At 48.3% G+C, this 56,809-nt stretch carries 58 protein-coding genes (1 of these 58 running past the window's edge); 27 read left to right on the top strand and 31 right to left on the bottom strand.

The features are described from left to right. The 5 genes from ACFSUS_RS04745 to metH form a co-directional block, all read left to right on the top strand. Positions 1-972, top strand: partial view of a carbamoyltransferase family protein gene (locus ACFSUS_RS04745; protein ID WP_381519803.1) — the 3' portion only. It extends 891 nt beyond the left edge of the window; 972 of the gene's 1,863 nt are visible here — the last part of the coding sequence; its start codon lies beyond the left edge, outside the window; the stop codon is at positions 970-972. 62 nt (positions 973-1,034) lie between these two features. Further along, the gene (locus ACFSUS_RS04740) at positions 1,035-2,162 is read left to right on the top strand and encodes an SGNH/GDSL hydrolase family protein (RefSeq protein WP_381519800.1); all 1,128 of its coding nucleotides are present in this window, start codon (positions 1,035-1,037) and stop codon (positions 2,160-2,162) included. A 35-nt stretch (positions 2,163-2,197) separates the two neighbouring features. Next, positions 2,198-2,347: a DUF5989 family protein gene (locus ACFSUS_RS04735; RefSeq protein ID WP_381519798.1), complete on the top strand. Its 150-nt coding sequence runs from the start codon at positions 2,198-2,200 to the stop codon at positions 2,345-2,347. Positions 2,348-2,359: 12 nt separating this feature from the next. Then, positions 2,360-2,722: a hypothetical protein gene (locus ACFSUS_RS04730; RefSeq protein ID WP_381519796.1), complete on the top strand. Its 363-nt coding sequence runs from the start codon at positions 2,360-2,362 to the stop codon at positions 2,720-2,722. A 361-nt stretch (positions 2,723-3,083) separates the two neighbouring features. Continuing rightward, positions 3,084-6,872: a methionine synthase gene (gene metH / locus ACFSUS_RS04725; protein ID WP_381519793.1), complete on the top strand. Its 3,789-nt coding sequence runs from the start codon at positions 3,084-3,086 to the stop codon at positions 6,870-6,872. 82 nt (positions 6,873-6,954) lie between these two features. Here the strand turns inward: metH and ACFSUS_RS04720 are convergent, their stop codons facing one another. Further along, complete coding sequence (locus ACFSUS_RS04720) at positions 6,955-7,509, bottom strand: fasciclin domain-containing protein (RefSeq protein ID WP_381519791.1); 555 nt, start codon at positions 7,507-7,509, stop codon at positions 6,955-6,957. A gap of 500 nt (positions 7,510-8,009) precedes the next feature. On the opposite strand from ACFSUS_RS04720, the gene ACFSUS_RS04715 reads away from it, so the two are divergent. From ACFSUS_RS04715 to ACFSUS_RS04685, 7 genes are all read left to right on the top strand, one after another. Then, positions 8,010-8,450, top strand: a complete 441-nt coding sequence (locus ACFSUS_RS04715) for a hypothetical protein (RefSeq protein ID WP_381519788.1) — start codon at positions 8,010-8,012, stop codon at positions 8,448-8,450. 336 nt (positions 8,451-8,786) lie between these two features. Further along, a complete protein-coding gene (locus tag ACFSUS_RS04710; RefSeq protein WP_381519785.1) occupies positions 8,787-9,125 on the top strand; it encodes a hypothetical protein in 339 nt (112 codons plus the stop codon). A 7-nt stretch (positions 9,126-9,132) separates the two neighbouring features. Then, complete coding sequence (locus ACFSUS_RS04705) at positions 9,133-9,930, top strand: sensor histidine kinase (RefSeq protein ID WP_381519782.1); 798 nt, start codon at positions 9,133-9,135, stop codon at positions 9,928-9,930. Between the two features lie 121 nt (positions 9,931-10,051). After that, positions 10,052-10,699: a response regulator gene (locus tag ACFSUS_RS04700; protein ID WP_381519779.1), complete on the top strand. Its 648-nt coding sequence runs from the start codon at positions 10,052-10,054 to the stop codon at positions 10,697-10,699. A gap of 109 nt (positions 10,700-10,808) precedes the next feature. Continuing rightward, a complete protein-coding gene (locus ACFSUS_RS04695; RefSeq protein ID WP_381519776.1) occupies positions 10,809-11,834 on the top strand; it encodes a dipeptide epimerase in 1,026 nt (341 codons plus the stop codon). Next, positions 11,770-12,933, top strand: coding sequence for an aminotransferase class I/II-fold pyridoxal phosphate-dependent enzyme (locus tag ACFSUS_RS04690; RefSeq protein WP_381519773.1), 1,164 nt, complete (start codon positions 11,770-11,772; stop codon positions 12,931-12,933). Before ACFSUS_RS04695 ends, ACFSUS_RS04690 begins: the two co-directional genes overlap by 65 nt. An 89-nt stretch (positions 12,934-13,022) precedes the next feature. Then, positions 13,023-13,457: a hypothetical protein gene (locus tag ACFSUS_RS04685; protein WP_381519770.1), complete on the top strand. Its 435-nt coding sequence runs from the start codon at positions 13,023-13,025 to the stop codon at positions 13,455-13,457. 45 nt (positions 13,458-13,502) lie between these two features. Here the strand turns inward: ACFSUS_RS04685 and ACFSUS_RS04680 are convergent, their stop codons facing one another. The 3 genes from ACFSUS_RS04680 to ACFSUS_RS04670 form a co-directional block, all read right to left on the bottom strand. Then, positions 13,503-14,339, bottom strand: a complete 837-nt coding sequence (locus ACFSUS_RS04680) for a sugar phosphate isomerase/epimerase family protein (RefSeq protein ID WP_381519767.1) — start codon at positions 14,337-14,339, stop codon at positions 13,503-13,505. 80 nt (positions 14,340-14,419) lie between these two features. Next, positions 14,420-15,331 carry a DUF1338 domain-containing protein gene (locus tag ACFSUS_RS04675; RefSeq protein ID WP_381519764.1) on the bottom strand — a complete coding sequence of 304 codons (912 nt, stop codon included), beginning with the start codon at positions 15,329-15,331 and terminating at the stop codon, positions 14,420-14,422. A 90-nt stretch (positions 15,332-15,421) separates the two neighbouring features. Continuing rightward, positions 15,422-16,174, bottom strand: coding sequence for an acyl-[acyl-carrier-protein] thioesterase (locus ACFSUS_RS04670; protein ID WP_381519761.1), 753 nt, complete (start codon positions 16,172-16,174; stop codon positions 15,422-15,424). A gap of 138 nt (positions 16,175-16,312) precedes the next feature. On the opposite strand from ACFSUS_RS04670, the gene ACFSUS_RS04665 reads away from it, so the two are divergent. After that, on the top strand, positions 16,313-17,842 hold the full coding sequence (locus ACFSUS_RS04665; protein ID WP_381519758.1) for a T9SS type A sorting domain-containing protein: 1,530 nt from the start codon (positions 16,313-16,315) through the stop codon (positions 17,840-17,842). Positions 17,843-17,891: 49 nt separating this feature from the next. Here the strand turns inward: ACFSUS_RS04665 and ACFSUS_RS04660 are convergent, their stop codons facing one another. The 3 genes from ACFSUS_RS04660 to ACFSUS_RS04650 form a co-directional block, all read right to left on the bottom strand. Beyond that, entirely contained in the window at positions 17,892-18,329 is a 438-nt protein-coding gene (locus tag ACFSUS_RS04660) for a type II toxin-antitoxin system VapC family toxin (protein ID WP_381519755.1), read from the bottom strand. Next, positions 18,326-18,565, bottom strand: a complete 240-nt coding sequence (locus tag ACFSUS_RS04655) for a hypothetical protein (protein WP_381519752.1) — start codon at positions 18,563-18,565, stop codon at positions 18,326-18,328. Before ACFSUS_RS04655 ends, ACFSUS_RS04660 begins: the two co-directional genes overlap by 4 nt. Positions 18,566-18,676: 111 nt before the next feature. Next, the gene (locus ACFSUS_RS04650; protein WP_190887914.1) at positions 18,677-18,919 is read right to left on the bottom strand and encodes a type B 50S ribosomal protein L31; all 243 of its coding nucleotides are present in this window, start codon (positions 18,917-18,919) and stop codon (positions 18,677-18,679) included. Between the two features lie 568 nt (positions 18,920-19,487). Between ACFSUS_RS04650 and ACFSUS_RS04645 the strand changes: the two genes are divergently transcribed. Next, a complete protein-coding gene (locus tag ACFSUS_RS04645) occupies positions 19,488-21,968 on the top strand; it encodes a ribonucleoside-diphosphate reductase subunit alpha (RefSeq protein ID WP_381519748.1) in 2,481 nt (826 codons plus the stop codon). A gap of 286 nt (positions 21,969-22,254) precedes the next feature. Here ACFSUS_RS04645 and ACFSUS_RS04640 read toward each other — a convergent pair whose 3' ends face one another. The 4 genes from ACFSUS_RS04640 to ACFSUS_RS04625 all read right to left on the bottom strand — a co-directional run bounded on the left by ACFSUS_RS04640 (position 22,255) and on the right by ACFSUS_RS04625 (position 26,992). Continuing rightward, complete coding sequence (locus ACFSUS_RS04640; RefSeq protein WP_381519745.1) at positions 22,255-23,007, bottom strand: phytanoyl-CoA dioxygenase family protein; 753 nt, start codon at positions 23,005-23,007, stop codon at positions 22,255-22,257. 194 nt (positions 23,008-23,201) lie between these two features. Continuing rightward, positions 23,202-24,257: a methyltransferase gene (locus ACFSUS_RS04635; RefSeq protein WP_381519742.1), complete on the bottom strand. Its 1,056-nt coding sequence runs from the start codon at positions 24,255-24,257 to the stop codon at positions 23,202-23,204. 42 nt (positions 24,258-24,299) lie between these two features. Continuing rightward, on the bottom strand, positions 24,300-25,607 hold the full coding sequence (locus ACFSUS_RS04630; protein ID WP_381519739.1) for a D-arabinono-1,4-lactone oxidase: 1,308 nt from the start codon (positions 25,605-25,607) through the stop codon (positions 24,300-24,302). 413 nt (positions 25,608-26,020) lie between these two features. After that, positions 26,021-26,992, bottom strand: a complete 972-nt coding sequence (locus ACFSUS_RS04625) for an alpha/beta hydrolase family protein (protein WP_381519736.1) — start codon at positions 26,990-26,992, stop codon at positions 26,021-26,023. A 129-nt stretch (positions 26,993-27,121) separates the two neighbouring features. On the opposite strand from ACFSUS_RS04625, the gene ACFSUS_RS04620 reads away from it, so the two are divergent. Beyond that, a complete protein-coding gene (locus ACFSUS_RS04620) occupies positions 27,122-27,772 on the top strand; it encodes a TetR/AcrR family transcriptional regulator (RefSeq protein WP_381519733.1) in 651 nt (216 codons plus the stop codon). Positions 27,773-27,937: 165 nt separating this feature from the next. Here ACFSUS_RS04620 and ACFSUS_RS04615 read toward each other — a convergent pair whose 3' ends face one another. The 3 genes from ACFSUS_RS04615 to ACFSUS_RS04605 all read right to left on the bottom strand — a co-directional run bounded on the left by ACFSUS_RS04615 (position 27,938) and on the right by ACFSUS_RS04605 (position 30,440). Further along, positions 27,938-28,834, bottom strand: coding sequence for an NmrA family NAD(P)-binding protein (locus ACFSUS_RS04615; protein ID WP_381519730.1), 897 nt, complete (start codon positions 28,832-28,834; stop codon positions 27,938-27,940). Positions 28,835-28,866: 32 nt separating this feature from the next. Next, a complete protein-coding gene (locus ACFSUS_RS04610; RefSeq protein WP_381519727.1) occupies positions 28,867-29,802 on the bottom strand; it encodes an alpha/beta fold hydrolase in 936 nt (311 codons plus the stop codon). Positions 29,803-29,876: 74 nt separating this feature from the next. Beyond that, positions 29,877-30,440 (bottom strand): Crp/Fnr family transcriptional regulator, encoded by a 564-nt coding sequence (locus ACFSUS_RS04605; protein ID WP_381519724.1) that lies wholly within the window; start codon positions 30,438-30,440, stop codon positions 29,877-29,879. Positions 30,441-30,772: 332 nt separating this feature from the next. Here ACFSUS_RS04605 and ACFSUS_RS04600 point away from each other — a divergent pair, with 332 nt between their 5' ends. The 5 genes from ACFSUS_RS04600 to ACFSUS_RS04580 all read left to right on the top strand — a co-directional run bounded on the left by ACFSUS_RS04600 (position 30,773) and on the right by ACFSUS_RS04580 (position 34,547). Continuing rightward, positions 30,773-32,194: a carboxylesterase family protein gene (locus ACFSUS_RS04600; protein WP_381519721.1), complete on the top strand. Its 1,422-nt coding sequence runs from the start codon at positions 30,773-30,775 to the stop codon at positions 32,192-32,194. A gap of 305 nt (positions 32,195-32,499) precedes the next feature. Next, positions 32,500-33,609 (top strand): Fic family protein, encoded by a 1,110-nt coding sequence (locus ACFSUS_RS04595; protein WP_381519718.1) that lies wholly within the window; start codon positions 32,500-32,502, stop codon positions 33,607-33,609. Positions 33,610-33,880: 271 nt separating this feature from the next. Then, positions 33,881-34,171: a recombinase family protein gene (locus ACFSUS_RS04590; protein WP_381519715.1), complete on the top strand. Its 291-nt coding sequence runs from the start codon at positions 33,881-33,883 to the stop codon at positions 34,169-34,171. Then, positions 34,110-34,259, top strand: coding sequence for a recombinase family protein (locus ACFSUS_RS04585; protein ID WP_381519713.1), 150 nt, complete (start codon positions 34,110-34,112; stop codon positions 34,257-34,259). Before ACFSUS_RS04590 ends, ACFSUS_RS04585 begins: the two co-directional genes overlap by 62 nt. A gap of 180 nt (positions 34,260-34,439) precedes the next feature. Then, a complete protein-coding gene (locus tag ACFSUS_RS04580) occupies positions 34,440-34,547 on the top strand; it encodes a hypothetical protein (protein ID WP_381519710.1) in 108 nt (35 codons plus the stop codon). 254 nt (positions 34,548-34,801) lie between these two features. Here ACFSUS_RS04580 and ACFSUS_RS04575 read toward each other — a convergent pair whose 3' ends face one another. Beyond that, positions 34,802-35,140, bottom strand: a complete 339-nt coding sequence (locus ACFSUS_RS04575; protein WP_381519707.1) for a hypothetical protein — start codon at positions 35,138-35,140, stop codon at positions 34,802-34,804. Positions 35,141-35,281: 141 nt separating this feature from the next. After that, the gene (locus tag ACFSUS_RS04570; RefSeq protein WP_381519704.1) at positions 35,282-35,830 is read right to left on the bottom strand and encodes a hypothetical protein; all 549 of its coding nucleotides are present in this window, start codon (positions 35,828-35,830) and stop codon (positions 35,282-35,284) included. A 234-nt stretch (positions 35,831-36,064) separates the two neighbouring features. Between ACFSUS_RS04570 and ACFSUS_RS04565 the strand changes: the two genes are divergently transcribed. Next, the gene (locus tag ACFSUS_RS04565; protein WP_381519701.1) at positions 36,065-36,970 is read left to right on the top strand and encodes a helix-turn-helix domain-containing protein; all 906 of its coding nucleotides are present in this window, start codon (positions 36,065-36,067) and stop codon (positions 36,968-36,970) included. Positions 36,971-37,050: 80 nt separating this feature from the next. Beyond that, positions 37,051-38,163, top strand: a complete 1,113-nt coding sequence (locus tag ACFSUS_RS04560; RefSeq protein ID WP_381519698.1) for an FAD-dependent monooxygenase — start codon at positions 37,051-37,053, stop codon at positions 38,161-38,163. On the opposite strand, the gene ACFSUS_RS04555 is transcribed toward ACFSUS_RS04560, so the two are convergent. The 4 genes from ACFSUS_RS04555 to trxA all read right to left on the bottom strand — a co-directional run bounded on the left by ACFSUS_RS04555 (position 38,160) and on the right by trxA (position 41,513). Further along, a complete protein-coding gene (locus ACFSUS_RS04555; protein ID WP_381519696.1) occupies positions 38,160-38,288 on the bottom strand; it encodes a hypothetical protein in 129 nt (42 codons plus the stop codon). The genes ACFSUS_RS04560 and ACFSUS_RS04555 overlap by 4 nt on opposite strands. 363 nt (positions 38,289-38,651) lie before the next feature. Beyond that, positions 38,652-38,993: an HPF/RaiA family ribosome-associated protein gene (locus tag ACFSUS_RS04550; protein ID WP_381519694.1), complete on the bottom strand. Its 342-nt coding sequence runs from the start codon at positions 38,991-38,993 to the stop codon at positions 38,652-38,654. A 145-nt stretch (positions 38,994-39,138) separates the two neighbouring features. Further along, a complete protein-coding gene (locus ACFSUS_RS04545) occupies positions 39,139-41,031 on the bottom strand; it encodes a beta-N-acetylhexosaminidase (RefSeq protein WP_381519692.1) in 1,893 nt (630 codons plus the stop codon). A gap of 170 nt (positions 41,032-41,201) precedes the next feature. Beyond that, complete coding sequence (trxA, locus tag ACFSUS_RS04540) at positions 41,202-41,513, bottom strand: thioredoxin (RefSeq protein ID WP_381519689.1); 312 nt, start codon at positions 41,511-41,513, stop codon at positions 41,202-41,204. A 101-nt stretch (positions 41,514-41,614) separates the two neighbouring features. Between trxA and ACFSUS_RS04535 the strand changes: the two genes are divergently transcribed. Further along, positions 41,615-42,220 carry a DUF1684 domain-containing protein gene (locus ACFSUS_RS04535; protein ID WP_381519686.1) on the top strand — a complete coding sequence of 202 codons (606 nt, stop codon included), beginning with the start codon at positions 41,615-41,617 and terminating at the stop codon, positions 42,218-42,220. A 63-nt stretch (positions 42,221-42,283) separates the two neighbouring features. On the opposite strand, the gene ACFSUS_RS04530 is transcribed toward ACFSUS_RS04535, so the two are convergent. Further along, on the bottom strand, positions 42,284-43,567 hold the full coding sequence (locus ACFSUS_RS04530; protein ID WP_381519683.1) for a bifunctional 3,4-dihydroxy-2-butanone-4-phosphate synthase/GTP cyclohydrolase II: 1,284 nt from the start codon (positions 43,565-43,567) through the stop codon (positions 42,284-42,286). 207 nt (positions 43,568-43,774) lie between these two features. Between ACFSUS_RS04530 and ACFSUS_RS04525 the strand changes: the two genes are divergently transcribed. The 3 genes from ACFSUS_RS04525 to ACFSUS_RS04515 all read left to right on the top strand — a co-directional run bounded on the left by ACFSUS_RS04525 (position 43,775) and on the right by ACFSUS_RS04515 (position 47,360). Further along, positions 43,775-45,781 (top strand): gliding motility-associated C-terminal domain-containing protein, encoded by a 2,007-nt coding sequence (locus ACFSUS_RS04525; protein WP_381519679.1) that lies wholly within the window; start codon positions 43,775-43,777, stop codon positions 45,779-45,781. Positions 45,782-45,879: 98 nt separating this feature from the next. Beyond that, on the top strand, positions 45,880-46,212 hold the full coding sequence (locus tag ACFSUS_RS04520) for a YbaB/EbfC family nucleoid-associated protein (RefSeq protein ID WP_381519676.1): 333 nt from the start codon (positions 45,880-45,882) through the stop codon (positions 46,210-46,212). A 95-nt stretch (positions 46,213-46,307) separates the two neighbouring features. Continuing rightward, positions 46,308-47,360, top strand: a complete 1,053-nt coding sequence (locus tag ACFSUS_RS04515; protein WP_381519673.1) for a glycosyltransferase family 2 protein — start codon at positions 46,308-46,310, stop codon at positions 47,358-47,360. On the opposite strand, the gene ACFSUS_RS04510 is transcribed toward ACFSUS_RS04515, so the two are convergent. Beyond that, complete coding sequence (locus ACFSUS_RS04510; RefSeq protein WP_381519671.1) at positions 47,355-47,576, bottom strand: PspC domain-containing protein; 222 nt, start codon at positions 47,574-47,576, stop codon at positions 47,355-47,357. The two genes, ACFSUS_RS04515 and ACFSUS_RS04510, sit on opposite strands and share 6 nt — an antisense overlap. A gap of 339 nt (positions 47,577-47,915) precedes the next feature. Here ACFSUS_RS04510 and ACFSUS_RS04505 point away from each other — a divergent pair, with 339 nt between their 5' ends. Further along, the gene (locus tag ACFSUS_RS04505; RefSeq protein ID WP_381519668.1) at positions 47,916-48,122 is read left to right on the top strand and encodes a cold-shock protein; all 207 of its coding nucleotides are present in this window, start codon (positions 47,916-47,918) and stop codon (positions 48,120-48,122) included. Positions 48,123-48,215: 93 nt separating this feature from the next. Here ACFSUS_RS04505 and lysS read toward each other — a convergent pair whose 3' ends face one another. From lysS to rpmH, 9 genes are all read right to left on the bottom strand, one after another. After that, the gene (gene lysS / locus ACFSUS_RS04500; protein ID WP_381519665.1) at positions 48,216-49,985 is read right to left on the bottom strand and encodes a lysine--tRNA ligase; all 1,770 of its coding nucleotides are present in this window, start codon (positions 49,983-49,985) and stop codon (positions 48,216-48,218) included. Between the two features lie 358 nt (positions 49,986-50,343). Beyond that, the gene (locus ACFSUS_RS04495; RefSeq protein WP_381519662.1) at positions 50,344-50,526 is read right to left on the bottom strand and encodes a hypothetical protein; all 183 of its coding nucleotides are present in this window, start codon (positions 50,524-50,526) and stop codon (positions 50,344-50,346) included. 177 nt (positions 50,527-50,703) lie between these two features. Then, on the bottom strand, positions 50,704-51,387 hold the full coding sequence (locus tag ACFSUS_RS04490; protein WP_381519659.1) for a hypothetical protein: 684 nt from the start codon (positions 51,385-51,387) through the stop codon (positions 50,704-50,706). Positions 51,388-51,735: 348 nt separating this feature from the next. Continuing rightward, a complete protein-coding gene (locus ACFSUS_RS04485) occupies positions 51,736-52,404 on the bottom strand; it encodes a hypothetical protein (protein WP_381519657.1) in 669 nt (222 codons plus the stop codon). A gap of 278 nt (positions 52,405-52,682) precedes the next feature. Then, positions 52,683-53,456, bottom strand: coding sequence for a type III pantothenate kinase (locus tag ACFSUS_RS04480; RefSeq protein WP_381519654.1), 774 nt, complete (start codon positions 53,454-53,456; stop codon positions 52,683-52,685). Between the two features lie 90 nt (positions 53,457-53,546). Further along, entirely contained in the window at positions 53,547-54,236 is a 690-nt protein-coding gene (gene tsaB, locus ACFSUS_RS04475; protein ID WP_381519651.1) for a tRNA (adenosine(37)-N6)-threonylcarbamoyltransferase complex dimerization subunit type 1 TsaB, read from the bottom strand. A gap of 87 nt (positions 54,237-54,323) precedes the next feature. After that, positions 54,324-55,997 carry a S41 family peptidase gene (locus ACFSUS_RS04470; RefSeq protein ID WP_381519648.1) on the bottom strand — a complete coding sequence of 558 codons (1,674 nt, stop codon included), beginning with the start codon at positions 55,995-55,997 and terminating at the stop codon, positions 54,324-54,326. Positions 55,998-56,094: 97 nt separating this feature from the next. After that, the gene (locus tag ACFSUS_RS04465; RefSeq protein ID WP_381519645.1) at positions 56,095-56,502 is read right to left on the bottom strand and encodes a ribonuclease P protein component; all 408 of its coding nucleotides are present in this window, start codon (positions 56,500-56,502) and stop codon (positions 56,095-56,097) included. Positions 56,503-56,556: 54 nt separating this feature from the next. Beyond that, positions 56,557-56,724, bottom strand: a complete 168-nt coding sequence (gene rpmH / locus ACFSUS_RS04460) for a 50S ribosomal protein L34 (protein WP_381519643.1) — start codon at positions 56,722-56,724, stop codon at positions 56,557-56,559. Positions 56,725-56,809 lie beyond the last annotated feature (85 nt).

The raw sequence follows: 56,809 nt of genomic DNA, 5'->3' as shown, positions 1-56,809 counted from the left end.
ATGGCTCGTGAAGCGAAGCGGCTGACTAATACGGATAACCTAGTATTGGCCGGCGGTGTAGCGCTGAACTGTGTCGCTAACGGGAAGCTTCAGAAGTCGGGTGTATTTAAGAATGTTTTTATTCAACCGGCCGCGGGTGATGCAGGTGGTGCACTGGGTGCAGCCTTGGCAGCTTACCACATTTACTTCGGGAAAGAGCGTGTTGTTGATTACAAGAGCGATGCCATGTATGGTTCATACCTCGGCCCAACGTTCTCCGATCTGGATGTGGAGCTAATGGCCAAGAAGTACAAAGCCGTTTATACCCGGTTTGATGACTTTACGAAGCTCAGCGAAGAGGTAGCTCGCGTTTTGGCCAGTGAGAACGTAGTTGGCTGGGTACAGGGCCGTATGGAGTTTGGGCCGCGGGCGTTGGGTGGCCGAAGTATTCTGGGCGACCCACGTAGCGCCGAGATGCAGAAGAAATTAAACCTGAAAATTAAATACCGCGAATCGTTCCGGCCGTTTGCTCCATCGGTGCTGGCCGAGGATTGCGCTGATTATTTTGAATACGATGGCACCTCGCCGTACATGTTGCTGGTCCACCCCGTAACAGAAAAGCGTCGGATGCCTTTGCCCGCCAATTATGACAGCCTGTCATTGCGGGACAAGCTGTATTTTCAACGTTCGGACCTGCCGTCCATCACCCACATCGATTTTTCGGCCCGCATTCAGACTGTCCACCGGGAAACAAATCCCCGTTACTGGCAGCTGATCGATTCCTTCAAAAAATTGACGGGTTATGGTGTTATCGTGAACACGAGTTTCAATGTACGGGGCGAGCCAATCGTTTGTACGCCCGATGATGCGTATCGGTGCTTTATGCGTACTGAAATGGATTATGTGGTCATTGGCAATTATGTGTTCGATAAACGCCAGCAGCCTGAGTGGCAGGAAAAGGATAACTGGAAGGAAGAGTTCGTACTGGATTAATGCTTATCACACTAAGGTAATCAGGTTAATAAAGTACCCACCACCGATTGTGAACTTAACCAATGGCTAAACTTACCAGCAGTCTCATTCGACTATTGTTCCTCGGCTTTCTGGTCGTGTTTGTCTTCTTTCACAGCAAGCTGAATGTTACGTTTGAATACCCGTATCACGATTTTCTCGACAATATTTACATACGGCTGGCCAAGATCTGTCTGCTGCTATTGCTGTTAATCGAGGTAATGCGGGTCTTCTATTACGGTGTAATCAAAAACGATAAAGCCCCAAAATGGCTGTCAAACCTGGCTACATTACTGTTGCCGCTCAGCGCGTTGCTCGTTCTGCTGGAGATTGGTTTCATGTTTATATCGCAGAGCCATGAAGGCGGCCTAACGTTAGCATCCCACATCTGGTTTGAACGGTATTGGAAGCCCATCACTGCAGAGGGTTATCGCGACGTAGAACACACCGATACCCTCGGAAAGAAAAAAGTACTAGTTGTTGGCGACTCCTTCACCGCAGGGCATGGTTTGAAGGAAGAAGACGAGCGGTACTCGAATGTATTAGGGCAAAAGCTGGGTTCGCAAAATTACGTAGTCTATAACCTGGGAATCTCCGGCTCCGACACGCGAGACGAATTCAAGCGGTTGCAAGAGTTCAAGGTCAAGCCCGATGTTCTGGTGGTGCAGTACTTCCCTAACGACATCGAGAAGGCTGCCAAGGATAATGGATTGCTACCCGCTGTCTCTAAACCGTATGGCGACGTGCCGGGCTTTCTACGAGTTCTGTTTATGAATTCCTATCTGCTCAACTTCATTTACTGGCAATTGCCGCATACAAGCGAAGCTCCTTTTTCGGACTACGCCCTGAAAGCCTATACAACACCGGCTATCATAAATAGTCATCTGCGGGACCTGGAGCAGTTTGTAACGTATGCGAGTGAGCGTAACATACCGCTTTACGTGGTAATGTTCCCGTTCTCGCATAACCTGGAAAAAACGGCGCAGTATACCCGTCCGGTGGTCACTTTCTTCCGGCAGCATAACGTACCGGTCCTGGAAGTTGGTGCTTTAATTAAAGACGTTGACCCCAACGATCGGATCGTTGGGCGGAATGATTTTCACGCGAGTGCTATAGTGAACCAGCGAGTCGGCGAAGCGCTGTATCGAATGGTAACCACCAACAAGCAATAATTTTCCATTTATATTCTTACATAAACGAATCTGCTATGGACTTTTTAAAAGACATTTTCTTGTTCATGAAACAACGGAAAAAATGGTGGCTGGCACCAGTTATCGTTTTATTACTGTTGATTGGTGTAATTATCGTTATCGGTGGCGGCTCGGCGGTAGCTCCGTTTATTTACACCCTATTTTAAGTAGGCTGTATCATGAGCGCATTAGAACGTGTGAAAGCCCAGTTGGTAATCGTAACTGGGCTGCTTGTCCTGTATTTTATTTTTAAATCGGTCTACTGGCTGTACGCTGCCGTAGCGGTAGGTGTGTTGAGCCTGATGATTCCAGCCATCGGTAATGGCATTGTCTGGCTGTGGTTCAAAATTGCCGAGGTCCTGGGAAAGATCAATGGGGCAATTATCCTGAGTGTTGTCTTTTGGGTTTTTCTGTTCCCAATCGCGTTATTATATCGAATGAACAAGAAAAACCCAATGTCAGTGAAGAAGGAAGGTAATTCTTCCTTGTATCATGAACGAAACCATATATACAGTAAAGAAGACCTTGAACATACCTGGTAAGGTAAAGACTTACTAACATCCACACACCCAGTTGGCGGCATAGTTGCGCAAACTGGGTTTTGTGTAAACTAATAAGAGGCTAACAACAGTGTAGAGAAAAAAGCAGATAGAAATTATCACATAAAACTAGTTGGAGTTTTATTCGTAAAGTGGGGCCGATGTACTATCTTAGGCTACTCTAAACGCTTACGTTCATCATATCTACCAAAGTTCGTTACATCTACAAATAGATGATCCTCAATTGAGCGAGTCGTAAAAACACAATTCATACATTTGTGAACGATAATCGCTTAAAATGAGGTTTGCTAGTAACCAGTCATATCAACGATAACTGCAGTTCGCAGACGGTTAGCACATACACATGAGTAAGACAATCAGTACGCTTCTTCAGGAACGTATCCTCGTGCTCGATGGCGCGATGGGTACGATGATCCAACGCTATCAACTCACCGATGCTGATTATAGGGGTGAGCGATTTAAAGACTTTCCGCACGATATTAAAGGGAATAACGACCTATTGTCGATTACTAAACCGGCGGTTATTCAGGAAATCCATCGTAAATACCTCGAAGCAGGTGCAGACATTATAGAAACCAATACCTTCAGTAGTACGACAGTCGCTATGGCTGATTACTATATGGAGGATTTGGTATACGAACTAAACTACGAATCGGCACGCATTGCGAAAGAAGTGGCTGAGGAGTTTACCCGTCAAAATCCGGCCAAGCCACGGTTTGTGGCGGGCGCCATGGGCCCAACCAATCGATTGGCCTCAATGTCGCCCGATGTAAATAACCCAGGTTACCGCGCTATTACGTTTGATCAGTTAGTCGAAGCCTTTTATACACAGGTGAGCGGTTTAGTGGAAGGCGGTGCTGATTTGTTACTCATTGAAACAATCACGGATACCCTTAACGCCAAGGCTGCGCTGTTCGCTATTGATCGGTATTTCGCTGAAAAAGGCCAGAAATCGCTACCAATCATGGTATCGGGTACAATTACTGATGCGTCCGGCCGCACGTTGTCAGGTCAGACAACAGAAGCGTTTTTGTATTCTGTATCGCACTTGCCTTTGCTCAGCGTTGGGTTGAACTGTGCTATGGGAGCTGAGCTATTACGTCCGTATGTGCAGACGCTGGCGAAAGAATCTCCGTTTTATACATCCGCTTACCCGAACGCGGGCTTGCCTAACGAATTCGGAGAATATGATCAGACACCCGATGAAATGGCCGCCCAGATCGAAGGCTTCATTCAGGATAGTTTTGTCAATATTGTGGGTGGGTGCTGCGGCTCAACGCCTGACCATATTCGGGCCATTGCGCAGGTTGCCGCCAAATACCCGCCCCGTCAGTTACCACAGCCCGAACCGTATCAGAAGTTGAGTGGTCTGGAGCCACTGAAAATCACCGAGCAAACGAACTTCCTGAACGTTGGTGAGCGCACAAACGTAACGGGCTCCAAGAAGTTTGCCCGGTTGATTAAGGAAGGTAACTACGATGAAGCCCTCAGCATTGCCCGCGGGCAGGTAGAAGGCGGAGCGCAGGTGATCGACGTCAACATGGACGAAGGTATGCTCGATTCGGTCGAGGCCATGACGACCTTCCTGAACCTGATTGCTGCCGAGCCCGACATTGCTCGCGTCCCCATCATGGTCGATTCTTCCAAATGGGAGGTGATCGAAGCTGGGTTAAAATGTGTGCAGGGTAAAGCCATTGTGAACTCTATTTCTTTAAAAGAAGGGGAGGAAGCATTCATTGAGCGGGCAAATCTGGTTAAACGTTATGGTGCGGCTACGGTGGTGATGGCCTTCGACGAGACCGGCCAGGCCGATTCATACGAGCGTCGTATTGAAATCTGCCAAAGGGCGTACCGCATCCTGGTCGATAAGGTTAAGTTTCCTCCACAGGACATCATTTTCGACCCGAATATTCTGACCGTTGCGACGGGCATTGAAGAACACAACAACTACGCCGTTGACTTCATCAATGCCACGCGCTGGATTAAAGAGAACCTGCCACTGGCCAAAGTGAGCGGGGGCGTATCGAATATATCATTCAGCTTCCGGGGGAATGATGTGGTTCGGGAAGCCATGCACTCGGCTTTCCTGTACCACGCCATCCGGGCGGGGCTGGATATGGGTATCGTGAATGCCGGTCAGCTGGAAGTGTACGACAACATTCCGAAAGACCTGCTCGAGCGCTGCGAAGACGTCTTGCTGAACCGCCGACCCGATGCCACCGAACGTCTGGTCGAGTTTGCCGAGACAGTAAAAGCAAAGGGCAAAGAAATCGTACAGGACGAAAGCTGGCGTCTCGAACCCGTTAATGAACGGCTCAAGCATGCTCTGATCAAAGGCATTACCGACTATATTGATCAGGACGTAGAGGAAGCTCGTCGGCAGTTTGAGCGTCCGCTTGAAGTAATCGAAGGTCCGTTAATGGACGGCATGAACGTTGTGGGCGATCTGTTTGGCGAGGGTAAAATGTTCCTGCCGCAGGTTGTTAAATCAGCGCGGGTGATGAAAAAGGCAGTAGCTTATCTGTTCCCGTTCATTGAAGCTGAGAAAGAGAAAAATGGTAGCACCCAGGTAGCCGGTAAAATTTTGCTGGCGACGGTGAAAGGCGATGTTCACGACATTGGTAAAAATATCGTTGGTGTGGTGCTTGGCTGTAATAACTACGAGATCATTGACCTTGGCGTAATGGTGCCAACCCAAAAAATTCTGGAAGAGGCTCGCAAACATAACGTAGACATTATCGGTCTGAGTGGTTTGATTACCCCCTCACTCGACGAAATGGTGGGCGTGGCCAAAGAGATGGAACGGCAAGGTTTTACCATTCCGTTGCTCATTGGTGGCGCTACCACATCACGGATACATACGGCCGTTAAGATCGATCCGCATTATTCAGGACCAGTTATTCACGTACTAGATGCAAGCCGGAGCGTGCCTGTTGCTGGTCGACTTAACAACGAAAATTTGGCTGTTCGGGATGATATTTTTCGTGAGATAAAAACTGAATATGTTAAACTCCGCGAAGACCACGCCCGTCGTCGGCAGGACAAAGCCAGCTTGACCATTGATAAAGCTCGCGATAATCGCACGGTGATTGACTGGAGTAGTTTCGAGCCAATCAAGCCGACTTTTCTGGGTAATCGTTATTTTGAAGAATACCCGATTGAAGAACTCGCCAAGTATATTGACTGGACACCATTTTTTCAGACGTGGCAGCTGCATGGCAAATATCCGGCTATTTTTGATGATGCTACCGTTGGTAGTGAAGCCCGAAAACTCTTCAACGATGCCAATCAGTTATTACAGGAAATCATCGACAAGAAATTACTGACGGCTAAAGCGGTAGTGGGCTTCTTCCCGGCAAACTCAGCGGATGATGACGTACTGCTTCATGATTTTGAAGAACACACCCGTGAGGTTCCCTGCGAACGGCATGGATCACACCGACATATTGAATACAAGATATCACGGGCGCAATCGCAGGCTGCGGTTAGTCCGGCTGGCGAACTGATCTACGATACCAAAACGGTGCTGCACTTCCTGCGCCAGCAGAATCAGAAGGCACCGGGCCTGCCCAACTTCTGTCTGTCTGATTTTATAGCTCCACTGGAAAGTGGCCGTGAAGACTACATTGGTGCGTTTGCCGTAACAGCTGGTATTGGTATAGAAGCCTTACTGGAAAAATACGAGCGTGACCACGATGACTACAACAGCATCATGGTCAAAGCCATTGCCGACCGGTTGGCCGAAGCCTTTGCCGAGCGGATGCACGAACGGGTACGTAAAGAGTTCTGGCCGTATGCTACCGATGAACGATTGAGTAACGAGGAGCTAATCAAAGAAAAATACCAGGGTATTCGGCCAGCGCCGGGTTATCCAGCCTGCCCCGACCACACTGAAAAAGGTACACTTTTTGATTTGCTAGACGCAAACAAGATTGGTATTGAACTAACCGAAAGCTACGCCATGTACCCAGCGTCGTCGGTGAGTGGTTTCTATTTCTCGCACCCCGAGTCGAAGTATTTCGCGGTAGGTAAAATCAACAAAGACCAGGTGTTGGATTACGCCATGCGGAAAGATAAGCCGGTTGAGGAGATTGAAAAATGGTTATCGCCGGTACTGAGTTACGATGCGTAGATTTTGACTCCAGAGCAAAACAAGAACGCCCTCGCTAACTGTTAGCGAGGGCGTTCTTGTTTACTGAAAACAGAGTTCTAAATTACTGTGGCAGCAATACCGAATCAATTACGTGGATTACGCCGTTCGACTGATTCACATCCGGAATCGTAACCGTTGCCGTACCACCTTTTGCGTCGGTGATTACGACGTTTTTACCCTTCAGCGTAGCCGTTAACTCGCCACCAGCTACAGTCTTCAATGTAGCCTTACCGTTACCCTCTTTAATTTGCTTGACCAGATCTTCGGCGCTGATTTTGCCCGATACAACGTGGTAAGTCAGGATGCCTGTCAACGTAGCTTTGTTTTCAGGTTTTACCAGGGTTTCAACCGTACCCTTAGGCAGTTTGTCGAAGGCTTTGTTCGTTGGAGCGAATACGGTGAAAGGACCTGGGCCCGACAGGGTTTCAACTAGACCTGCGGCTTTTACGGCTGCTACCAGCGTAGTGTGATCTTTCGAGTTTACTGCGTTTTCAACGATATTTTTTGATGGGTACATGGGAGCACCACCTACCATCACGGTTTTCTCCTGAGCAAACGAAACCTGGCTCACCGCCAGTAAAGCAATCATTGAAAAAAATAGTTTGAACGTCTTCATTGTGTAAGTTCAGTTGAATTGATAAAAAGTGAATGTGTGATCGATCAACACACAGACTTACGCAGGAAGAGGAGCTCTTGGATTGAAAGAAAGTAAAAAATATGCTGTGAAGGGCTCCTTTACCTATGTATGATTGAGGAAATGAGCTTGTTAGCAGGAGCAAAAAAGATCATACCAGACCGCCGGACATGAGCCCGACGAGTCTGGTATGGAAAGATGACGTAATGGTCTATGGATAGAATGAACGTGACAAAGTTGGGCGATGAGGCAGCCATTCGATAGGGGAAATTGACCGAAATATGAAGCGGGAGATAGGCGGTATAGAATACGGGAGATTTCCCGTATTTATGTCGTTTAAGACCGTATTATTAGTTCAGATAGAATAGTAACGCTCTAATAAACAATGGATTATTTATGTTGTGCGCGCTTTAGGCGTGAGAGAGTATATTGACTTTTTAGAGCAGTAGGCTTACGTTTGATTGTACCTTTAATCTTACAATATGCCTAGAATTATAGCCATACAAGACAAAGAATTAACTGGAAACCCATTTATCTTAACTAATCATTGCACGTTAACTAGTCCTAGTGAAAGCTGTCTCGATATAGTAGATGCTACTGGAATAGAGGAATATCCAACAACGCCTGATCAACTTGCGGCTGCCTGTAGAGTATACAAAACTGTGCTAGAAAGCGCGGGTCTACATCGATTTATTCGGGCTGGCTTTTTCGACGTTCAGTCGCTCAAGGATGTCATTGAGCAAACCCAGTCCAAGTTCATTAAAATTTATTATGCCATTGACGAAAAGGGGGAACACTTCATGTTTCTGGCACCCACTCAGGCTGATGGTCGCGCTCGCGAGGACATTAACACAACCTTAGCGCTATGCTGTTGTACAAGGCCACCTTGCCCTGATAACTTAGAGGACCGCTACGCTGGATAAGGCTACGCGTAATACCAGATTTATATGTGGGATACATTTCTCTATTTAACATTAATAGGAGTAAGTGCCTGTTTATACTTGGTGTATTATCGAGTGCTTACTCCTCCCTTACAAAAATTAACTTTTGGCATAAGCGCGACTTTTATCTTGACGGCATATGGCGTTTATGTTTGGCGTATAGAGCACAGAGATAATTTATACATATTTCATATATTGCCCATCCTACAGTACGGTGCTTACGGGCTGATGTTCAGTCATTTGTTTAACCGTCCAGCTGTTAAACAAATGGTATGGTTTACTATCTGTTTATTTAGCATGGTTGCCTTTTGTCTGTCCATGACTGTGCAGCCATGGAGTCAGTACAATTCGTATGCGCTTACACTATTCAATACTTTAACTGGCATATGGTCGGGTTATTACTTATGGCGAATTTTTATCGACGTCAAGATTACATCTTTAGAGAAAGAAGCTACGTTCTGGGTTTGTGCCGGCCTATTCTTTACTTCACTGGGTAATTTTTTTGTACAAGGGCTCATGCAATACATGATCAGCGTTTCAAATCAGTATGCGCTTACGGTTTACTGGATTCAAGAACTGATGGGATTTGTTTTATTCGGCGTGTTTTTGATTGCCTTGTATATTCATCTGCGATCTCTACCCAGCATTCGTAGTTAGTGAGCTTATGTCTACTCAATCTGCTGATGTTATAGTAATTGTCATCGTTGGAACTCTACTGTTAATTTTATTGGCCAGCTTTATAACATTGCTACTTTTTATCTATAAACAGCGATACCGAGCTCATCAGCTTGCGTTACAAGCTCTTCAAGAAACCTACCAGCGCGAACTTCTCCAATCCCAACTTGAAATTCAAAACCAAACGCTTCTGCAAATTGCTGAAGAACTGCACGACCACATAGGGCAATTGCTGACTGTGGCCGTTATGCGGTTGAATACATTGGAAGACGAAGTCCGAGAACCTGATATACAACATGCGGTGCAGCAAACCCGCGAGGTGGTGAGCACCATCATCACCGACGTTCGAACGCTGGCTAAAACACTCGATCATAACACCGTTCAGCAGTTTGGCTTACTACCTAGTCTGAAACTTGAATTAGAACGTATCCAACGCATCGGCCGGGTTCAGACTCAATTGACAACTACTGGAGAGCCTTATTCACTTGGTGAGCAGGCTGAAACTGTGCTCTTACGTATGGCGCAGGAATCACTAAATAATGCGTTGAAACACGCACAGGCTCATACCTTGACAGTTGATCTCTATTACAAACCGGACAATTTCACAATGACAATCACAGACGACGGGCGAGGGTTTGAGATTGAGGAAGTTACCAATCGCAATCTTGACCAGGCTGGGTCAGGAGTTAGCAATTTATACCGACGAGCCAAGTTATTAGGTGGAAGTTGCACTATCAAAAGCTGGAAAGACAAAGGTACTGACGTACAAATTGAGTTACCTCGCTGACTTACCACATAAAATTAAGTAAATCAGCGAGGTTTTTGAGTAAAATCACTCTATTTAGGTATTGCGTTTCATGGCGTAGCTACTTACTTTTCAGCCGCTAACCTCTTTACACCATTAAACCATGCCCATATCCATCGCCATTGCTGACGACCACCGCCTGGTGGCGGAAGCGATTTCTGAAATGATTCAGAAATTTGATAATTGTGAAGTCCTGTTTGTAGCTGAAAATGGCCGGGATTTGTTAGAGCGACTTCGTCGGGGACCCGTTCCCGATATTGCGCTAATTGACTTGCACATGCCTGAAATGGATGGCTTTGAAACGGCTGCCCAGCTTCGCCAACACTACCCAACCGTTCGCGTACTGGCACTTTCTATGACTGATCGAGAAGAACACATTGTTCGCATGGTACGAAATGGGGCACAAGGGTATCTACTCAAAGGATGCCGTCCGTCTGAACTACGTCGGGCGTTGGACGATGTCATGAGTAAAGGATTTTATTACTCGGATTTTTTAACGCATCAACTGATTCGCAGCCTTAATGCGCCCGAAACTACCGGGCCGCTCTCGTCGTTCAACCTTAATACCCGCGAGTACGATTTTCTGAAAATGGCGTGTAGTGAACTGACGTATAACGAAATAGCTGACCGTATGTGCGTTAGCCCGCGTACCGTGGATGGTTACCGCGAAATGGTATTCCAGAAAATGAGTGTCCGGACCCGGGTTGGTATGGTGATGGAAGCCGTCCGTCACGGATTAGTCGAACTATAAGAGAACTGCGAAAGGGAGTAAAGTGAAAAGGAATGGAAGAAGTAGCTGCTTCCTGAGCTTTCCTCTCTACTCCCTTTCTTCCTGTTATATTTGTCCAAATATTGGACAGATGCAACTGCTTTTTCACCCGGTTGACCTTCGCTTACGACATACGTTCACCATTGCCCACGACAGCCGGGATGTGCAGCCAACACTTATTGTTGAACTTCGCGACGGGGAATATAGCGGGTTCGGAGAAGCAACGGCCACGCGATATTATGGCATTACCATAGAGGGTATGGTAGCGGCTCTTGAAGAAGTCAGGGAACGCATAGAGTCTCATTCTCTGGAGAGCCCCGAAGAGTTCTGGGCCGATATACAGCCACACCTCCCACAACATCCGTTTGCCCTTTGTGCCCTCGATCAGGCTGCCTGGGACTTATGGGCTAAGAAACAAGGCCAGCCTCTCTATAAAATCTGGAACCTTGATCCGGCGAACAGCCCGCTAACAAACTACACCATTGGCCTCGCGACACCCGAGCGAATGCTCCAAAAAATGCAGGAATGGCCCTGGCCTCTGTACAAAATCAAGTTAGGTCGTCCGGAAACAGATCTCGAAGTTATAAAACTGCTACGTCAGCATACCAATGCTCGATTTCGGATTGATGCTAATTGTGGCTGGACGGCCAATGATACAGTCAATAAATCGAAAGAGTTGGCAAAGCTAGGTGTCGAATTCATCGAACAGCCCCTCCCTGCCGACGATTGGACGGGTGCTAAGGCCGTATTTGAACAAAGTGCGTTGCCGATCATTGCTGATGAAAGCTGTATTGTGGAGGGCGATGTGGATCGATGTGCAGGCTACTTTCACGGGGTTAACATCAAACTAACTAAATGCGGTGGACTGACACCCGCCCGGCGGATGATTGTCCGCGCCCGTGAGTTAGGGCTGCGCGTCATGGTAGGTTGCATGACAGAGTCCAGCGTTGGTATTTCGGCCATTGCTCAGTTACTCCCCTTGTTGGATTACGCTGATTTGGACGGGGCACTTCTGATTGCCAACGATCCCGCAACCGGCGTTACGTTTAACAATGGTAGGGTTATCTACGCAACCGACGTGGACGGCACGGGAGCCCAACTTAGTACAAACGCCTGATTGCTCCATCAGCACCTTCCAAATGAGCGATACGTACATCGTCAATCAAATTCCTGCCCGAACGATACAAAAAGACGGTCAGGAGTATCTATTTTTTAGCGGGACGTCCTATCTGGGTTTATCACAACGTTCTGAATTTCAGCAGTTGGTAATAGACGCTATTGGCCGCTATGGCACCGTCTTTGGTAGCTCACGTAATGGTAATCTCCGGATTGGTGTTTACGAGGAGGCCGAGGAAAAACTAGCCGAGTATGTTGGTGCACCGGCTGCGCTGACCTTATCATCTGGTATGATGGCGGGACAAGCTGTTGTGGCTCTATTACAGAGTCAAAACCATGCATTTGTCTATGGCCCTAATGCCCATCCGGCGGTCTGGCAGGGACCTTCTGTTACGTTGCCAACTCTATCGTTCACCGACTGGACGGCACAACTTCCTACACAGCTTAGCGCACTTAAGTCGGCGGAATTGGCCGCGAAACCAGTGGCCGTTTTGGTCAACGCGCTCGACGCTGTTTGTTCTAGTTATTACGCCTTTGATTGGGTTGAGAACTTGCCCGACGATTACCCCATTACACTTGTCGTTGATGACTCACACGGTTTGGGCGTATTGAACGACGGACGTGGTATCTGGCCACAAATTCCTTACAAGGCTAATGTGCGTTTGGTAGTTACGGCTTCGTTAGCGAAGGCAATGGGATTACCGGGAGGGGTTGTCTTTAGCGATGCCGACACCATTGCCAACTTACGTCGGTCAGCTTTCTTTGGCGCCTGTTCACCAATGCCACCAGCCTATCTGGACGCTTATCTCAACGCAGATCATTTATACAGCCAAGGGCGCGATCGACTGCATCAGAACCTGCTTCTGGCCGAAAAGCTGCTCCTGCCAACGGGACTGTTTCGCCATGCGACGGGTTACCCAGTCTTTTTTACAGAACACGATGACTTGTACAGTCATTTGCTCGAAAGAAATATTTTTATCTATTCGTTTGCCTACCCAACGGCCGCTGACCGCGCCAATACCCGTATCGTCATCAGCGCCTTCCATGAGTTTGACGACATTCATAAACTAGCCGAAGGTATCTATCAATACGTTCTCTAGTTCATTCTTATGCCCGTTGCCTCGGTATTTATAGCAGCTAGATAGTCATAATAGAATAGGTTGCGTTTAATCTTAAATGCTATTCTGCTATGAAAAAAGGCCTCCTTTTTGTTTTCGCTGTACTTGTTTTTGCGGCTTGTAAAAAAGATAATGATCCCGCCCCAGCTGACCTTGCTACCGCTATAGCCGGGAATTATGCATTGAATTCTTTTTTTTCTGTGACTGAGGGAGATTCGATTAACTTCCCAACGCTGCCAACAACAATTCAAGGAACAACCATTTCGGGAACGATTTCAGCGACCAAAAGGACGTCGAACTTTGTCGACTTGTTGCTAACAGTGAAAGAGCTAGGAACTTTACCTTTGGACAGTGTCGAAGTACGTCAAAGCGGTAATACGTATGAACTATACCTATATGACCTATCACTGGGTACAGTCGAGGGAAACACCATGAATTTCAATGTGTCAGATATTGATCCTGATACGAATGAGCCGTTTATCATAAGATTTCAGGCCAAAAAATAATCGTTGACGTAGCGTCTAACTCACTCGTGAAAGGTAAGTTAGACGCTACTTTAACCCCTCCAGAAACGCTATGCTTTGGGGTACTTGCTCCATTGAGCGCGACGATTCGTCCTCAATAAAATAGTGCTTCACGCCTGATTTTTTCGCTTGCTTCATAATGGCGGCAATCCCGACGTCGCCCTGGCCCAGCACTACGTTCGATTCCACGTCTGAGTGGCCGGTATTGCTATCAGGCGTGCCGGGCTTACGGTCTTTGAGGTGCATGAGCGGGAAACGTTTTGGGTACTTCTGCAACAGAGCAACGGGGTCGTAGCCAGGCGCTTTCACCCAAAAAACGTCCATCTCAAAATTGACAGATTTAGGGTCGAGGTTCTCGGCTAAGTAATCGAAAAAAGTACCGTCCTGATGAATTTGAAATTCATAGCCGTGGGTATGATAGCAAAGCGAGAGGCCATTGTCGGCCAATAGCTTTCCGGCCGTGTTAAACACGTCAATCGCCTGGTCAGCATCCCGCAGGGTGAATGTGTCTCCAGCGTGCGGAATCCAGGCGCAGGTAACGTATTTAGCGCCGAGTGCCTTTGCTTCTGAAATTATTTTAGGAACGTTTCTGTCCAGATCCTCAAAGCTAGCTCCGGTGCTAATGGCTTTTATGCCGTTTTGATCCAGGAGCTTACGAAAGTCGGTTAGACTGAGTCCATAGGTTCCTGCGATCTCTGCCTCCCGGAAGCCCATTTGTTTCACTTTAGCCATCGTGCCGGGAACGTCTTTCGCGAATTGAGTACGAAAACTATACAGTTGCAAACCAACTGGTGCGGGTTTCTGCGCAAGGGCAATAACGCTGGACCAGAGCAGACCGGCCAAGAGGAGGTAGAAACGATTCATGAATGTACGGTTTAGGATTTAGGGTTTACGGTTTTCTGTTTACGACGGACCGCCGTAAACAGAAAACCGTAAACTACACACTATTTACCTGTTTGGGTTGTGAAGGTACTCTCAAAGATCTTATCCGCGTTTCCGGTCTCGAAGCCTTCGCGTCGGTGCTCACGAGAAATCTGATCGGCCGATAAGTGCAGAAATTGCGGTAAAACCCGCCGTTCGGCAAACTCAACGTATGACCCGGCAATGCGGAATACGTCGCCCCCGGCAAATTCGGCGTCAATCATTTGCGCTACGGTTGACGCCTGACGCAAGTTGCCGTCCGGACTAACTTTAATGGTGCCTCCGGCCGAGTTGAGCCGGAACCCCTGACTTTCCAGAAAAGCGACGAACTCGTCGATGGTGTTGTAACCTGGTTTTAGGTTGTGAACGCTGATGGTGAAGTGATTTAGATAATAGCGATTGTAGATAACCCAGGCGGCATATTCGCTTTCGGTTAACAGCGTTTGATAGTCTCCTAGCGTTGGGGTGGTCCAGAGTGGCTGGTGCAGAAAACGGTCAACAGCTTCGACATCATCCAAATCGAGGGCATCTACCGGATCGCTGGTTACTGTGTCGGTGTAGCGATGAATAATCTCCTGAGCGTTCGCTGACAGTTCATCCACGCGTAGCTCACTGGCAAAAATGCGCGGAAACTTCGGCTCGGGCGGAGCGTACCAATAGGCCGTTAGTTTCTTTTCGGTGAAGTTGTATTCATCACGCCGTTCGTAGCCATAGTGAAGAAATATCTTTTCGAACGAGGCCAGACCGAGGTTTGGTACCCCCATTGTCCGGAAAGCGATATGGTCATTTTCGATCTCATCCGCTGATTGGATAATGCCTTCCTTACTCATCGAATCGATGACTTTTTGCACGTCGGGAACGCGTTCGCTATATCGGCGCATTAAACCGCCCAATACAGCGTTGAGGTTTTGCAGCTTGTTTGGTGAAGTAGGCATGTTTTGTTTGGTTTACCGTTTACTGTATTCCCTGGTCTGTGGGCTAACGCGTTATTGTAGCTACATGAACCGAATACTATAAACTGACATTTATAAACTGGTTTTCCACCGGCTTCGCGCCAAGAGTACCTCTTTTTGAGGATTTTCTGACAGAATCCGGTGTAAGATAGAATCCTCCGTTTCGGGCGCTAGTTGTACCCGCAGTGAATCATTCCAATGACTTTCGGTTCGGTAAACTAAATCAATTTCGGCTAATTCCCGCGTTTGAAGCATCGTATCATCAATCGACTCAAATAGCCATTGTACATACGCTACGTTGTTGACATGCTGGTTCTGATCAATACTCAACCAGCCGACTGTTACCTGCTTCTCGTCAATAGGTTGAAAAGTGCTGTTTTGAAAATCTGGTTTCAGCGGGAGCTTGGGTAATGGGTCGATGCCGGGCGGAACGGTCAGTTCACGGATGAAATCGGGGAGGGGAACCATCGCGCGTTTGTTGGTGGAGAACACCAGCCATACGCTCATCGCATCGGCCAGCACAGTTCCGTCTTGCGCTAACACCTTGAAATCGCGATGGATGAAATACTTCTCAACGAAGGTTGGATACGTCATTACCTGGATGGTATCGCCATAACGCGGATAGCGATGCATTCGTAGTCGAAAGCGCATCAGCATCCAGCCAAAGCCCCGCTCAGCTAAATCCGAGATCCCGATGCCGTAGGCAATGGCATTGCGATTGGCTGACTCTTGCATGAAATTCATCAGAGCTGGCACGCTCAGGCGCCCTGAAGCATCGGTTTCGTAACCGCGGATGGTAAACGTATCCGTTTGGATAAAAGTCATTCGGTAAAGGTAGTAGGAAGGCAGCACACGACCTCTCAGCCGCTTTGTCCGATTGCTGGAAAAGTAAGTGCTTCCAGCTACTAAACTAGCGATACGTGACGTTACTGGAGAGATTTATTTTCAACCTTCTCCTTCGTTATGCAATTTCTTCCTACACTGCTGCTATGCATGTGCTCCTGTCTGGCGTTTGCCCAAAAAGAAGCCAACATCTGGTATTTCGGCCAAAACGCCGGGCTTGATTTCAACACCAACTGCCAGCCAACGGCTTTGGATAATAGCGGAATAGAAACTCAGGAAGCATCAGCGGTCATTTCAAATGCCAAAACAGGAGAATTACTCTTTTATTCGGATGGTTTCTGGGTCTGGAATCATGAGCATCAGCTTATGCCGAACAGTGGTGATGGCGACCCGAGACCAGGCGTGAATCGGGAAAAGAATGCCTTGTCGCAGGGCGCATTGATTGTGCCATCACCGACTGACTCAGCGGCTTATTATTTGTTTACGCTTACAGAAGTTGGTGTGTCAGATGCATCCGGAATTCCTACAGGACGTTTAACGTATTCGCTCATTGACATGCGTTTGGACGAAGGGAAGGGAGACGTGGTCTTAAACAAGAAAAACAAGCTGTTAAGTGATGGTCTGGTAGGACGTCTGACCGCCATTCGGCACACAAATGGGAGCGACTACTGGATCATTACGCATCAAAGCGACAATAATGTCTTTCTGGTTTTTTCGCTTACTAAGGATGGTGTTGGTAGAGCCGACACGGTGCGCATCGGATCAGTGATTAGTGAGACATACGGCTTTCTTAAAGCATCGCCTAATGGGCGTAAGCTAGCTTGTTCGTCGCGGGGGGTATCTGCGCGGCCGTTCGACCTCTTCGATTTTGACCCGGCTACCGGATCAATTAGCAATCATACGAATCTAGGGAATCTTAGGGTAGCCTATGGTGTCTCATTCTCGCCCGATAACACAAAGCTGTATGTTAGCACGATGAATACTGCCGCTGTTGAAGCCAATGAGTACTATTACGATTACATCCGCCAGTATGATCTATCCTTAGGGAATGCATCAGCGATTACTGCTTCCGGAAAAAGCATCATTTATGGTAACTCATTGACCAACATTAAACTAGATGAAAAGCGGTATAGTGACTTCTATGCACCTTCGCTTCAGATCGGCCCCGACGGACGCATCTATTGCGCATCAAATGGTAACTCAGGTTTGTGTACAGGTTGCGGCTATCGGTTCTTTGTCATTAATAGACCAAATGAACTGGGCTTCGCCTGTCAGGTTGAGGTGCAGACGGCTCAGTTAGGAGTAGGATTAGTTGCTAACGCCAGCGATCTGCCCAACTTCATGCAGCATTACTTTAATGGGCTTGAGCCGAGAGAATGTTCTTTCGATAAGAATGACGAATGCACGGACGCGAACGTTCGGATTTTCCCTAACCCGGCTAAAGATGTAATGGAAATTCTGATTACAGACATTTGCTTTACGCCTTATACGTTACGCATCGTGAACGCGGCAGGCCAGATATTGGCGTCTTATGAGGTCAATACACCCCGCTCTCAGCAGCTTCACCTTGGGAGTCTGCCAGGCGGTATTTACTTTGCTGAGTTGCGTTTTGCAGACCGCACCACGGTTAAGCGATTTGTGAAGCAGTGAGGAAACAAAAAACTTCCGCTAACACGGTTGAGGGGGATAGGGTAGGTGGCTAGGATAGTGTAACCGGTAAATCCTCGGCTACAAACAAGCTATGAAGCAATGTATCGGCAGTTTTAAAAAGTCCAACTTGGTCTCGGATACTAATGGCCGAAGCAAGTTGAATGGCATCAAGGCTACGAAGACTTCTATTAGGAGCGTATTTATCTAATAACTGGCGGGCCATAATCAATAGATCTTCATCAAAACCAATAAACGTGTATCGTGTATAGTCCTGGTTGAAAAGCTGAAGTATCGTATTGCCTTGCTGTTCAGTGATTTCTTTCATTCGCAGTCTTCGCCATACGATGGAGCGAAACTCCAATTTAGACAAAGTAGCTAGAAATACGGTGTTGATGTCATTCTGAGCGAATAGCTGCTCTATTTCTGCTGTCCCACCTTCTCGGTGATATAATTTGAACAAGGATGATGTATCCAGGAAAATATTCACCGAGATTCTCTCCTTTCTTCAATGACAGCGTCGCTGAATGAGCCTTTATAATCTTTCAACGCTTCTTGTGATTTCCTGAACGAAAAGTCATCCAGGGTTAGTCGCTTCTTGGCCGGTTTGTCAATAGATTGGTCTTCCAGAAAGGTGACAATAACTTTTGTTTCTTTCTCGAAAGGTACTTTGTCATTCAGGCGGATCTGGCCGTCCTGATAAACACCTTCAACAGATACTAACATGGCTTTTTCGTTTTTATCAAATATAACAAAAAACTCCCCCAATACGACTATCGTATTGGGGGAGTTCTAAAGCTCATAAGGGCTCTGGGGCCTCAAAGTTTGGGCGTCGAATTACTTCGTACCGTAACGCTTGCGGAACTTGTCCACACGGCCGGCTGTATCGAGCAGTACGTTCTTACCCGTATAGAAAGGGTGCGACTGCGAGCTAACTTCAATCTTAACGAGTGGATAGGTCTTGCCCTCGAACTCGATGGTGTCTCTGGTTTGAACCGTTGAGCGCGTCAGGAACTTGTAGTCGCTCGACAGGTCGTGGAATACCACATCGCGGTAGTCCGGGTGAATGCCTTTTTTCATGGTCTAATGCTCAGTTTCTTGTCATCTTCTCGGTTTCCGACCGAAAAGGACTGCAAAGATAGCGGGTTTTTAGAGGATTGACAAGCTATTTCACACGTTCTTTTGTGGGTTGATTGTCAGTCAAATAAACTATACCATTTGCTAACAATAGCGTAAAAAAGGTTTGTTACTATGTCTCCTTATTCGTACATTTCGATACCAATAGCACTTCCTCAAACGGCGCGGCTCAACTGATTTCAGTCTCCGCCCACCGGTCAGTAAATTCGCTTTTTTAATTTCTTAGACTACGTCTGCAATAGGATATTGATAAGTCGCTAAGGCTTACGGCTTAACAATTTCTTAACCTGTTCGCAGCTTTCTATTTTTCTAAGACGGATCGAAACAGTCGAACCTTCCGGGTTGCTTTTCCGTCTATTTCAACAGAACTTTAAAACGAAGTCGGGTAGTACTCGGTCAGAACATCGGGCTTTTTCCTGTTCAGACAGTGTCCGATTTAGGCTAGAAACCGAGTCAATTGTTTACCGCATATACCATTTTTCCCATATATTAACGCTAGCCCCAAACGCTCATGTATGTAATCAAACGCGATGGACGCCGGGAGTCGGTTAAGTTCGACAAAATTACCGCCAGGATTGAAAAGCTGTGCTATGGCCTTGACCCCGCTTATGTTCAGCCTGTTGAGGTCGCTATGAAGGTTGTCAATGGCCTTTACGACGGCGTCAAAACGACGGAATTAGACAACTTAGCCGCCGAGACTGCCGCTTCGATGACAACTAAGCACCCGGACTATGCCATTCTGGCCGCCCGGATTGCCATCTCGAACCTGCACAAGGAGACAAATAAGTCGTTCTCCGGTACTATCAAGAAGCTGTACTTGTACGAAGATCCGAAAACGGGCGAGAACGCATCGTTGATTTCTCGGGAGGTGTATGAAGTTGTTCGTAACAACGCGGCCCTGCTCGATTCGACAATCATTTACGACCGGGACTACGGCTATGATTACTTCGGCTACAAAACCCTCGAGAAATCGTATCTGCTAAAGATTGACGGCCGGATTGCTGAGCGGCCACAGCATATGCTCATGCGTGTTGCTGTCGGGATTCATATGGACGATATTGAATCGGCTATTGAAACGTATAACCTACTCAGTGAAAAGTGGTTTACCCACGCTACGCCGACGTTGTTCAACGCTGGAACGCCGAAGCCACAGATGTCGAGCTGCTTCTTGCTGACGATGAAGGACGACTCGATTGATGGTATTTATGATACATTGAAACAAACTGCTAAGATTTCGCAGTCGGCGGGTGGTATCGGCTTGAGCATCCACAACGTTCGGGCGACGGGTACCTACATCAAAGGTACCAACGGCACGTCGAACGGGATTGTACCGATGCTGCGTGTGTTCAACGACACCGCTCGTTACGTCGATCAGGGGGGCGGTAAGCGCAAAGGTTCATTTGCCGTTTACCTCGAACCCTGGCATGCTGATATCTTTGAATTCCTGGATCTGAAAAAGAACTCGGGTAAAGAAGAGGTTCGCGCCCGCGACTTGTTCTATGCCCTTTGGACACCCGATCTGTTCATGAAGCGGGTTGAAGACAACGACGTTTGGTCGCTGTTCTGTCCGCATGAGTGCCCTGGTCTGGCCGATTGCCATGGCGAAGAATTTGAGGCTTTGTATGAACGCTATGAGCGCGAAGGCCGCGCCCGTCGGACAGTGAAAGCGCAGGAACTTTGGTTCAAGATTCTGGAATCGCAGACTGAAACCGGTACGCCTTACATGCTGTATAAGGATGCCGCTAATAAGAAGTCGAACCAGAAGAACCTCGGCACCATCAAGTCGTCAAACCTCTGCACCGAGATCATCGAGTACACGGCTCCTGATGAAGTAGCGGTCTGTAATTTGGCTTCCATCGCTTTGCCAAAATTTATTACCCGCGGCACGGACGGTATTCTGCGGTTCGATCACCAGAAACTGTATGAGGTAACCAAAACGGCTACGCGTAACCTCAACAAAATCATTGATATCAACTATTACCCAGTTGAAGAGGCTCGTCGGAGCAATATGCGTCACCGACCGATTGGTTTAGGTGTGCAGGGGCTGGCCGATGCGTTCATTATGCTACGCATGCCGTTTGAATCGGACGAAGCGCGTCGGTTGAACGAGGATATTTTCGAGACGATCTACTTCGGTGCCATGACTTCATCAATGGAGCAGGCTAAGGAGTACGGTCCATACGAAACCTGGAAAGGCTCACCAATTTCGCAGGGTATCTTCCAGTTCGACATGTGGGGTGTGAAGCCTAAATCAGGTCGCTGGGACTGGGAAAGCCTGCGTAAGGACGTAGTAGAACATGGCGTTCGGAACTCGCTGCTACTAGCGCCAATGCCAACCGCTTCGACTTCGCAGATTCTGGGTAACAACGAGTGTTTCGAGCCATATACGAGCAATATCTACACCCGTCGCGTATTATCGGGCGAGTTTGTCGTGGTGAACAAGCACCTGCTGAAAGATCTCGTGAAGCTGGGGCTGTGGAACGACGCGATGAAGAACAACCTGATTTTGGCCAACGGATCAATTCAGGCAATTCCAAACATTCCGCAGAATATTAAAGACCTGTATAAGACGGTTTGGGAAATTAAGCAGAAGCACATTATTGATATGGCCGCTGATCGGGGTGCGTATATCTGTCAGTCGCAGTCGTTGAATATTCACATTCAGGATTCGAATTTCGGTAAGCTGACGTCGATGCACTTCTACGCCTGGAAAGCAGGTCTGAAAACGGGCATGTACTACCTCCGCACGAAGGCCGCTACCGATGCTGTTAAGTTCACGGTGGTTCAGCCACAAGCCGAACCGCAGTTGGAACCCGCTATGGCCGAAACCGCTCCCGTCGAAAAACCACTCGATTACGCACAATACGCAAAAGAGCACGCTACCTACGCTACTCCAGCACCTGTGCCGATGGTAACCGACCTCGAACAGCAATACGCTGCCATGACCTGCTCACTGGATGATCCAGAAGGTTGTGAGGCTTGCGGTTCGTAAGAGAGTTATAGCTTTTAGATTTAAAGTTCTCGCTCCCGGCTATGCTTGACATGGCCGGGAGTATTTTGTTTTACTACCCGCTGTAATGAATTTTATATGTGCGGTTAGAAGTATAAAGTCAGCTCATTAACAAGTCACGTTTAGCCTAGTTTAAGACTAGGCTGCTGCGTTATGCGGTCTCTGACCGGTGAATACATTCTTATGCCGGTCAGAGGCCGCATAACGCCCGACCGTAGTTTGAAACTACGGTCAGTGTGAAGTAATATACGATTCGTATATGGCGTTGCTACGAAGTTGTCAATTGCGACTGAACTGAATTGGCTGAACGGCTTAAAAACTCTCGCCATTGTAATCCGTTAGGCAAGCTACGGTCAGTCAGTTCTAAATGAATTACGCGCCGATGAGCTTGACTAACACTTTTACCAGATGCGTGAACTAACAGCGGCTGCATAATTAAAACACCACCTTTTGGCACTGTGCAGATTGTCGCCTGACTTTTGTCTAGGGCGCGAATAGTTGCTTCAGGGAGTATCCCCAGCTTATGAGAAGCCGGTATGACTTTTAGTGCACCATTAGACGCATCACAATCATCCAGATGAATACGAATGGTGTAAATGCTTTCTAAGTAATCGGCTGAGGGCTGAACTGACCATGGCCCATGACGGTGGTTCCAATTGATCCATTGAGAAACCGACTCCTGACGATCGACGGAAATGTGCAAATCCTGGTGCCAGGGCACAACCCAGTTTGATCCAGCTGGCTTATCGAAATAAACGGCTCTAATGCAATTGGTTCCTTCCCCCGTAACAGCGTCAAGCAAATGATTTATGGGCGATGTCCACAGTAGTCTGGCTAGGGATGGGACTTCCTGCAATAAATTACGAATGGCAAACAGATGTGCTGTAGCCCGAGCGTTAGAACTGTCAATTGAAGCTTGGTCGATGGTATTGATAAGGCACTGTACAGTGGCATTATCAAAAACGCCCGGCAAAATTGTGAAACCGTTTTCTGCCAATTCGGCTCGTGCTCGACGGAACATTGATTCGATTATTTTTTATTCTGGTAGATTAACCTCGTTGTTGGCTGTTTTTTTGGTACTGTTCAGCGCGGTCTTCGATTACGCTGCGGTGTCATCCGGTCTTTGACTGGTGACGATGCGATTGTATTTCTATACCGGTCAGAGACCGGATAACGCGCGACCGTAGTTTCAAACTACGGTCAACAGTACTTTTATCAACTATTTTTTCGCGCCCGGATGAGACCGTAATCCATTTGGGTGGGAATGGCCTCTTGGGTAGATTCCAGACCCGCTTGCCGGAACCAACTGCGGTATTCGGCGCGGCTGTAGCACCGGCCTTTAGTACCCCAGAAAAGTTGGGCCGAGTAGTCGGTAACGGCTAGGGGGCCATCCAGGGCATCGTTCAGGAAGGCGTCATGCACCCACAATTCACCACCCGGACGTAAGGCCGCTGCAAAGCGATTGGCCAATAATTGGCAGGTGGGGGCTGGCCAGTCGTGGAAAAGGCTGGCGGCTAACAAAAGATCCGTCTGCGGAAGGGCATCGGTCAGCATATCACCCGGCAAAAATGTCACTCGGTCTTTGAGGGTTTCGGTGCCTGGTCGACCACTCCGCACAAGCTCATCGAGCAAATCGACGGCTACGGCCAATACTGCCGGTCGATCCAGGATGGTGGCCGTCGACGACGGGTTGTTCAATAACCACTCGTAGGTATAATAACCTGTACCGCCTGCTACGTCCAGCAGATGGCCTTCGCGTTTTGTTAAACTGGCGGCTACAATAGGCGATAATTTTCGGGCGCGGCCAGCCAGGCCCAGGGTCAGGCTACGAGCCAGTTGAGGATCATCCATGGGAGAGGGGCCTTCGCCTTCTTTTACAAACGAAATGCCCTGATCTGTCACAAGAGGCCCGTCGTTTTGCAGCCGAACGACCATTTCAAGTACGCCGGGATCGTCTTTCTCCAAACCTACGTAGCCAGACAAGTTAGGCTGCTGGCTTTGGGTCAGGTATTGACCTAACTCGGTTAAAGCTAGTTGGCCAGCTTCATCATAGCGGAGAAACTCCATAGCGCAAAGTGCCGGAAACAGGACCATAGCTGGCCGTTCGCTTAGTTGAAGCCGGTTACTCAGTTCTGCTATGGAGAGTGGCCCGTTGCTCAGCTCCTCAAATACAGGCAGATGATTAACGGCCGCAATTAATAAACGGGAGCCGAACATAGCCCGCAAATGGCGCGTAATGGGAGCCAGATCGGGTTGAACAGAATAAGACATCAGGATAGATGATTACGTATCAAATTAGCAACCAAGCTGCCGTTAACTATAGAGGTTCGTTTGCAAAAATTCATTGCGGAACTTACCCTGCGGATCGTACTGTTGGACCAATTCTTTGAAGTCGGGTAGTTTCTCGTAACGTGATTGTACTATCGAGGGAGACATTGTAAACAGCTTGCCCCAGTGCGGTCGTGCCTGAAATGGTTCGAGGGCCTGCTCGATCACGGGTAACACCTTTTTGACCGAAGGCCAATCCGGCTTCCACGTAAAATGAATAGCAAGGCTGGGTTGTTTGTAACAAGGGCTCATCCACAGCGTGTCGGCGTCAATGGTCCGGAGTTCCGAAATGAGCAGGTGTGGGCTTATCAGGTTGCGGAGCCGCTCAACCGTCAAGATGGCTTCGACTGCGTGATGACGGGGTACGAAATACTCGGTTTGCAACTCTTTGCCACTACTGGGGGTAAAACCCATCCGAAAATGAGGCAGCCGGTCATACCACGGACCGGGCACACCCATCTGCTCCGTACAGTTTTCGGCGGAGATGTTAGCAATTGGGTGAAGGTTCTGCGTGGCTAATGTTGCACCGAAAAATTCAGATTCAGCGCCCGGTGCCACCCCGTTCTCGACCCGGCGTTTTATCCAGGCCTCGCTGATACGCTGGTGCTGCCAGTCGGTAAACAAGCTCACGCTGTAGCCAATGGCCATAATTGTTTCGAAATGATCTTCTAGCTGGTTTAACGGCAGACCTTCGTAAACATATTGTTGCACCTGGAAGGAGGGCTGAATGTCGAGCGTAATGCGGGTTACAACACCAAGGGCGCCAAGGTTCACGACAACTGCCTGGAAGATTTCGCCATCTTTTTTGCGAGATAAGGTAAGTATGTCGCCCGAAGCCGTAACCAATTCCAGGGCCGAGACCGCCGTAGCGAGGTTGCCATTCCTGATACCCGAGCCGTGGGTAGCAGTGGCACAGGCACCCGCAATAGAAATGTGGGGCAGCGAAGCCAGATTGTGCAGCGCAAATCCCTGGCTATCCAGATACGGACTGAGCTGACCATAACTCATGCTGGCGTCAACGGTTACTGTGCGAGCCTCAGCATCCAGCACCAAGCCCTGATTCATCTGCCGAATCGAAAGAAACTGGGTGTTGCTATCAGCAATACCATTAAAGCAGTGGCGTGTACCGAGCACTTTCAGCCTGGGCTGGTTTCGCACGAACTCCTGAACTTGTTCCATAGATTCGGCGGAATACACATAATCTGTGCTGTAAGTGTAGTTGCCAGACCAGTTCTTCAGTCTATCGTCCGAAGACAAATCCGTTGGGGAGGAGGATGCTATGGGAGCCGTCATTAACGCAGCGTGAGTTTTGTAAACCTTCTTTTGTCTTAAGAAACAGTCTCTCCTAAACTAATCATATACGACGACAATACGTTCGGTACCTATCAAAAACCTGGCATTTAAAACAGACAGCCCGGTTGCACGAGGCAACCGGCGGGCTGTGTGGACGTCTTAAGTAGAGGTATGGCCAGCAATCGACTAAAGTATGCCAGGCGCTCGGCTCGGTGATGCGAGCCCGGATGCAGGTGTACCTACAAACGCAGGACTCCCGTCAGAGGGCTAGCGGGGTGTTGCCCGCCGAGCCGGGTCAGGCCGCCGAGGTGCCGGACTAACGGTGCAGGTTACGGCTGAGTTGGTTTGACGGTTACTTAATCATGTGCCCTTGTCCCTGGCCAAAACTACTCTCCGCCGAACTAATTACCCAATTAAGCCATAAATCGATTTAACCAATCGAGCATCTGTTGCGGCTCACGCTGAAAGTAAGTATAGCCGTCCCATCGCCGGGTCGTACCGTCAATCCAGACTAACTTTTTATCCGCAATCGGAATATTGTCGTACATAGCCTGGATGTCAGAGGGCCGGGTGTAGAGATCATCGCGCACCTGGTATAAAAACGTTGGGATCATGACATACTTCGCCCAGGGGACCGGTGAGAACTGATTAATCGTGAAGCTCGTTTGCCGCCGGATGCGCTCGTTCAGGTCGTCCATGTAGGTGGCCGGGATACCCAGTCGCTCTAATGCACGCTCCAGCGCGACGCCACTGGACAGGGGCTGGGGCGAGACCAGACAGCGTACACCCTCAAAGACGTCTGGCCGACGGGTCATCGCGAATAGGGTGGCATTACCGCCCATACATCGGCTGAAAAGGCCAATCGTCATATGGCGGGTGTCGGGCCGGTTGCGAACGTAATTTAAGGAGCCAACGACATCGCGGGACTCATAACGGCCGACCGAAAAGATACCCCCATTCGCTGCGCTGCTGTGACCAAAATTACGCATATCGTAGGCCAGCACATTGTAGCCGGCGTCGTGCAGGATTTTATAGTCAGGCACGAAATTAACCTCGAAGTCGTTACCGGCCGAGCTTCCGAGTGATTTCCAGGGTTCGAGATGAGACGGCAAGCCAGCCCGGTTGAACCAGCGGGGATGGTTAGCGATAATGAGTTTATCGGACCCCCGCTTGGGGATAAACCAACCCTCAAGGAGTGTACCGTCTTCAGATGGAAAAAAGACATCCTCATACGCTAACCCTTGCTCATCGGGCCAGTGCATGATTGGCGCGTTTGGCCAGGAACGAAAGCCTTCGGCTATCTTCTGCAACGCTGTTTCGATTTGCGTTTGCGTCATACGTTCGTTCTCGGCAAGCTGGATCGTTTCTGTGGATGATGCGGTCATGATGTGTTGACATTACGTGTTGACTGAAGTTGAAAACCAGCAGACTTTAAGCAGAAAGTTGACTTTGCTTTAATGGCTGACTTTCTTTGCACAAAATTATGAAGCATCCTTCAGTTTTCAGATTCGCATATGCCTCTTAAGCCGCTTACGGCCCTAAAAGCGAGAAAATCACCCCGTCAGGCCCGTTCTGAAGCAACCGTTGATGCCATTTTCGAGGCCACTATTCAGGTTTTAATCAGCCAGGGAGTCCAGCGTATGACCACTACCCGAGTGGCGGAGCGGGCTGGCGTGTCAGTTGGAACGATGTACCAGTATTTTCCCCATAAAGAAGCACTGCTGTACGCCGTCATTGAACGCTACCTGGGTGAAGTGGCCAACGCCGTTGAAGCGTGTTGTCAGGAGAATGTAGGCCAATCCATCGCATTGGCCTCGGACGCGTTGGTTTCCGCTTATATCTCAGCAAAGAGTAAACACGCTGAAGCATCGCGGGCGCTTTACCTGGCATCAGCCGAACTGGCCGTGGCCGATCTGGTTAATTCGGTCTTCGATCGGTTCCAGGACAGCACGACCCGACTGCTGTCCAGCGTACCGGACGCTCGCTTCCAGGATATAGATGGAGTGGCCTTTACGTTACTGGCATCCCTTACGGGAGCGACCCGGGTTGTATTTGAGAACAGTCCCACTCCTGAAACGATTGAGAAGTTTCGTCAACGAATGATGGCTATGTGCCGGGCGTTTCTCCAGGATGCTTCGGACAAACCGTCAACAGAAGCTCAATAAGCTTGTGCTGCCACGATGTTGAGACCGCTTTGCTGGGTTTTACGCCGTTCGCGGCATCAAAGAACTGACCCCACAAAACGCGGGAACGCCCGTATGGGCGTTCCCGCGTGACTAGTAAGCGTCATGGAGCGTGCCTCCCAGACATACTTGTGTAAAGTCATTCGTTTATTGAATGAATGACTTGATAAAATCTACGCTTGTCGTCCAGGTAAGGTGGTTATAGCGGCTGTTGGCTAACTGGGTATGGTGGGTGGTGAACATTGAATACATGTACTGTCCCTGTTGCCATTTCGCATATAACTCGTTCTCTCCGGCCGGGTACTGGGCCCTTTGTTTTTGGATGAACCGGGCAAAATCGTCGAGACCCGACAATTGTTGAAGCCTGAACTTCTGACCCGTTGCCTGTTTCACGTCTTGCCAGAGTCCGGTAGGGCTGACCTGAAAACTGGCAATCTGCAGGTTTCGGGGAGCCTCGTCATCCAGCGCTACTTCGGCCGTGAAGGCGGCCGTGTCGTCCATCGTAGTGAAATCCAGTTTCCAGTCGGCCTTGTCGCCCCAGTAACCGATGCTCTTTTCTTTCAGGTTCAGCAGCGGGGTGTTGTAGGTCAGGATGTCGGCAAAAGCACCGTTGAAAACCGAAGTAGCCTGTATGGGTGTACGGTCGAGATCGTTTCTGAAGGCTCTTCGCAAATCAAAATTCCGGTTTTCGCCCGGCACCAGATCCGTATAATCGGTGCAAAAGTCGGAGGGAATAAATCGCGGCACGCCAGCCTGGAGGGCACCCGCTACAATTCGATTCTGCAGATCAACAATCACATCGCCTAAACCGGCCAGGGCCGACACAACGCAACTAGCACTCGTACTCGCTTTGGCGAGGGCATCAACGCTGTCCAGATCGACTTCCTGAACGGTAGCCCCCAGGTGTTCCAGGGCTTTCACTTTGTCAGGATCGGTGGCCATTCTGACAACGGCCCGTACGGCCGCCCCTCTTTTTATCAGTTTTCTCACAATCCGGTTCCCCAAATTACCGGTAGCCCCGAACACGATTATTGTTTTTCTCATTTATGTACTTTTTTTAATGGTTCAGGTATAAATCAGACCAGGAAGCTCAACACGGCATCAAGTACCTGAGCAGGTTGCTCTTCGAACAGGTAATGACCACTATCCAAAATCCCAACCAGTTGCAGGTCTTTGGCCACGTAAGGCAACCCCATCTTCATGTAGTTGTAACTGATGTAGCTTCCAATCCCCAGCACCGGCATTGCCAGGGGTGGGTAGGCTTTAGCGTCGTCTATATCCTGCAGAAACGTTTGATACCAGGCATTAGCCGCCCGGATGCTATCGGGATCATTGTAAGACGAAGCATACACCGCTCGCTCAAAGACCGACATCTTGCTATCGTCAATCATGACATAGCTAAAAAGCCAGTCCAGCAGGTGTTGAAAACGGCCAGTCAGAATCTTTTCCGGTAATCCTCTTACCTGGTTGAATCCCATCCACCAGGCGTAGGGCCTATTGGCATCCATTTTCTCCGTAAACGTACCGGCAGGGGGGATCAGGCTCATCTGCAGTATGCCCTCGCTGGGATGGGCGCCATCCAGGACAATCAGCTTTTTGGTGCATTGCGGATAATTAAACGCAAAACTCATGGCTACCATCCCACCAATGTCGTGCCCCATGATATGCACGTTGGTCAAGTCTAATTGCTTCAACAGGGCTGCTATATCGGCGGCCATTGTTTTCTTATCGTAGCCGTCTTGAGGTTTTTCCGAGCTACCCATCCCTCGGATGTCCACGATGAGCACCCGGTATCGTTTGGCGAGTTCTGCCGCAACGGGGTGATACGAATACCAGGTTTGGGGCCAGCCGGGCAAACAAACCAAAGGCATGCCTGTACCGCCTTCTACGTAATGCAACTGCACGCCATTCACGGTTGCATACCGATTGATAAAGCCTGGAAAATGCCTGATTAACTCCTCATCATCATACTGATTCTGAGGCACCGTTGGGTTCTCGTTGGGTTGAGTCATCGCTTCTTTTGTTGATGACCCAAAAGTACCCTGGCTACGGAGGGGCAAAACTACCAAATGGTAGAGAATGACTTTTACCGAATTTTTTTCCTGATCCGGCTCAGGGCATTGGGGGTGATCCCCAGTACGGCAGCTACCTGCTTGACCGGCACTTTTTGGATCAGTTCAGAATTGCTCATGAAGGCCAGATACCGTTCCTGCGCCGATAGCGTCTGGAAATTCAGGATCTGATCGATCATCCTAACGGTCATCGCTTCCCATATTTTCCGGCCAAACGCTTCCCAGGCCGCCACCTGGCCATATAAGAAGTCCATGTCCTTTTTATCAATCACGATCAGCTTCGTTTCCTCGATGGCTTCAATGTTAAACCGCGATGGCTTTTGGGAGTGGAGACTTGAAATCTCCGTAAAAAACTCATTAGTAAACGTCACCCAGGTCGTGGTTTCCTGATCATGGGCATCATAAAAGAACCGGACACCCCCGGATACAATGAAAAAATACTGACTGGCAATTTGTCCTTTTCTTAACAGCAGTTTGCCTTTGGGAATTTGCCGTTCCTGGCATCGGGAAAGCACAAGCTGTAAATCCAGCTCATCGATCCAGATGATACCTCTGATGAATTTTATAAATTCGTCCATAATGGTTCGTCAAGTTCTTCTTTTGTTAGGCTCGTTTGTAAAACGCTATAAGGCGCAAAATTGCTTTAAAATCATTCATGTACTTGTCGCCTGAAAGTACGCTTCGTGAAACGGATAATTTACAAGTATCAAGACTGATCTCCCGTACTTTGGCTGACACGTATTCAGCTTATACAACAGGACGTATGGTATTCACTGGAGTTGACAGTTATTAAAAATGCTCCTGCATGAGATGAAAGAGTGTTTATGCTTCTGCCCCATTATCCGGGCGATTTGTAAAACGGTATTTAGTCTGAGGTTTGTACTTTGGCAAACATAGCCATACGCTTATAATGACGAAATCTCTCAGCCAGAATGCCCTTTTCTTCCTGGGTCTTGCCCTAGCCATGGGCCTCTTCCAAAGCCTGCTCTATTTGATCGTGGGCGCGGACTTAGTGACACAATCCTCATTCGCCAATTACTTTTTGGCGGCTAATCTGACCTCTTTACTGGGTACAGCACTTCTACTTCGATTTTACTATATCCAGCAATTCCGGGCAGCTTTTGTTACGGGTTTGTTCGCTTTTTTTACCGCCTTGCTGCGGGTGGCACTGCTCTATTGTATTCTGTTACCGCTGACTAGGGCTCTTCAAGGCTATTACCCCTTTGTTTTAGTACTCGATCTCGGTGCCAGCCTCTTAGCAGCGAGCAGCCTGGTGCTTTCTCCCGCCGGAAAAAACGGCTGGCTAAAAGCCGCTGGGGTGTCCAGCTTCCTGGTGGCAAGTAGTGCCTTGGTCCTACTAATCGTCTCGATGCAGGTCTATAGCGGTCGCCCTACGCCAACTCTGGAGAAGTGGCAGCTGGGGCTTTCATTTATGGCCAGTTTACAGCCCATATTTTTCGTCGGCTATTTATGGCAACATCCAACTGCCCCGTCGCAACCCTCAGATTCGAACCTGTCTTCCTGGCAAACAATCTTGATAGACGCGGCTCGACTTATCGGCATAGTCGCTTTCCTGTTTCTGGGCGTAAGCCTGTTCGGTGAAGGAATCAGGGCCAGCTATCCCCAGCCGGAAGCCATCAAACAGTCCCGGATTTTCGAAGCTCGTACGTTTACCAATCGGCGTGGTGACACGCTCTCGTATCGCCTGCTCAGACCAGAAGGCTATGATTCTACCCAACGGTATCCGCTGTTGGTCAGCCTGCACGGCGGAGCGGGTTACGGCACCGACAATATCCGCCAATTAGCCAGTTGGGAAATTCAGCGACTGACCGAGCCGAGAAATCGGAAAAAATACCCTGCCTTTATCCTGGCTCCTCAGTGTTCCCGTGGCACCAGTTGGGGTGGATTACCGCACTTGGTGCCACGGGATACGATCGTTTTTGACTTGCTGAACGCTCTGGAAAGGGAATTTAGCATTGACCCCAATCGGCTTTACGTGGCCGGTCATTCGCTGGGAGGTTATGGCACTTGGTCTTTCATCGGGACTCGCCCGGGGGTGTTTGCTGCTGCCCTGCCCTTAAGTGGAGCCGGTGACCCTAGCTTGGCCAAAAACATGGTAGGCATAGCCATCTGGGCCTTTCACGGCGAAACAGATCGGAATGTGCCGGTTGAGGGATGCCGAACTGTCATCAAGGCAATTCAACAAGCGGGTGGACATCCACGTTACACCGAGTTTGCGGGAGTGGGGCACTATCTTAACCCAAGCTTAGACGCTACGCCTGGCCTATTGGACTGGTTGTTTGCTCAAAGACGAGAGGTCCAACAGGAGTAGAGTGTTATGAAAAATAGGGTTCTCGCTTCTCCTACTTCTGATGGACCTGATGCTGATGGGTGCAGAGTAACGTCGCTTAAAAACGCTCTTTTATTGATGTCTTGTTCTTTTTAACGTGGAGAATCCTTGCTAAAATTAATAAGTCCTACCTAAACTGGAGGTCACTCGGAATTGCAGTCATGATACTTGATAAGTCTTAGTATGCTGTTGCATAAGTATGGAGTAATAACATATGAGTCATAAACCTGCACTCTATAACTCATTTTATGACTAATATTGAGCTATAGAATGTACCTCTATAACTCATGAAATGGATTTGGCAACTACCCAACTGGCCGCAGTTTACGTTTGATCCAGCAAGGTTCGCCCACTTTGAGCGGGAGTTCCATCGAAATGCGGGGGTCATTATTGGATCATTAGCTGCCGTTTCTGCTGATGAGATCAATGAATTACGGGTTACTCTACTCAGTAATGAAGCGCTTGACACCTCAAAAATTGAAGGTGAGATCCTGGACCGTAATTCCGTTCAGTCATCAATCCGCAAACAATTAGGCTTACAAACGGATGGAAGACGGGCGGGGCCAAAAGAAACAGGTGTCGCTCAGATGATGGTCGACCTAGTCAGAAGCTACCAGGAACCACTTACCCAAGAACGTCTTTTTTTGTGGCATAAAATGATTATGAACGGCCGAATTGATTTAGAAACGATTGGTGGCTACAGGACCCATGCCGATCCAATGCAAATCGTATCCGGTCGGTTAGACATGCCCAAAGTATTCTATGAAGCTCCTCCATCCGACCGGGTGGAAGAGGAGATGAATCAATGCATTGATTGGTTCAATCGAGCTGCTGAAGGGCAAATACCAACGGTTGTTCATGCGGGTATAGCCCATTTATATTTCGAATTGATCCATCCCTTTGAGGATGGAAACGGGCGCATTGGGCGTACCATTGCCGAAAAGGCAATGGCCATTGGGGCCCGGCAATCATTGATTACCTCCTTATCCAGTACCATCGAGCAGGATAAAAAGGCTTACTATCAAGCTTTAGAGCGGGCCAACACCTCTTTGAACATCACGGAATGGCTCATCTATTTTTCTGAAAAGATTCTAGAAGCCCAAGTCTACGTTCAGAAAATGATTGCCTTTATTGTCTATAAAGCTCGCTATTTTGAGCTGTATAGTGGGCAGTTGAATGATCGACAGATCAAAGTAGCATTACGTTTGTTCCAGGAAGGACTAGTTGGCTTTAAAGGAGGCTTAAGTGCTGAAAACTATATGCGGATCGCTAAAACCTCAAGAGCTACGACTACCCGGGACTTAGCTGAGATGGTTGAACTAGGCGCTTTGAAGAAGCAGGGAAAGCTCCGACACACGCGCTATTATCTTCCTTTGCAGGAAGTAGCTGAAAAATGAACCGTAGCTTGAGCTGATTGGTAGACCAGTAGGATTTAGATTAAGCATAGCCATATGAAGGCCACCCTTTCGGTGATAGCCGTATAAGGGTAGCGAACCACAAGCCAGCACGCACATATCAGCCAGCCGTCCTAAAATGGAACCGTCTCACATAAATGCACCACACTATGAACTGAGGGATTTTGGATAGGTCCGCTTTTCAAATATGGTGACGGTAGACCCTTATTTGAGCAGATGCAACCAATTGACTACTAATCGCATCTGCTCAAAAATGACCTACACCAGTTCGGCTATTTTTATGTTATTGGGCTATGCACGCGTATCAACCGCACCGGCGGACCAGCAAGATCAAAATCTAGCCCTGCAACTGGATGACCTCAAAAAAGCCGGTTGTCAGAAGATAGTTCAGGAAAAGGTGTCTTCGGCTAAGGTACGCCCGCAACTTCAAAAGATGCTGGAGGTACTTCGAGAAGGAGACACAATCATCGTCTGGAAACTGGATGGCACCGGCCACCCGGCGGTTAGGCAGGTCGCTAAAAGAGCTTTTCACCTTGATCAATGACTGTCAAACCAAAGGCATTGGTTTCCGTAGTCTAAATGATGCCGCGCCACGGTGTCCATCGATACCACCACCGCTCAAGGTAGCTTAGTCTTCAACCTATTTACCTCGCTGGCCGAGTTCGATTGCACAGCCGCGGCTGACCGTCGGCGACCCGGCGAGACCTGATTCGAGAGCGTACCAAACCGCGGCTCGTGCCAGGGGACGTGTAGGGGGCCGTCCTAAAGGTCTTACTCCAGAAGCTCAAGTAAAAGCACGGGCGGTTAAGACCATGTATGCCCTGAAGACACATACGATTTTAGAGATTGGTCAGTTGTTTCATCTAAGCCGAGCGACGGTTTACCGATACTTAGCCTGGCAGGAGCAAACTAAGGGTTGACTGATGCATGACACTGCTTCATAAATGGGGCCTTTATTGAAACGGTTCGTATACGAGTGTTTAGCCTGAAGTTTCATACTTTAGCTATCATAAACCAGATTATACAACAGAAGGGAGCCACTTATAATCATGAGCTTTTTAGCCTTTGCCCTGTTTTATGGTATTATACTCTGGCTAGTTTTTGGCCAAAAGATGCTGCTCAATCAGCTAAGCGCCCGAAAAGATGAAAGCCCTTTCTGGAGAGGGCTCTTTAATTACAGATACGCCTTTCTGTCGCTTGTAATCAATATAGAGTAGTAGCTTACATATTGGCTGAATACAAAAATCATTTTACCAAGCTCACCGAATAGCCTTCGGTTGCGTAGCAACAACTCCACCCGGTTCGCCTGGTATAGATTACTACCCTCAATGGGTGCGTTGATCGCCCCGGGAATGGGAGGGTTGCACAGGGTCAGTAAGGCTTGCCTACCGCTGGGTAATCCGTCTGTGTTTTTACCGGCATCAACGGGTTTCTCGCAGGAACTGGCAAGAACTAGTAAGCACAGGCCCGCCCAAGCGCTTAATGTGTGAAGAGATGTAGTATTTATAGTCATGACAACAACGAGTTGCAACTTTATTAATCCAATTGAAAACAGGCTAGTAAACGTCTTTTGAGCCCACCCAGAAACGCCTTCATATTAAGCAATCGTCGTATCAATGCGCTTGGACTACCAACTAGGTAAGTCGACTCCGGTTCAGTAATCAAAACGACCATCCGTGATGCGAATCGTATCACAGTTGGGCTGCACAAAGACAAACGAAAAGCGACCGGCCACGACCTGGTCGTAACGCGTTAAGGTTAGTTCGCCCTCAATAATCCGTCCATGGGAATTACGGCGATCGGTGTAGTAATCCCGGCAACTAACGGGTAACTCTTCACCGCGATAACTGACGCTCGAGGTTGAATCAACCCCGAGTGAGTAAGTACCGGTCTGGGTAATGCCCACTTTGAAGAAATTAATCCACTTTTCACCCTGATTAATCTGGGCATGCACCTGTAGGTATGTACTCTTACAATCGGGACTCAGTCCTGTAGTCACTTCCAGGTTACTTTTCTGGCCGCCCAGCCTCCAAGCGGCAATCTTTCCTCCTGGCAACCAGACCTTACCATTCACTAAACAGCCGAACGTTTTCTGACCGACCTGGGTTTCCGGGGGGAGTTGAGGGGCGACTTGATCGTCGCGGCAACCAAGCAGCTGACTACCGATCAATAGCCAGCTAATGAGAGGTCTATAGGTATTCATGTATAACTCATTTATGGCTAGACCCTTTAGGGTTACAAAACGTTGGAGTAGCTATGATTTTTCGTCGGGATATAATCCTTTCGACTCTTACCGCCGTAGCGGTACACGAAGTTAAAAAGTTTCGTGTCCTGATTTTCAGGACCATATCAACGGTATAGTTTTAAAAAAAGTGGACACTTTTGCCGCTTACAAGATAAAGTTTTTAACCGCTCTCTATACAGGGAATTAAAACCAATGGCTAAAAAAACAAAACCCATACCGGTCAATACGATGACTGACAATCTGGACGTAGGCATTGCCATTGAAAAAATATCCTTCGAGCATTTACCTCCGCTAACTACCGTAAATACCAGTGACGAAGATCGACTAGCACACCGACACAACACCCATACATTCCACCTGCTCCTAAAAGGAACCGTGACTATTGACATTGATTTTCAACACTACAGGATGGAGCCTCACACGGTCATCTACATTCATCCGGATCAGGTACACCGGACAACCGCTCATGACCAGATAACCGTCGTTAGTTTAGCCATGACGAATGAAAATCTGAACCCCGAGTATCTGAACCTGTTAGAAGACCTTGTCCCCGTAAAACCTTTAGCGTTAGCCATTGAAACGTTTGCCCTCCTTAACCAAGCCGTATCACTTTGCCTAAACCTGGTTAATTGGAAAGCCAACGGGCCGCGTTCGGCCGGGCCGCGTTCGGCTAAACTGGATCATTCCTTGCTAAAAGATGCTTGTAACGCAATGGTGGGCTTGATCCTTTCCACCTATTTAGAACAAACTAAATCACCCAACAAGCTTACACGGTTTGACCTGGTCACCAAAGCGTTTAGAAAACACTTAGAACGTAATTATACGACGGCCAAACGTCCGGCAGACTATGCCCAGAAACTAAATCTATCGACCGCTTACCTCAATGAATGCGTTAGAAACACGACCGGCCATTCGGTTTCTCATCATATTCAGCAACGAATCATCCTGGAAGCCAAACGGCTGCTTTATCATTCCGATCAATCCGTAAAAGAAATTGCCGCCGAATTGGGCTATGACGATTACCCTTATCTTTCACGGCTCTTCACGAAAGCTACCGGCATGACCGCTTTAGCCTTTCGAACGAAAAACCGCGGTTAGTCCAATACGTACCCTTTCCTTGCATTTTCTATCCTGATTAGGTGAAGTTCCTTTGTGTCATCATAAAAATCGCCTATACAATGGACTCAATAAAAGGGAAAGAAGTGCTCGTTTCGGGAGCCAGTATAGCCGGGCTTAGCGCTGCCTGGTGGATGAACCGGTTAGGGTATCGGGTAACGGTAGTCGAAATGGCCCCTCAGCCCCGTGTCAATGGGGCGGCCGTTGATTTCAAGGGCGATACGATAGACGTTGTGAAACGCATGGGTCTGTTTGACCAATTGAAAAAGTACCGCTTACACGTGGATCGGGTAGAGTTCAAGAATGCGGACGATCTGACGGAGGGCTTGATACAGCTGGAAGACGGAGCGTCTGACGACCTGGAGATCGAGCGGGATGCCTTTATCGGTATTCTGTTTAGGGAGTTGAAAAACGACGTTACCTTTCTATTTAACGACAGTATTACAGCCCTTCAGGAGACAGAAGAAGATATAGCCGTGACGTTTACAAATGGCTCACAACGCTCTTTTCATTTGGTGCTGGGCTGCGATGGGGCCCACTCCGGTGTGAGAAGGCTTTGGTTTGGTGATGAAGCTGAGTATGCCCATTTTTTGAATGCGTATGGCTCGCTGACCATTTTGAATAAACTGCTGATCAAACAAAGCACGATGCAGTTGTTCCGAGTGCCGGGTAAGTCCATTACCCTAAATGCCTACAATAATAAGACGGATGTTATTTTTAGCTTTGTTTCAGACAGAGAAATTCCTTATGATTACCGCAATAAGGAGCAGCAAAGACAGCTGATTTTTGAGCAGTTTTTCGGGCAAAGCTGGCGTACCGCCGAACTATTGGACGAAATGCAGCGGTCGGATAATTTTTACTTTGTTGAATTCTATCAAATCAAAATGCCATCCTGGACAAAAGGCCGCGTGGCCTTAGTGGGCGATGCCGCTTATTGCGCTTCTCCGGCCGCGGGTATGGGTGGTTCACTGGCGATGAGCGGTGCTGCGGCCTTAGCCGATGCTTTGCAGAAACACGATGGCAACTACGCATTAGCGTTTGAGAATTATAACCATAACTTTCGTCCGTTTATCGAAAGCGTGCAGGCCGAAGCCCGGCAAAACCTGAGCACCGTTTTTCTTCCCAGAACCGAAGAAGATGTTCAAAAAAGTAACGCACAAACAACCTCATTTTAGCCATTAGCAAACAGATCTGTCAGCAGTCGGAGCGCCGACTCAGGATCAGAGCCGTCCGTAGAAACCGGGCCGCGCCCAGTAGCTGGTAAGTCGACAAGTGATGGCAAATCATAAACGGTAGTCACATACCGGATAAATAGCTAATTTAACCGGTATGCACCAACGTCGTTTTCATACTTGGCGGTAAGTCCGAATTACTCATTCTCGCCGAACCTAACTGGTCATACTTTTATCATGACAAAAACGCTCAGTCAGACTGCCACTTTCTTTCTTACCGTGACGATGGGACTATTCCAAAGTTTTCTCTATCTAAACGTTGGTCCAGACCTACTGATGCAATCCTCGTTCGCCAATTTCTTCTTGGCGTCTAATATGCTCCGGGAGGCTGTCGGTTCAGGCTAGCCAGATTACCCCTAGGAATTAAACAAGTTACTACGTACCCTAGCGAATTTTATACGATTGCTTGCCGTAGCTAGTACCAAAGAGCATTACCGATTTCGATAGCTGTTCTGAGAGTTAGCAAATTTGTGTTCCAGCTGTCGTTTAAGCTTCGCCGTAACATCGTTTAGCATAGCATCCCAGTTCTGGCCTGATTCTTCCGCGAAAACCTCAGTTCCCGGTACACCACAGCGGATTCGCAATGATTTTTCGTTTGGGCCAGGGTGGGCTTCTTCACGCATGTATACCTCCGCTATGATAACATCGCCACTGTAGTACCGTCGAAGTTTGCCCAGGGACTGTACAATTCTATCCCGAAAGTCATCGTCTACCTCAATATTGACGGCCTGAATATTTAATCCTACACCATCTAATCGCTGTTCATCTTCCATTGTCGTATCTTTTTAAGAAATACTACCCAGCCTATGGGCACAAAGTAATAAAGCATGATGGGCGTATTTTGTTTGATACGGGATCGAACGGTACGTGATGATCCGATGTAAGCACAATTATTGCCAGACAGATGAACCAGACAAATTATTTCGCCCGTTTCCGTAGATCATCTCGCTTCAGGGTAAGCATTCGGCCAATGGGTTTGCCCGCTCGGTACGTAATAACGCGTAGCGTGATCGGACCTTCGGGTATTTCGATGGGCGTACCATACTTGTTGGCGTAGCGACCCGGCACGCTGTCATCAATGGTATAGAAAACGTCCAGTCCCGGTATTTCGGTGTCCATCGACGCCACCAGTTTATTACCCTTCAGGGTTGTTGTCACAATGGGATCGTAGGCGCTACGGGCGTAGTTGATGCCTGCCAGATCGGCCCGCTCAAACTGGGTTTCCATGCGGGGTATAAACCCTTCCCAATTCTTACTTTCTTTTGGGGACCAATACACATCGGCCAAGGCCCAGCAACGAGGATACGTCATATATTCTGCGTGGCTTAACGTACTGACCGCTTCTGTCCAGAGGTTTGCCTGTCCGCCTAAAATAAGCTTCGCATCAACGCTGTCGGGTACAGGTTCGTAGTTGTAGCATGTTTTAAGCCGGAGGGTACTGTAAATGGGCGGCTCAACCGTTGGATCGCTCTGCATGTAATCAATATAGGCATACTGGTTGGGCGTCATAACCACTTCGTGCCCCAGCTTAGCCGCTTCAATACCGCCTTTGATGCCCCGCCAGCTCATGACCGTTGCTTCGGGGGCAATGCCGCCTTCCAGAATTTCGTCCCAGCCTATCAGCTTTTTGCCTTTTGCTTTCAGGATCTGTTCCACCCGTTTCATGAAATAGCTCTGCAATTCTTCCGAGTGCTTCATGTTCATTTTCTGCATCAGAGCCTTGCAACCTGGATCGTTTTCCCAATACCCTTTGTAGCACTCGTCGCCACCGGCGTGAATGTATGGATTTGGAAACAGAGCGGCTACTTCGGTGAAGACTTTGTCGAGAAACGCATATACATGCTCGTCGGAAGGGTTGAGCGTGTTATCAATGAACATCTTAAACTTACCATTGCCGTACCACTCCGAAAAGTTGCTGCCCGCATTCACACGCGTGTTGGTGTCTTTGGTACACGACAGCTCAGGATAAGCCGCAATGGCCGCCATGCTATGCCCCGGTACATCAATCTCGGGAACAATGGTAACGTTACGTTCCTGGGCATATCGAACGACCTCTTTGATGTCTTCCTGGGTATAAAAACCACCGTCGGTGGGGGCTTCACCCGCTTTGGGTGGGGCTAACTGACCTATTTTGCCAATTCGTGGTACGCGCCAGGCGCCTACTTGTGTAAGCCTGGGCAGGGATTTTATTTCAATTCGCCATCCCTGGTCATCGGTTAGGTGCCAATGGAAGGTGTTATATTTCAACTGAGCGATCTCGTCAATGTAGCGCATAACGTCTTCTTTGGAGAAGAAATGACGGCTTACGTCGAGCATAACCCCTCGCCAGCCAAAGCGTGGGTAATCCGTAATCCGAACGCAGGGAGCCGTCCAACTGCTTTTCGCCAGACTCGTACTAGCCATTTCTTTCGGAAACAGTTGCAGTAAAGTCTGCATCCCGTAGAAAAGTCCGGCGGGTTTATTGGCTGCAATTTTGATCACTTTGGGCGACACATCAACTGTGTACCCCTCGTTGCCCAGTTGCGCATTTGGTAGGCTGTTCAGGCTTAACTGAATGGTACCTGGTGTAGTAAGTTTACTTGGTTTGGCGGTAAACGTATAGCCAGTTGGTGTTGAAAGCTTCGTCGCCAGCATTTCGGCCACCGTCCGGCTTTCGGGCTGAGCATAGGCGACTACGGTTGCTTTTGTTAGGAGGAAAGTGCCGGGACGCTGTTTAACATCAACGGGCTGCGGAATAATATGCACCGTACTCGTTTGGGCTTTGGCAATGACAATGGGTAAAAAAAGTACTAGTAACAAAAGCTTTTTCATGAAAGCATAAAAGAAAGTACAAACCAGCGCGGCTTAAGTGCCAGTGCTTGTCATAAGCTAATCTAGTAATAAAGCGACAGCCCGGTACTTTTTAACTGCTACGACAAACGACTTCGTCTGTACCAATTAAAAATACCGGGCTGGATGAATAGCTATATGGCTGAAATGGCTTATTCGCCGAATTGATGTACTAGCCCCTCCAGGGTGCGCAGTGGCTGGAGACCCGACTGACGCCAAACGATTTTTCCGTCCTTAAACAGAATCATGGTTGGAATGCTCCGAATCTGGTATTGATTAGCCGCTGCCTGACTGTGGTCTACATTCACCTTGACAACACGAACCTTATCACCAACTCGCTCGGTGAGTTGTTTCAGGATAGGGGCCTGTTGCTTACATGGCCCGCACCAATCGGCGTAAAAATCAACCAAGACAGGCTTATCGCCGTGAATAAGTTCTTTAAAAGAAGCTTTGGGCTGGCTCATGGAAAATTGCGTTTATCAAACCGAAGTAGTTGATTCGTACTTAAATAACATAGTCAGGCGTAGGCCAGTTCACGTTGTAGCGCCTGTTTGTTCAATCCGTTATGCCTATCCTGTTGATTTTAATCGCATTTTCATTTACAACGGTCGCGGTAGCGCAAACGAACTATGCTGATCAGATTGCTCGGCATCGCGATACGTACAAGAAAGAATTCCTGATAACCACCAGCAGCCCGCTGAAGACACAAGAAGATGTGGATTATTTGCGGTTTTATGCGCCCGATTCGACTTACCGGGTAACGGCCACGGTACAGCTCACGCCCGATGCCAAACCGTTTGAAATGCCCACTTACAGCGGCAAAACGAGTCCCCACGTGAAATACGCGGTGCTTTCGTTTTCGGTGAAGGGCAAGCCGCAACAGTTGACCATTTACCGTAACTTAAACCTGGCCCGCATGCCGCAGTATCGGGATTATCTGTTTCTGCCTTTTAAAGATGCTACGTCGGGCCTGGCAACGTATGGGGGAGGGCGCTACCTGGATTTACGAATTGGGGACATACAAGACGGTAAGCTAATGCTGGACTTCAACAAGGCCTACAATCCATATTGCGCTTATAGTGAAGGCTATTCGTGCCCGATACCGCCAAAAAATAACGTTCTGCCAGTCGAAATAGAAGCTGGTGAGAAAACTTTTGGCAAAGTGCATTAACGTAGCGTAGCCTGGACTGCACGGGCGACCCGGACCAGCGCGGGGTCACCCGTGCAGTCCAGGCTACAGTCGTTGCTCTTGATTGACGGGCTCGTTCATAATGGTATGCCCCATCTTGTCGCGCTTCGTCCGGAGGTACCGTTCGTTATGCGGATTAGACGGAATCTCAATAGGTACCGTATCGACTATTTCAAGACCATAGCCCATCAAACCCGCCCGCTTTTTCGGATTGTTCGATATAAGCCGAAGCTTACGAATACCAAGGTCGCGCAGAATCTGTGCGCCCACGCCATAATCACGGGCATCCATGGGTAAGCCTAAGTCGAGGTTCGCTTCGACGGTGTCGCGGCCCATTTCCTGTAATTTATACGCTTTGAGTTTATTGATGAGGCCAATGCCACGCCCTTCCTGAAACATATACACTACAACGCCTTTGCCTTCGGCTTCAACCATTTTTAAAGACGCATGAAGCTGCGGCCCACAGTCGCAGCGGCAGGAGCCAAAAATGTCGCCCGTTACGCAGGAGGAGTGAACCCGTACGAGTACCGGTTCATTAGGCTCCCAGGTACCTTTCACCAGGGCTAGGTGCGTATCGCCAGTATTGCTTTGTTTGTAAGCAATCAGGTCGAAATGGCCCCATTCGGTTGGCATGTCCACGCCGATCTCGCGCCGGATGAGCGTTTCGGTTTGTAGCCGGTATTCAATCAAATCCTGAATACTGATCAGCTTCATACCAAAGCGGTCGGCCAGCACGCGTAGTTCGGGTAGACGAGCCATCGTACCGTCTTCGTTCAATACCTCAATCAGCACACCAACGGGCGAAAGACCTGCCAGCCGCGCTAAATCGACGGCCGCTTCGGTATGGCCCGCTCTGCGAATAACCCCACCTTCAACGGCACGTAACGGGAAAATATGACCTGGACGACCCAGGTCATCGGGCGTTGTGGACGGATCTACAAGTGCCTGAATGGTTTTGGCCCGGTCGGAAGCCGAAATGCCGGTAGTGCAACCGTGGCCCAGCAAGTCAACGGATACGGTAAAGGGCGTTGTGTGCACGGACGTATTGCTGCTGACCATCATGTCGAGACCGAGCTCATCGCAACGCTCCTGAGTGAGCGGAGCACACATGAGCCCGCGAGCCTCGCGAACCATGAAATTAACCATCTCGGGCGTGATCATTTCGGCGGCACAGATCATATCACCCTCATTCTCACGATCTTCGTCGTCTACTACAAGTACGATTTTCCCGGCTTTGATATCAGCAACAGCATCCTCTATGCGGTCGAGACGAATGGGAGATGGCTCAGGACGATTAGCTGGGTCGATGTTGGTACTATTATTGCTCATCTGTTTGGTTGATGCGTGTCGGCGGAAGTATATTTGGTATTCAGTTTATCAAGTCTATATAGACTCAGTACGTTATCTGAAACGCTGATTTGTTTTGAAAACTGATTTTTAGAAAGATACGTTTCGCCAGACGCGAAAATGTCCGTTGTTACGTTTTTACGAATAGAACTACTTAGATTATACTAACGACAAAATCTTTATCCTCTCGTGCAAATTTTACGATCGTGGCTGGCCGATATTGGCGATAAAACCAGTACGTTGGTTTATGGGCGAACGGCTGCCCTAACCGGGATATTGCTATTTTTAGGCACTACGTATTCATCAGGACAGAACCAAAACTATTGTAACAATCCAGGGGCTCTAGCAAAAGGAGAATTTACGATTGATAAAGAAAAGATATGTGTGGGGACCCCAGTAAAGATTACTGGTAAACCTTCATATGTAGGTAATGATGGGTACGATTTCCGTTATAATGGCAATGGCCTTCCTACCAGCTTGGTTCCCGGAACGCCTTTACCCTCCTTTACTTATACTCAACCAGGATCATACACAATAATACAAATAGGTAGTAGTGGAAGTGGGTCGGTTTTTTGTAGAACAGTAACGGTTCTGCCACTTGATCCCGTAAAATTTACGGTTAAAGCCTGCTCGGGACGTACCGCCACCTTGGTGTTCGATCAAACAACGCTTGGTCAATATGATACGTACATTCTTAACTGGGGAGATGGGAATGTATTGGCTGGTAACCGGACAACGCTTTTGGCGCAAACCACGCACACATACAACAACAACGGCCCTTATACCATCAGCATTACAGGACGTTATGAAGCACCAGCGGGTTGCGATGGAGAACGATCATCACAAGTTGCTCAGTTTGCTACAACCAGCCAACCGACCATCAGTAAATTGACATCCTTGAACGATAACTCAATTTCCATTCAATATCAGGTAAGTTCGGGGTCATCAGCAGAGCTGTATCGGAAAGACGCCAGTGGAAACTACGTACCAACGGGGCAGATAGGGAATGGCTCGGCGCCGTTCACCGTTCAGGCAGATACCAAACAGGTTCAGTGCTTTCAGGTGGTTGCGCAGGATGCCTGTAGCACGGCTGGCTTTCGATCCGACGAAGTGTGTAGCCTTGTGTTAGACGCCAAAGCAGTTAGTAAACAGAACGATTTGAGCTGGCAGGCTTACGCGGGGACAGTATCTGCGGCTAAGCCGTTTCGTTATTACCGGATCTTACGAAACGGAAATCCCGTTGGCGGGGCATTGACGAACCGAACCGCCACGACATACAGCGACAATAACAACATTCAATGTGGTTTAGCGTATTGCTATTCGCTCGAAGCCACCATTGGGCCAACGACTGTAACATCAGCTCCGGCTTGTGCAACCGGTATTAATGGCGAAGCACCGGGCAGTTTGAGTAATGTTTTTGTCTCTATTGAAAACAACCGCCCACGTCTTGTCGTCGGGTTACCCAGTGTAGGAGCGTCGGCCAGTTATACACTGGCAATTAGTCGGTCTACCGGTACATCGGGTAATTTTCAGCCGGTTGGTACGTCTGTCAACAGGAATACCTTTGTGGATGAAAGTGCTAACCCTGACGCCGGGTCTTACTGCTATCAGATTACTTATCAAAATAACTGTAAGTTAAGCTCGCCACCATCGCAACCTGTTTGCACGGTGTTTCTCGGGGCGAGCACATCGGGTATCAGCTGGACTACCGAATCGCCTTTTTCTACCGGTGATGCTGCTGGCTACACAGTTGAAGTCATCGACTCGGTAAACGGTACTAAGGAGTACGTTGAAGTTCAGAAGAAGAACAATTTCGAGCCTGATCCGAACGACCCTAATTTGCAATCGCAGAAATACCGCATTATTGCCGTATCGAGCTCAGGCGTGCCTAGTTATTCTAACTTTTTCACGTTCCGACGCGAGGCTAGAATCCTGGTTCCAGACGCCTTTACGCCTAATGGCGATAATACTAACGAAACCTTCATTGCTAAAGGTATTTATGTTGATCAGTTTACAATGACCATCTACAACCGTTGGGGAAGTGTCATTTATAGCACGACTGACAAGGCCAAAGGATGGGATGGAACGGCTGAAGGGCAACCCTCACCTCCCGGACAATACATGTACCGTATTGAAGTTGTCGATTTAACGGGCCAGAAAACTGTTCGTACGGGCGCTTTGTTGCTAATCAGGTAAGCCGGTTCGTAAGTTTGTAAGCTGGTTGGTAACTAGCTAGCTGACTAAAAGGCTTACATAGTAGTTTACTGGTTAATTAACGTACTAACTCGAAAAATATGAACATGATGGATATGTTTGGGAAAATGAAGGAAGTTCAGTCCCGAATGAAAGATGCGCAGGAAACGCTGAGCACTGTGACCGAAACCGGAGAATCAGGCGCTGGTTTGGTGCGGGTAACGGTCAACGGATTGAAAAACGTCCTGAAAATCGAGATTGACCCCGATCTCATAAAGCCCGACGATCGGGAGATGCTGCAGGACCTCATTGTAGCCGCTACGAACAAAGCCATGGCCAATATTGAAACTAAGGCGCGTGAGCACCTGCGCCAGGCCACCGAAGGCTTATTGCCCAATATTCCTGGTCTGAATCTGGATGGACTGATGTCTTGATATTAATTAGGGTTACGGTAGTCACTCTACAGGATTGAGCAGGGTAATGAAACTGCTCACAAGAAACTGAATACCGTAAGCCGTACATTTGCTACGTGGATACCCTCGCAATTGTCATTCTTAATTACAACGGTCAATCTTTTTTAGCCAAATTTCTGCCTACGGTTCTGGCCAATGCCGACGGGCACCCAGTTTATGTAGCCGACAGTGCATCGACTGACGGGTCCGTAGCGTTCTTACAAGCTAATTTTCCCGCCGTTATAGTCATTCAGTTACCCCGCAATGACGGGTATGCCGGAGGGTATAACCTGGCTCTTGAACACATACGGACGCACTATGGCGGGGCAACTTATTACGTACTGCCTAATTCCGACATAGAGGTAACGCCTGGCTGGCTTTCGCCGGTTCTCAACTTGATGAAGGCCAATCCAAAAATTGCGGCCTGCCAACCCAAAATCCGATCCTACAGCGAGCGCACCTTGTTTGAGCACGCTGGTGCTGCGGGCGGCTTTGTCGACTGGCTCGGTTATGTGTTCTGCCGGGGGCGCGTGTTTGCCACCTTCGAAACCGACCATGGACAGTATGACAATGACCAGCGTATTTTCTGGGCAACGGGTGCGTGCTTGTTCATGCGGGCCGATGTATTCCATGAAACGGGCGGTTTTGATGCTTTCTTTTTTGCCCATATGGAGGAGATTGACTGGTGCTGGCGCGCGCAACGCCTGGGCTACGAAGTCTGGGCTTGTGGGCAATCCGTTGTCTACCACGTTGGTGGAGGCACCCTGCACAAATCTAACCCGCAGAAGACCTACCTAAATTATCGCAACAGCCTGTTTATGCTCTACAAAAACTGGCCTGCCGATGGTTGGTTATGGGGAAAAATCTTGCTTAGACTGGTGCTGGATGGTCTATCGTCAGTGCTGTTCCTGAAAGTCGGTCAATGGCGCGACGTACTGGCTATTATACGAGCCCACTTTGCATTCTATGGCCGACTGCCCGAGTTACGTCGTCAGCGCACTGCATTGCAGCAACAGCAGAAAGCCGAGGCCAGGCTCTACGCGCAGAGCATTGTCTGGCAATATTTTGCGGAAAACAAGAAAACCTTTGCTGAAATAAGTGGGGTAAAAGCTGATTCCTCAGCTTTATAGCTCCCATATGGTTGGGTGAGCATGGCGACGGAGGTGCTTGTTCATTTCCATCCAGAAAGCCAGGATAAGATAGAGCACCACTGGCGACCCCAACGTCAGAAACGATGTGTAGATAAAATATAGTCGAATGCTACTTGCGGAAATACTCATTTTCTCGCCGAGCAAGGTGCAGACGCCAAAGGCTTGCTTTTCAACGAAATATCTAATTTTTTCCATACCATTCTAGTTTGTGAAGCGTACCTATATACGTTGAGTTTTGCTGAGTAAAGCTAACGATTTCGTTTGGTAGAATGTTTGCCGTTTACAAAGAAAACCAATATAAACTTAGTGAAATAGTTAAAAAGTGGCTCTAACTTGTTTGAAGTCGGAACATTTTTATTTTCTTTGTGTTGTAACGTGGCTAACATCAATAAGCGATTATTTAGCCTATTTACAAGCAAAGTCCGTTGATTCTCAACCAAGTGCCCTGGCCGTAGGCGCGTCGTGGTGCCTGTTTCGCGATCTTTGTTACTAACTGACCCTTTGTATGTTTAATTGTTTAATTGTTCACGTTTTATGCAAACAGGTGTAGTAAAATTCTTTAACGAGAGTAAAGGTTACGGATTTATCGTTGAAGACGATACCAACCGGGACATTTTCGTCCATATCACCGGCTTAAATGGTATCACCATCCGCGAAAAAGACCGGGTACAGTTTGAAGTGGTTGACGGCAAAAAAGGACTTAACGCCGTAAAGGTGAAAAAAATAGACGGAGATTACTAAGCCGTCACCCAGACGAAATTCAAACCCCGCCCGGCAAACAGGCGGGGTTTTTTTGTAACTATACGTAGCTCCAACAGCCCTGTCGGATAGCGACTACTGCCCAATCCAGTGCTTAACCTCATCCAAAGCAGGCATTTTGGCGTCCATTTTCAACTTTTTTCGAACGCCCCCGAGATCGTTGAACAACTTGTTCGGGTTGGCCGTGCGGAGTAGCTCAACCGTCATAAATCCAAGCTTCTGCACTGCTGGCACCCACTCTGCTGGCACACCGGCTGCTATAAAGTCGCTTTCATCCGACTGTTCCAGCTTTTTCTCAGGGCGCATTTGCGGGAAGAACAGCACATCCTGAATAGAAGGCTGGTTGGTCATAATCATCGTTAAGCGATCAATTCCCAGACCCACACCGGCGGTTGGCGGCATGCCATATTCCAGGGCTCGCAAAAAATCTTCGTCCAGCGCCATAGCTTCTTCGTCACCCCGCTCGGCCAGACGTAGTTGTTCTTCAAAACGCTCGCGCTGGTCGAGTGGATCGTTAAGCTCAGAGTAAGCATTGGCAATCTCTTTTCCGTTACAGATGGCCTCAAAACGCTCTACCAGGCCCGGCTTGCTGCGGTGCTTTTTAGTCAGTGGCGACATCTCCACCGGGTAATCGGTAATGAACGTTGGCTGAATCAGGTTTGGCTCACAGGCGTCGCCGAACAACTCGTCAATTAGCTTCGATTTGCCCATGGTGCTGTCCACTTTGATCCCCCGGCTTTCGGCTACCCGACGAAGTTCGTCTTCTTCCATAGCGGAAACATCCACACCTGTATATTCCTGGATGGCTTCAAACATGGTCATCCGTTTCCAGGGCCGCTTAAAGTCGATAATGTTCTGGCCAACGGTCACTTTCGTTGTTCCGGCCACATCTAACGCTACTTTCTCAACCATCTCTTCGATGGTGTCCATCATCCAGAGGTAATCTTTATAAGCCACGTAAAACTCAACCTGGGTAAACTCTGGGTTGTGGGTGCGGTCCATGCCTTCGTTTCGGAAGTCTTTAGCAAATTCGAAAACGCCATCGTAACCGCCTACAATCAAGCGCTTTAGGTACAGCTCATTCGCAATACGCAGATAAAGGGTCATGTCGAGCGTATTGTGGTGCGTACGGAAAGGACGGGCCGCGGCTCCACCGTGAATGGGTTGCAAAATGGGTGTTTCAACCTCCAGGTAGCCTTTCTGGCTCAGAAATTGCCGGATCGAGTTAACAAGTTTAGTTCGCTTGACAAACACGTCGCGCACCTGCGGATTGACGATCAGGTCAACGTAACGCTGACGATAGCGCTGCTCAGGATCAGTGAAGGCATCGTACGTTTCTTTCTCGCCCTGTTCATTAATAACCTCCTTCACTACGGGTAGGGGACGTAATGATTTGTTCAGGATTTTGAACTCGCGGACGTAGACTGATAACTCACCGGTTTTGGTCGTAAATACGTTACCGCGCACCCCAATAATGTCTCCAATATCCAGCAGTTTCTTGAAAACTACGTTGTACAACGTTTTATCATCGTCGGGGCAAAGGTCATCGCGCCGGAAGTAAAGTTGAATGCGCCCGGTAGCGTCTTGTAGCTCCGCAAACGACGCGCTACCGCTGATGCGGACGATCATGAGCCGACCCGCCAGCTGAATATCTCCCCAACGTTCATCGCCAGAGAGGTCTATTTCGGGCTCAATGTGAGCACCCGGATTGGGTTGAAAGGCGGCCCTAATCTCAGCAGCGGTGGTTGTTACGTTGAATAATTCGGCGGGATACGGGTCAATGCCCATTCGCATCAATTCTTCTCGCTTTTGTCGGCGGTTTATTTCTTGTTCGCTTAATAGCATGGCAGTCAGGCATCCGGTCAACTGGTTGACCAGTCATTTGAGGGCGCAAAAATAAGCAAAAGGATTGGCGTTTGCCCAGTTACTTCCGAATAAGCCAGCCTTGCAATCAGTTAAATTTGAGGGGATACGTAACCTTGTTTGTGAGGGCAGCCCGAAGATGAGAGAGCAGAAGTCACGAATGACTTTGAAAATGTTAATTGACTCAACCGACAAACAAGCTCTTCTTAAAGAGCAGTTAGAACGGCCATATAAGGGTGCCTCCGTATTGCAAAAACTGCCTTCGCCATTAAAGCGTTAGCGGTAAATAGCTGACAGCTACTCTTTTGAAGTACAGGCTGATTCATAACAGCTGAGATGTTTACAATACCTCTTCGGCAAACAAGGCATGCTCTTGCTGGAAGCTTAGTGGGTGGTAAGTCTCGTAGACAAGCCCTTTGTAGTAGGCTAGTAGTGCCTTAAATTGGGGTAATGTTAAAGTTGGGTCAGGTTGAGTCTCAGAGTGCTGATTTACATTAATCTGAAACGGCTCTTCTTGGCTCATTGCACTACCAATAATTAGTAAATATATGTAACTAACTGGGCACAAAGTTACTGCGTTTTTTAAAAGAATTGCGCTAAAATAATAATTATTAGATTAATAGGTCTATTTATTTGATTTTCACCAGTGTGTTGTATGCTTGCTGACTACACATAATGGTTTATATCACCTGAATGTTTATCAGTCTGGAACTTTGCTCGCGTTACGGATTGATGCTGTTTTCTGGTCTTGCTTCATTAAAAAATTGTAGTGGTCAATTAACACCAATCTTCCAAGCAGTGAGCGGTCGTTGATGTTGTGTATTCGCTGAAAGTGTTGTAACTCACGGTCATGCGTAATCAACTTGGGGGTGTATATGTCAGAATGAAACCGGTCGAACGTTAAAAATTCTCCTTCATCATACACGAAATAATCGAACTGCTCAGATGTTTGAGCCAACTCCTGCGTATCAGCATAGTGAGCCGGGTGGCTGAACGTACGCTTAAATAAACCATGTGGCCGTCTAAGCCGTCGAATAACTGTCAACGATCCATCCAAACAAAGTTCATAAAACCGGTGGAGTATGACATCACTGCCTGTCGGGCTAGCCAACGATAAAAATTGGCGGTACTTGTGCTGATTATGATCAAACCAGCCAAATTGACGAACTGTATGAGCTGAATACGAACGAATTTGCCCGTTCCGCTGACGAAGTAGAACCGTCTCTGTAGACCAATTGTACGATACATCGCCAGCTAAACTTGTGTTGTTCCACATGACCAGCTCACCAGCCTGCCAGGCTACTCCGGGTATATCAGCTCGGGCAACCTCAGCTGATAAAAATGCAATAACCGTAACGGATATAAGTGCGGACGTTATTTTCATAGCTAGTAAAATTTAATTGTACTAATCTTATAAGACGTTTTATGTTTTTCTTTAATTAAGCCGACGCTTAGGCTAATTACATAATTACTAAACAGATAAATAAAGTACTGGTTATGAGAGGATAAATAGTGCAAATTGAATTTATAAAACTTTACTGAAATAAAATATAATTTCATTTAGATTATTCCATACGTTTTGTATTTATTTGGGGTAAGGTTTAATTTGGTTAGGAGTTGGTATTTACTGAACGGCCTCAAGAAATCTGGCTAAAAATTTCAATTATTTAAATAATACAAAAGGCGTCTCCTACCTAGGAGACGCCTTTTAAGTTTCAATAGATTATGTCGATCAATGCCCGGCTGATGTGGTGTGACTTGCAGATTGATTTTCCGGAGATGTATTCATTTTCAGATAATTATATTGGTTAATAAGTAAGAGCCGGGCTAAGGTGCTAGTGGGTTCCAGCTGCAGGCGAGCTATGTATTTTTGTAATTCGTTGTTGAACTCGTCCTGCATGCGCGGCCAAAGTGCACGGCTGAAATCACTCAGGTCAATGAAGTCATCTCCGGCAAGGACCAGATAAGTAAAGTTGTCAATGTCTTTAACCAGCTCTTCGTCGGTGCCAAATGAGGCAGGAGTCAAGACCTTTATGGGTTCGTGCATGTGACGAAGGCGTCTATAAACCATGAGCGGGCCAACTACAAACTCTTCGAGAAACAAAGGGCGGCTCAGAGCCGGTTTAACGGGATAATCGACCGATACAAACTTGCGCAAGGTACTTTGCAAGGTGTCAAAGTAAACGAACGTACGGACTTGATAGGCCGAGTAAGCTTTTATGGTATTACCTTGCCGGTACTGTACTATTTCTGCTTTCCAGTTATAGTTTAGCTCACCCGTTAATTGAATGCCGTTTTCTAAGAGGAGTTCGCCCCGGTTCCACATACCCGGATTTTCGGCTACTGCATTGCTTCCCGCAAAGCTCAGCCATACTGCGGTGATCCATAACCATTTATTCATAACGCTGTCTGTTCATTAGTAAGCTCTCATCATGAGCTTTACTGACAACGTATAAAAAAGCATGCCAACTCAGCTGCCTTAATCTCTTATTAATACCACGTTTTTCATAGAGACAGTTTTTGCATTTTACAAACCAAGTAACAGCTACACATTGTATTTAAACGGAGTATGCTTGTTGGTCACTTTTGTTTTAGCCGTAGATAACTTTTTGATAAATAGAGTATTGTGGATTCTTCTCCTCACCTTGTGGATAGTGATTACACAACGTAGCACTGTGGTTAGTGCGCCATGCGAACGGCCTCGCCAATAAGCCGGATACCATCTAACGTTAGCGATGGAACAATATCAACAAAGGCGGTTTGCAGAGACGGAATTCGGCCCGATAGTCCGCCTGTTGCTACGGCCAGGCAATCGCCATGCAGTTCGGCACGAATGCGGTCAATTAACGAACGTATCAAACCGTCGTATCCTAAGACAACCCCTGCCTGAATGGCGTGAGTAGTGCTGGTACCAAGCGCCGACTGCGGCACCTCAATGGGCACTTCGGGGAGCTGGGCCGTATTGGCGAATAACGACCGTATCGCCGTTTTTAAGCCTGGTGCGATAGCTACGCCCAGAATTTTTCCTTCGGCAGATACCGTGGTAAAGGTCAGCGCGGTGCCAAAGTCAACAACAACGCAGTTGTGACGATAGCGTGAGTAAGCGGCCAGCGCATTCGCGACCAGGTCAGCCCCGATCTCGTGCGGACGTAAGATTTCGAGAGGTAGCAATGGATAAACGCCCGGCCCAACCACAACCGGCTCAAAGCCTAGTAACTCCGTCAGCATCACCCGCATTGTAGGTGTTAAATTCGGTACTACGCTGCTTAACACGGTGGTCTGTATCGCACTCAACGAAACGTTGGCTTCGAGCAGCCAGAGCCGAAGTCGACGGCCATACGATTGACTTGGTTCGTCGAGTCGGGCAGGTGTGCGCCAGATGTGTTGCCAGGCGTTTTGGTCATACAGGCCGAAAACGGCGTCGGTGTTACCAATATCAACGATGATTTGCACGAAAGCGGGGAATGGACGGTTGCCGGGGCGAAATACGGTGAAAAATGGCAAATTCCCGCGCTGCCAGTCAAACAGGATGTGTCTTGAGCACTACCGCACCGCTTTTCTGGGCTGTGTCGTCATAAAATCTTTTAGGTAAAACGGTTCAAACGTGGCAACGTCTTCAAACTGTCCGTTTGCAAAGGCCGCCGTTGCCAGTTTGCCAACTGTTCGGGCGGAAGGCGACACCACTACGTCCGGGAAAACCGCATTTGAGTGTGCTCCTAAGATAGCCTGGCATTTTTTCGCCCCATCACCAAAGAAAACCAGCGGGTTTTGCACTAACCACTCATCGAACGAGTTTTCGTCAATAATTTTCGCGGAGGTCGAAAAAACCTCTTTGCCATCTGTCTTATACAGTGCGCAATACACTTCCATGCGTCGGGCGTCGATCATGGGGCACAGGATGTGAGTGTCTGGATAGTAAGCTCGTAGCTGTTCCGTCATAGCCGCCAGCGTATTAATGGCCAGGAGCGGCTTGTCGAGCGCATAACAAAGTCCTTTCGCTGTTGAGACGCCGATACGTAGACCCGTGTATGATCCGGGGCCTTTAGCAACGGCAACCGCGTCGAGCTGGTTAAGTTCGTGACCCGTATGCTCCACAACATTGTTGATGAGTGTTGTCAGCATTGAAGCGGACGTCCGTTCGGTGAAGAGTTCGTAACACCCTAACAAAGTACCATTTTGGTGTAAAGCAGTGGAGCAGACTGTCGTTGACGTATCAATTGAGAGGATAAGCATGAACAAGGGGGTGATCGGATAAACTAAGGGGAAGAAAGGACGTGTCTGTACGCATCCTTTCTTCCCCTTGGTAGCTATTCAACTGTATTATTTCTTCTTCAGCATGGCGCTGTACTTGCCCATGTCTTTGAACAAATCAAGGGCTGCTTTCATTTCGGGGTCAGTCGCGAAAGACGCTTCTTTGATGCCTTTTTGTAGGTAATAATGTCCCGCAATCTCCTGCTCCAGCAGTGTCTTGATCTCTGTTTTAAAGGTCATCATATCGGCGTCTTTGCTGTGCGACACCTTTGTTTTGAGCGCCTTTAACTGATCCTGAATCTGATCAAAGTATTTTTCTTTCTTAGCCGAAGCTTCGAGCGTACCGAGGTCTTTTTCCACCTGTGTCGTGTAATCGTACTCTTTATCACCCGACCACTTCACAAAATCGCTGTATTCAGCATCCGTTAGTCGGAATTCGCGGGCGGGCTTAATCGTTGGGTGTTCTTGGCGATATTTAACCGCGTAATCAAAAATCAGCCCTTTGTTGGTCAGGCTAAGCGCAATGGGGGTGGGTGTGTGGGCTTCAACGACAACGTCCGGTAAAACGCCACCACCATCATAAACAACCCGCCCGGCTTTGGTTTTAAACGCGGTTTTGAGCGAGTCCGGAATTTTACCAACGCTACCATCCGCATTACGGTGGCTGTAGTCAATGGCCTGAATGCATCGTCCGCTGGGAATGTAATATTTAGCCGTTGTAATCTTCAACTTAGTATTGAACGATAATTCGCGCGTGGTCTGCACGAGTCCTTTACCATATGTCCGCTGACCTACCAGCACCCCACGGTCGTAATCCTGAATGACACCCGACACAATTTCGGCGGCTGACGCACTGTGGCTGTTCGTCAAAACAATAATGGGAATTTCAAGGTCCAGCGGAGCATTCAGCGCCGTATAGGTTTTATTCCATTCGGTTACCTTGCCTTTGGTCGTAACAACTTCGGAATCTTTCGGAATAAAGATGTTCGAGATATCGATGGCCATGTTGAGCAGTCCTCCCGGATTTTCGCGAACATCAAGGATTAGCTTTTTCATGCCTTTCCCTTTCAACTCCTGAAACGCCGTGCGTACTTCCCGTGAGGCTGTCGCCGTAAAGTCTTTAAGGTCAATATAGCCAACTTCGTCGGTCACCATACCGTAATAGGGTACGTTCGTCATTTTAACAACGTCGCGAATGACGCTGACCTCGACCGGATCTTTTTGCCCGTAGCGACGAACCGTAAGTTTAACAGCCGTATTGTTCTGGCCTTTCAATAATTTGCCCGGATCGGCCGGTCCGCCGTCGCGGTCTTTTCGGCTTTTAAGATCAACACCGTCCACCTTAACGACCTCATCGCCAATTTGCAGCCCTGATTTCTCGGCGGGTGTACCTTCATAAATCATCAGGACGATACTTTTTCCTTGCCGCTGGCCAATTAAGGCGCCAATGCCGTTATAGCGGCCAGTGGTCATGGTCATGTAGTCCTCGATTTCGTCTTCGGCGAAGAAGTTCGTGTAGGGATCCAGGGCCTTCAGCATGGCGTCGATACTGGTTTTGACCATGCGGTTTGGATTGACTTCATCTACGTAATATAGATTCAGCTCTTTGAAGAGCGTCGCGTAGATGTCGAGGTTACGGGCAATCTCAAAAAAACGATCGTCGTTCTTAAATGAGAAGAAGCCAATGCCACCGGCCACCAGAGCCGAGGACGCAAGGAGGGTAAAGCGTTTAGAAAACCGCATGTTGAGGGTAGCCTGGACGGCCACGTCCGGGTGTCTATACTAGGGAACTGCCGATGCCAGCGCCCAGACGTGGCCGTCCAGGGTATGCCAGCTCAGACTAGAATTTCTTTATTGCTAATTTCATACCTTTTTCTATCTCTTCAAACGAAATTATTTGCTTGGCGGTATAAAGAAAGGCAATGGACGCCGGTGGAGTTTTGGCCTGGCTAAGTAAGTGCTTATGAAGTCGGTATGCTTCCCGAACCCGGCGACGCACAAGGTTGCGGTCGACGGCCCGTTTGAAGACGCGTTTGGGAACGGTAATGACAATAGCGGGTAGCTGGAGTTCCGGCGCTGGTGGGGTAGTAGAGGCCGGTTGAGGATGTGGAATATAGAGTACCCGAAACGGAAAAAGGTAGAACGTCCGGTTCGCGCCTGGCGACTCCGACGTACTACCTTTTTTAAATAACTCGCTTAAGATTTTCTTGCTGCAAAGCCGCTCAGATTTAGTGAAGGTTTGCTGCATAAATGTCGGTAAGTTGATCAAAAGGGAACCCTGTGATAAACTCACCGGGTGTAATTACAATTTGAAGCGCTCGCCTTTTTTCTCGTCCGATACGGTCAGTTTCCAGCGGCCTTTGGCACGACGGCGGGCCAGTACTTTACGGCCGTTGGCGGTGGCCATACGCTCGCGGAAGCCGTGCTTATTTTTCCGCTTGCGGTTCGATGGTTGGTACGTTCTTTTCATGATATATCTTGCCTAAAACCCTTGTTTTCCAAATGAGTCCGCAAAGATAGGAGAATGATGGCAGTTTATCAAGCGCTGCTTTAGA

The organism is Spirosoma soli (assembly GCF_042684525.1).
GTDB lineage: Bacteria > Bacteroidota > Bacteroidia > Cytophagales > Spirosomataceae > Spirosoma > Spirosoma soli.
The sequence above is the reverse complement of the archived record's forward strand: the minus strand, read 5'-3'. Positions and strand labels throughout refer to the sequence as shown.

Bases quoted from the DNA above. Each gene is read 5' to 3' on its own strand.
- ACFSUS_RS04545 (WP_381519692.1), bottom strand. From the start codon at position 41,031: ATGAAAAAGCTTTTGTTACTAGTACTTTTTTTACCCATTGTCATTGCC.
- ACFSUS_RS04625 (WP_381519736.1), bottom strand. From the start codon at position 26,992: ATGACCGCATCATCCACAGAAACGATCCAGCTTGCCGAGAACGAACGT.
- lysS (WP_381519665.1), bottom strand. From the start codon at position 49,985: ATGCTATTAAGCGAACAAGAAATAAACCGCCGACAAAAGCGAGAAGAA.
- ACFSUS_RS04590 (WP_381519715.1), top strand. From the start codon at position 33,881: ATGACCTACACCAGTTCGGCTATTTTTATGTTATTGGGCTATGCACGC.
- ACFSUS_RS04570 (WP_381519704.1), bottom strand. From the start codon at position 35,830: ATGAATACCTATAGACCTCTCATTAGCTGGCTATTGATCGGTAGTCAG.
- ACFSUS_RS04585 (WP_381519713.1), top strand. From the start codon at position 34,110: ATGGCACCGGCCACCCGGCGGTTAGGCAGGTCGCTAAAAGAGCTTTTC.
- ACFSUS_RS04650 (WP_190887914.1), bottom strand. From the start codon at position 18,919: ATGAAAAAAGGCATTCACCCGGACTACCGCGATGTGGTATTCCACGAC.
- ACFSUS_RS04680 (WP_381519767.1), bottom strand. From the start codon at position 14,339: ATGAATCGTTTCTACCTCCTCTTGGCCGGTCTGCTCTGGTCCAGCGTT.
- ACFSUS_RS04550 (WP_381519694.1), bottom strand. From the start codon at position 38,993: ATGGAAGATGAACAGCGATTAGATGGTGTAGGATTAAATATTCAGGCC.
- ACFSUS_RS04495 (WP_381519662.1), bottom strand. From the start codon at position 50,526: ATGAGCCAAGAAGAGCCGTTTCAGATTAATGTAAATCAGCACTCTGAG.
- ACFSUS_RS04640 (WP_381519745.1), bottom strand. From the start codon at position 23,007: ATGTTCCGTCGAGCACGAGCCGAATTGGCAGAAAACGGTTTCACAATT.
- ACFSUS_RS04535 (WP_381519686.1), top strand. From the start codon at position 41,615: ATGCCTATCCTGTTGATTTTAATCGCATTTTCATTTACAACGGTCGCG.
- ACFSUS_RS04665 (WP_381519758.1), top strand. From the start codon at position 16,313: ATGCAATTTCTTCCTACACTGCTGCTATGCATGTGCTCCTGTCTGGCG.
- ACFSUS_RS04700 (WP_381519779.1), top strand. From the start codon at position 10,052: ATGCCCATATCCATCGCCATTGCTGACGACCACCGCCTGGTGGCGGAA.
- ACFSUS_RS04485 (WP_381519657.1), bottom strand. From the start codon at position 52,404: ATGAATAAATGGTTATGGATCACCGCAGTATGGCTGAGCTTTGCGGGA.
- rpmH (WP_381519643.1), bottom strand. From the start codon at position 56,724: ATGAAAAGAACGTACCAACCATCGAACCGCAAGCGGAAAAATAAGCAC.
- ACFSUS_RS04645 (WP_381519748.1), top strand. From the start codon at position 19,488: ATGTATGTAATCAAACGCGATGGACGCCGGGAGTCGGTTAAGTTCGAC.
- metH (WP_381519793.1), top strand. From the start codon at position 3,084: ATGAGTAAGACAATCAGTACGCTTCTTCAGGAACGTATCCTCGTGCTC.
- ACFSUS_RS04730 (WP_381519796.1), top strand. From the start codon at position 2,360: ATGAGCGCATTAGAACGTGTGAAAGCCCAGTTGGTAATCGTAACTGGG.
- ACFSUS_RS04465 (WP_381519645.1), bottom strand. From the start codon at position 56,502: ATGCAGCAAACCTTCACTAAATCTGAGCGGCTTTGCAGCAAGAAAATC.
- ACFSUS_RS04675 (WP_381519764.1), bottom strand. From the start codon at position 15,331: ATGCCTACTTCACCAAACAAGCTGCAAAACCTCAACGCTGTATTGGGC.
- ACFSUS_RS04510 (WP_381519671.1), bottom strand. From the start codon at position 47,576: ATGGAAAAAATTAGATATTTCGTTGAAAAGCAAGCCTTTGGCGTCTGC.
- ACFSUS_RS04595 (WP_381519718.1), top strand. From the start codon at position 32,500: ATGAAATGGATTTGGCAACTACCCAACTGGCCGCAGTTTACGTTTGAT.
- ACFSUS_RS04490 (WP_381519659.1), bottom strand. From the start codon at position 51,387: ATGAAAATAACGTCCGCACTTATATCCGTTACGGTTATTGCATTTTTA.
- ACFSUS_RS04565 (WP_381519701.1), top strand. From the start codon at position 36,065: ATGGCTAAAAAAACAAAACCCATACCGGTCAATACGATGACTGACAAT.
- ACFSUS_RS04575 (WP_381519707.1), bottom strand. From the start codon at position 35,140: ATGACTATAAATACTACATCTCTTCACACATTAAGCGCTTGGGCGGGC.
- ACFSUS_RS04720 (WP_381519791.1), bottom strand. From the start codon at position 7,509: ATGAAGACGTTCAAACTATTTTTTTCAATGATTGCTTTACTGGCGGTG.
- ACFSUS_RS04605 (WP_381519724.1), bottom strand. From the start codon at position 30,440: ATGGACGAATTTATAAAATTCATCAGAGGTATCATCTGGATCGATGAG.
- ACFSUS_RS04470 (WP_381519648.1), bottom strand. From the start codon at position 55,997: ATGCGGTTTTCTAAACGCTTTACCCTCCTTGCGTCCTCGGCTCTGGTG.
- ACFSUS_RS04630 (WP_381519739.1), bottom strand. From the start codon at position 25,607: ATGACGGCTCCCATAGCATCCTCCTCCCCAACGGATTTGTCTTCGGAC.
- ACFSUS_RS04715 (WP_381519788.1), top strand. From the start codon at position 8,010: ATGCCTAGAATTATAGCCATACAAGACAAAGAATTAACTGGAAACCCA.
- ACFSUS_RS04520 (WP_381519676.1), top strand. From the start codon at position 45,880: ATGAACATGATGGATATGTTTGGGAAAATGAAGGAAGTTCAGTCCCGA.
- tsaB (WP_381519651.1), bottom strand. From the start codon at position 54,236: ATGCTTATCCTCTCAATTGATACGTCAACGACAGTCTGCTCCACTGCT.
- ACFSUS_RS04710 (WP_381519785.1), top strand. From the start codon at position 8,787: ATGACTGTGCAGCCATGGAGTCAGTACAATTCGTATGCGCTTACACTA.
- ACFSUS_RS04705 (WP_381519782.1), top strand. From the start codon at position 9,133: ATGTCTACTCAATCTGCTGATGTTATAGTAATTGTCATCGTTGGAACT.
- trxA (WP_381519689.1), bottom strand. From the start codon at position 41,513: ATGAGCCAGCCCAAAGCTTCTTTTAAAGAACTTATTCACGGCGATAAG.
- ACFSUS_RS04735 (WP_381519798.1), top strand. From the start codon at position 2,198: ATGGACTTTTTAAAAGACATTTTCTTGTTCATGAAACAACGGAAAAAA.
- ACFSUS_RS04610 (WP_381519727.1), bottom strand. From the start codon at position 29,802: ATGACTCAACCCAACGAGAACCCAACGGTGCCTCAGAATCAGTATGAT.
- ACFSUS_RS04530 (WP_381519683.1), bottom strand. From the start codon at position 43,567: ATGAGCAATAATAGTACCAACATCGACCCAGCTAATCGTCCTGAGCCA.
- ACFSUS_RS04620 (WP_381519733.1), top strand. From the start codon at position 27,122: ATGCCTCTTAAGCCGCTTACGGCCCTAAAAGCGAGAAAATCACCCCGT.
- ACFSUS_RS04685 (WP_381519770.1), top strand. From the start codon at position 13,023: ATGAAAAAAGGCCTCCTTTTTGTTTTCGCTGTACTTGTTTTTGCGGCT.
- ACFSUS_RS04505 (WP_381519668.1), top strand. From the start codon at position 47,916: ATGCAAACAGGTGTAGTAAAATTCTTTAACGAGAGTAAAGGTTACGGA.
- ACFSUS_RS04740 (WP_381519800.1), top strand. From the start codon at position 1,035: ATGGCTAAACTTACCAGCAGTCTCATTCGACTATTGTTCCTCGGCTTT.
- ACFSUS_RS04615 (WP_381519730.1), bottom strand. From the start codon at position 28,834: ATGAGAAAAACAATAATCGTGTTCGGGGCTACCGGTAATTTGGGGAAC.
- ACFSUS_RS04695 (WP_381519776.1), top strand. From the start codon at position 10,809: ATGCAACTGCTTTTTCACCCGGTTGACCTTCGCTTACGACATACGTTC.
- ACFSUS_RS04600 (WP_381519721.1), top strand. From the start codon at position 30,773: ATGACGAAATCTCTCAGCCAGAATGCCCTTTTCTTCCTGGGTCTTGCC.
- ACFSUS_RS04560 (WP_381519698.1), top strand. From the start codon at position 37,051: ATGGACTCAATAAAAGGGAAAGAAGTGCTCGTTTCGGGAGCCAGTATA.
- ACFSUS_RS04655 (WP_381519752.1), bottom strand. From the start codon at position 18,565: ATGTTAGTATCTGTTGAAGGTGTTTATCAGGACGGCCAGATCCGCCTG.
- ACFSUS_RS04635 (WP_381519742.1), bottom strand. From the start codon at position 24,257: ATGTCTTATTCTGTTCAACCCGATCTGGCTCCCATTACGCGCCATTTG.
- ACFSUS_RS04580 (WP_381519710.1), top strand. From the start codon at position 34,440: ATGTATGCCCTGAAGACACATACGATTTTAGAGATTGGTCAGTTGTTT.
- ACFSUS_RS04690 (WP_381519773.1), top strand. From the start codon at position 11,770: ATGGTAGGGTTATCTACGCAACCGACGTGGACGGCACGGGAGCCCAAC.
- ACFSUS_RS04670 (WP_381519761.1), bottom strand. From the start codon at position 16,174: ATGACTTTTATCCAAACGGATACGTTTACCATCCGCGGTTACGAAACC.